Source organism: Streptomyces sp. ISL-66, assembly GCF_018614135.1.
Classification (GTDB): Bacteria; Actinomycetota; Actinomycetes; order Streptomycetales; family Streptomycetaceae; genus Streptomyces.
The window spans coordinates 1-57,076 of record NZ_JAGGOW010000156.1; the positions used below are offsets into that span (position 1 = coordinate 1).

The following is a 57,076-nucleotide window of genomic DNA, read 5'->3' on the forward strand; positions in this document are numbered from 1 at the left end:
CCGGATTAACCAACAGCATCCGCTGGGGTCCGGGGCCTCACGTACGGCGGGTCCTACCGCCGGGGGTCTTACAGGCCGGCGGCGGCGCGCAGGGCGTCGACGCGGTCGGTGCGTTCCCAGGTGAAGTCGGGGAGTTCGCGGCCGAAGTGGCCGTAGGCGGCGGTCTGGGCGTAGATCGGGCGGAGGAGGTCGAGGTCGCGGATGATCGCGGCGGGGCGGAGGTCGAAGACCTGGCCGATGGCGTCCTCGATCTTCTGCACGTCGACCTTGTGGGTGCCGAAGGTTTCGACGAAGAGGCCGACGGGCTCGGCCTTGCCGATGGCGTAGGCGACTTGGACCTCGCAGCGTGAGGCGAGGCCGGCGGCGACGACGTTCTTGGCGACCCAGCGCATGGCGTAGGCGGCGGAGCGGTCGACCTTGGACGGGTCCTTGCCGGAGAAGGCGCCGCCGCCGTGGCGGGCCATGCCGCCGTAGGTGTCGATGATGATTTTGCGGCCGGTGAGGCCGGCGTCGCCCATCGGGCCGCCGATCTCGAAGCGCCCGGTCGGGTTGACGAGGAGGCGGTAGCCCTCGGTCTCCAGCTTGATGCCCTCGGCGGCGAGTTGCGCGAGGACGTGCTCCACGACGAACTCGCGGATGTCGGGGGCGAGCAGCGAGTCCAGGTCGATGTCCGCCGCGTGCTGCGAGGACACGACGACCGTGTCGAGGCGGACGGGCTTGTCGCCGTCGTACTCGATGGTGACCTGGGTCTTGCCGTCGGGGCGCAGGTAGGGGACGGTGCCGTCCTTGCGGACCTCGGACAGCCGCTTGGAGAGCCGGTGCGCGAGGTGGATCGGGAGCGGCATCAGCTCGGGCGTCTCGTCGCAGGCGTAGCCGAACATCAGGCCCTGGTCGCCCGCGCCCTGCTTGTCGAGCTCGTCCTCATCGCCCTCGACCCGCTTCTCGTACGCGGTGTCCACGCCCTGCGCGATGTCCGGGGACTGGGCGCCGATGGACACCGACACGCCACAGGAGGCGCCGTCGAAGCCCTTCTTCGAGGAGTCGTAGCCGATCTCGAGGATCTTGTCGCGGACGAGCTGCGCGATGGGCGCGTACGCCTTCGTCGTCACCTCTCCGGCGATGTGGACGAGACCGGTGGTGATGAGGGTCTCCACGGCCACGCGCGAAGTCGGGTCCTCGCTGAGGAGCGCGTCGAGGATGGTGTCGCTGATCTGGTCAGCGATCTTGTCGGGGTGACCCTCGGTCACGGACTCCGAGGTGAACAAGCGACGGGACACAACGCTCCCTGGGGTTGCAGCGGCTGCTGGCTGAATCATTGGCGGAACCACATCGGAGGCTGCGCCCGATCACGTTCCGAATGCAGTTTATCGGTCGCCACCGTGCGTGGGACCACCCGTCTCGCCCTGTGGGAGCCGTGTGACCTGCGGCACTCCATTCTGACGTAAAGAGATGCCTGCGGAAAGAGGCGCCACTCAGGCGCGTCGAGTCGCGATGCGCGGGGCGACCTGATCCCAAATCACCTCTGCGAGCGCTTCCTTCGGACCGTAGGGCACGGCCGTCTCGCTGCCGTCTGAGGCCAGGATGACCGCCTCGTTCTCCTCCGAACCAAAGGTCTTGGTCTCCCCCACCTCATTCACGACGAGGAGGTCACATCCCTTGCGGAGCAGCTTCGCGCGACCGTTGGCGAGCACGTCGTCCGTCTCCGCCGCGAACCCCACCACGACCTGGCCTTCGCGCGCACGGTCGGCGGAAATCTCCGCGAGAACGTCCGGATTGCGTACGAGGACGATCGGCGCGGGCTCCTGCCCGTCCTTCTTCTTGATCTTCCCGCCCGCGTACGCGGACGGCCGGAAGTCGGCCACGGCCGCGGCCATCACCACGGCGTCGGCGTCCGCGGCGGCCTTGAGCACCGCCTCGCGCAGCTGCAGGGCGGTCCCCACCCGTACGACGTCCACCCCGGCCGGGTCGGCCAGGGCCGCGTTGGCGGAGACCAGGGTGACCCTGGCCCCCCGTGCGACGGCGGTACGGGCCAGGGCGTAGCCCTGCTTGCCGGAGGAGCGGTTGCCGAGGAAGCGGACCGGGTCCAGCGGCTCCCGCGTGCCTCCCGCGCTGACCACCACGTGCCGGCCGGCGAGGTCGGGCCCGGTCGCCCCGCCCGCGGGGCCCCGCCTCCTCAAGGCGGCCCGGCAGACCTCGAAGATCTCTTCGGGGTCGGGCAGCCGCCCCTTGCCGGTGTCCTTGCCGGTGAGCCGGCCGACGGCGGGCTCGATGACGACGGCGCCGCGGCGGCGCAGCGTCGCGACGTTCTCCCGGGTGGCCGGGTGCTCCCACATCTCGGTGTGCATCGCGGGTGCGAACACCACGGGACAGCGCGCGGTGAGCAGGGTGTTGGTGAGCAGGTCGTCGGCGAGCCCGTGGGCGGCCTTGGCCAGCAGGTCGGCGGTGGCCGGGGCGACGACGACGAGGTCGGCGGACTGGCCGATGCGCACGTGCGGCACCTCGTGGACGGACTCCCAGACCTCGGTGGAGGCCGGGTTCCCGGAGAGGGCCGCCCAGGTGGCCTCGCCGACGAAGTTCAGGGACGCCGCCGTCGGCACCACGCGCACGTCGTGCCCGGACTCGGTCAGCCGGCGCAGCAGCTCGCACGCCTTGTAGGCGGCGATCCCGCCACTGACTCCGAGTACGACCTTCGGCTTACCCACCACACACGACCCTTCGGCTGGTCCCCGTACTCACACCCATGACACCTACGACACCTATGACACACCACAGGCCCGGCAGATGTTCTGCCGGGCCTGTGGTGAAAGGAAAACTCGCGCCTTACTGAGCCGGGGCCTCGATGGCCTCGGCGGTCAGCAGACCCGCGTTGATCTCGCGCAGCGCGATCGAAAGCGGCTTCTCGTGGACGTGGGTGTCCACCAGCGGGCCGACGTACTCGAGCAGGCCCTCACCGAGCTGCGAGTAGTACGCGTTGATCTGACGCGCACGCTTGGCCGCGTAGATCACGAGGCTGTACTTCGAGTCCGTGGCCTCGAGCAGCTCGTCGATCGGCGGGTTGATGATGCCCTCGGGCGCAGTAATGGAAGAGGACACGCTCTACCTTCCGAAGATGGGTTGAAAGATCGGAACGTTGACGAACACCGACCGACTGAACATCGATCAACGATCAAACAACATTCATCAAGGCTAGCAGCTCGCGCGCCACATCCTCGACCGAGGTGTTGACCAGGGTGGTATCGAACTCGGGCTCGGCAGCCAGTTCGATCTTGGCGGTGGCGAGCCGGCGCTCGATGACCTCGGCGGATTCGGTGCCGCGGCCGGTGAGCCGGCGGACCAGCTCGTCCCAGCTCGGCGGTGCCAGGAAGACCAGCTGCGCCTCGGACAGCGACTCGCGGACGAGTCGCGCGCCCTGGAGATCGATCTCCAGCAGGACCGGTTCGCCGTTCTCCAGGCGTTCCAGCACTGCGCCGCGCGGTGTGCCGTAGCGGTTGCCCGCGAATTCGGCCCACTCCAGCAGCTCGCCATTGGCGATCAGCTTGTCGAACTCGTCGTCGTTGACGAAGAAGTACTGGACTCCGTGTCGCTCACCGGGCCGCGGCTTGCGGGTGGTGGCCGACACCGAGAGCCAGACTTCGGGGTGGACCTTGCGCATATGCGCGACGACCGTGCTCTTGCCGACCCCCGAAGGGCCGGAGAGCACGGTCAGCCGCGGACGAACCTCTGCTGCCATAGAGCGATTATCCAGCTTCTCGGGACTGCCTGAGAACGCCGGGGGAACTCCAGGCAACGCGTCAGCCGGCAGGAGTGCCGAACTCACGCTCCAGAGAGGCGATCTGGTTGGAACCGAGACCTCGGACACGCCGTGATTCGGAGATGCCGAGGCGCTCCATGATCTGCTTGGCGCGCACCTTGCCCACGCCAGGCAGGGACTCCAGAAGTGCGGAGACCTTCATCTTGCCGATGACGTCATTCTCCTGGCCCGTCTTGATGACGTCTTGGAGGGAGGCGCCGGAATGCTTGAGTCGATTCTTCACCTCGGCCCGCTCCCGGCGAGCCGCGGCGGCCTTTTCGAGCGCTGCTGCGCGCTGTTCAGGGGTAAGGGGCGGAAGAGCCACGCCTACGTCACCTCGGATGTCGAACTGTCGGATACGGACCGGTGCGGAGCCGGAAGGCACCACACCAGGCGAGTGCCCGAACAGCGGTGGTGCTCGATCGCTGCTCGTTCACTCTGGTCGGAGACTAGCGGCCATGACCGCTCCAGTCAGCGAGAACGGACGAAAAGTCCTGGTCAGCCTCCACCGAACCGTACATTACGGACAAACTACCCCGGTTTTGTCCGGTGGAAGACGTTCGAAATTCGTCAAGCAGTGCGATGAGCTCGCCCGACGTCGTCCTCGAACGCTCCGATTCCGCGTACGGCGAGCACCGCACGCCGCTCGTCGAGGATGCCCGGCGGCGCGGACGGACCGCTGTCGGCCGGGCAGGCGCCTCCGAAGGCCTCAGGCCGTCGAAAAACGGGACCCGATGCGCAAGAGCGAAGGAATGGGGTGACGTCGGCGGGGCCGCATTGCCCTCCGGGCAACCAGCCCCGCCGAGGGGACTCGGGTCAGGCGGCCACGGCTACGCGGATCTCCTCCGCGAAGGCCTCCGCCGCGCCGCGCAGCGCACCCGCGTCGGGGCCGTGCTTGAGGACCCCCCGCGACACGTTCGGCACGACGTTGCGGACGGCCGCGCCGAAGACAGCCGGGAGGTCCGCCGCCGTCGCGCCCTGGGCGCCGATGCCGGGGGCCAGGAGGGGCCCGTTGATGTCCAGGTCGAAGGAGGACAGGTCCCCGAGGGTCGCGCCCACGACGGCTCCGAAGGAGCCCATCGGGGAGGCCCCCGCGTTCTCCGCCGCGAGGTGCGCCAGCATCGTCGCACCGATCGAGCGGCCGTCCGACCGCACCGCCCGCTGGACCTCCGCGCCCTCCGGGTTGGAGGTCAGGGCGAGGACGAACAGGCCGGCCCCGGAAGCGCGGGCCAGGTCGATCGCCGGGGCGAGCGAGCCGTAGCCCAGGTACGGGGAGACGGTGAGCGCGTCGGAGAAGAGCGGCGAGGACGGCGACAGGAAGGTCTCGGCGTACGCGGCCATCGTCGAGCCGATGTCGCCGCGCTTGGCGTCCATGACGACCAGCGTGCCCGCCGCGCGCGCGTCGGCGACCGTCCGCTCCAGGACGGCGATGCCCTTCGAGCCGAAGCGCTCGAAGAAGGCGGCCTGCGGCTTGAAGACCGCGACCGAGTCCGCCAGCGCCTCGACCACCGTGCGGGAGAACTTCTCCAGGCCGGCGACGTCGTCGTTCAGGCCCCAGGACTCCAGCAGGGCCGCGTGCGGGTCGATGCCCACGCACAGCGGGCCGCGGGTGTCCATCGCCGCGCGCAGCCGCGTACCGAAGGGGATCACGGGGGCAGAGGTCACAGTGCGGCCTTTCGGGTTTCGGCGCCCACCGCTTCGGCGAGCGTCGCGTACGGGCTGGCGGCCAGGCGCGCGGCCAGGCCCTTGTGGACGGCGCGGGCGTAGAAGGGGCCCTCGTAGATGAAGGCGCTGTAGCCCTGGATCAGGGTGGCGCCCGCCAGGATCCGCTGCCAGGCGTCCTCGGCGTTCTCGATGCCGCCGACGCCGACGAGCACCAGGCGGTCGCCGACCCGGGCGTAGAGGCGGCGCAGGACCTCCAGCGAGCGCTCCTTGACGGGGGCTCCGGACAGGCCGCCGGTCTCCTTGATCAGGGAGGGGGAGGACTTCAGGCCGAGGCCTTCGCGGGCGATCGTGGTGTTGGTGGCGATGATGCCGTCCAGGCCCAGCTCCAAGGCCAGGTCGGCCACCGCGTCCACGTCCTCGTCGGCGAGGTCCGGCGCGATCTTGACCAGCAGCGGGACCCGGCGGTCGGTCACGACGCGGTCGGCGGCCTCGCGTACGGCCGTCAGCAGCGGGCGCAGCGACTCGGTGGCCTGGAGGTTGCGCAGGCCGGGGGTGTTCGGGGAGGAGACGTTGACGACGAGGTAGTCCGCGTGGCGGGCGAGGCGCTCGGTGGAGGCGACGTAGTCCGCGACCGCCTCTTCCTCGGGGACGATCTTGGTCTTGCCGATGTTGACGCCGACGACCGTCCTGAAGACGGGGATGCGGGCGGCCAGGCGCTCGGCGACGGCCGCCGAGCCCTCGTTGTTGAAGCCCATGCGGTTGATCAGCGCGCGGTCCGGGACCAGCCGGAACAGCCGCTTCTTCGGGTTGCCGGGCTGGGCCTCGGCCGTGACCGTGCCGATCTCGATGTGGTCGAAGCCGAGCATCGACATCCCGTCGATGGCGACGGCGTTCTTGTCGAAGCCGGCGGCGAGCCCGAAGGGGCCGTGCATCCGCAGGCCGAGGGCCTCGGTGCGCAGGGCCGCGTAGCGGGGGGCCAGGGAGGCGGCGATGAAGGTGCGCAGCACCGGCGTGCGGGCCGCGAGGCGGATCCAGCGGAAGGCCGTGTAGTGGGCCTGCTCGGGGTCCATCCGCTTGAAGACGAGGTTGAAGAAGAGTTTGTACATGGGGAGAAGATCCCTCCTGCGCTCATGAAGAGGGGGACATCCGTCGCGCGTCGCGCATCGGATGTCCCCCTTCCCGGGTCGGCTGCTAGTCGCGGGCGGCGGTCAGCTGTCGCGCGTGCTCCTGGAGCGAGCGGACGCCCACGTCTCCGCGGTTGAGCGCGTCGATGCCCTGGACGGCCGCGGCGAGCGCCTGGACCGTGGTGAGGCACGGGACGCTGCGCGCCACGGCGGCGGTGCGGATCTCGTAACCGTCGAGGCGGCCGCCGGTGCCGTACGGGGTGTTGACGATCAGGTCGACCTGGCCGTCGTGGATCAGCTGGACAATGGTCTTCTCGCCGTTCGGGCCCTCGCCCTCGCTGAGCTTGCGCACCACGGTGGCGTTGATGCCGTTGCGGCGCAGCACCTCGGCGGTGCCGGAGGTGGCCATCAGCTCGAAGCCGTGGGCGACCAGCTCGCGCGCCGGGAAGATCATCGAGCGCTTGTCGCGGTTGGCCACCGAGATGAACGCGCGGCCCTTGGTGGGCAGCGGGCCGTAGGCGCCGGCCTGCGACTTGGCGTACGCCGTGCCGAAGACGGAGTCGATGCCCATGACCTCGCCGGTGGAGCGCATCTCCGGGCCGAGGACGGTGTCGACGCCGCGGCCGTGGATGTCGCGGAAGCGCGACCACGGCATGACGGCCTCCTTGACGGAGATCGGCCCGTCGAGCGGCAGGGTGCCGCCGTCGCCGGTCTTCGGGAGCATGCCCTCTTCGCGGAGCTCGGCGATGGTGGTGCCGAGCGAGATGCGGGCGGCGGCCTTCGCGAGCGGGACGGCGGTCGCCTTCGAGGTGAAGGGGACGGTCCGCGAGGCGCGCGGGTTGGCCTCCAGGACGTAGAGGATGTCGCCCGCCATCGCGAACTGGATGTTGATCAGGCCGCGGACGCCGACGCCCTTGGCGATGGCCTCGGTGGAGGCGCGCAGCCGCTTGATGTCGTAGCCGCCGAGGGTGATCGGGGGCAGGGCGCAGGCGGAGTCGCCGGAGTGGATGCCGGCTTCCTCGATGTGCTCCATGACGCCGCCGAGGTAGAGCTCGGTCCCGTCGTAGAGGGCGTCGACGTCGATCTCGATGGCGTCGTCGAGGAAGCGGTCGACGAGGACCGGCCGGGTGGGGCTGATCTCGGTGGACTCGGCGATGTACGACTCCAGGCGGGTCTCGTCGTAGACGATCTCCATGCCGCGGCCGCCGAGCACGTACGAGGGGCGTACGAGGACGGGGTAGCCGATCTCGTCGGCGATGGCCTTGGCGCCGACGAAGGTCGTGGCGGTGCCGTGCTTGGGGGCGGGCAGGCCGGCGTCGGCGAGGACCTGGCCGAAGGCGCCGCGGTCCTCTGCGGCGTGGATGGCCTCCGGCGGGGTGCCGACGACGGGGACGCCGTTGTCCTTGAGCGCCTGGGCGAGACCGAGGGGGGTCTGGCCGCCGAGCTGGACGATGACGCCGGCGATGGGGCCCGCCAGCGACTCGGCGTGGACGATCTCCAGCACGTCTTCGAGCGTCAGCGGCTCGAAGTACAGGCGGTCGGAGGTGTCGTAGTCGGTGGAGACGGTCTCCGGGTTGCAGTTGACCATCACGGTCTCGTAGCCGGCCTCGCTGAGGGCGAAGGAGGCGTGGACGCAGGAGTAGTCGAACTCGATGCCCTGGCCGATGCGGTTCGGTCCCGAGCCCAGGATGATGACCGCGGGCTTCTCGCGGGGGGCGACCTCGGACTCCTCGTCGTACGAGGAGTAGAAGTACGGGGTCTTCGCGGCGAACTCGGCGGCGCAGGTGTCGACCGTCTTGTAGACCGGGCGTACGCCCAGCGCGTGGCGGACCTCGCGGACGACGTCCTCGCGCAGGCCGCGGATCTCGGCGATCTGCACGTCGGAGAAGCCGTGGCGCTTGGCTTCGGCGAGCAGCTCGGGGTGGAGCTTGTCGGCGGCGGCCAGCTCGTCCGCGATCTCCTTGATGAGGAAGAGCTGGTCGACGAACCAGGGGTCGATCTTCGTGGACTCGAAGACCTCTTCCTGGGTGGCGCCGGCGCGGATGGCCTGCATGACGGTGTTGATGCGGCCGTCGGTGGGGCGGACCGCGGTGGCGAGGAGCTCTTCCTTGTCGCCGGTGGGGCCGACGAAGGTGAACTGCGAGCCCTTCTTCTCCAGCGAGCGCAGGGCCTTCTGCAGGGCCTCGGTGAAGTTGCGGCCGATGGCCATGGCCTCGCCCACCGACTTCATGGTGGTGGTGAGGGTGGCGTCGGCGAGCGGGAACTTCTCGAAGGCGAAGCGCGGGGCCTTGACGACGACGTAGTCGAGGGACGGCTCGAAGGAGGCCGGGGTCTTCTCGGTGATGTCGTTGGGGACCTCGTCGAGCGTGTAGCCGATGGCCAGCTTGGCGGCGATCTTGGCGATCGGGAAGCCGGTGGCCTTCGACGCGAGCGCCGAGGAACGCGAGACGCGCGGGTTCATCTCGATGACGATGACGCGGCCGTCGACCGGGTCGATCGCGAACTGGATGTTGCAGCCGCCGGTGTCGACGCCGACCTCGCGGATGATCGCGATGCCGATGTCGCGCAGCCGCTGGTACTCGCGGTCGGTGAGCGTCATCGCGGGGGCGACGGTGATGGAGTCGCCGGTGTGGACGCCCATCGGGTCGAAGTTCTCGATGGAACAGACGACGACGACGTTGTCCTTGGTGTCGCGCATCAGCTCCAGCTCGTACTCCTTCCAGCCGAGGATGGACTCCTCCAGGAGCACCTCGGTGGTCGGGGAGAGCGTGAGGCCCTGGCCGGCGATGCGGCGCAGCTCTTCCTCGTTGTGGGCGAAGCCGGAGCCGGCGCCGCCCATGGTGAAGGAGGGGCGCACGACGACGGGGTAGCCGCCGAGGGTGTCGACGCCGTTGATGACGTCTTCCATCGTGTGGCAGATGACGGAGCGGGCGGACTCGCCGTAGCCGATCTTGGCGTTGACGGCCTCGACGACGCCCTTGAAGAGCTCGCGGTCCTCGCCCTTGTTGATCGCCTCGACGTTGGCGCCGATGAGCTCGACGTTGTACTTCTCCAGCACGCCCTGCTCGTGCATGGAGATCGCGGTGTTGAGCGCGGTCTGGCCGCCGAGGGTCGGCAGCAGCGCGTCGGGGCGCTCCTTCGCGATGATCTTCTCGACGAACTCGGGGGTGATCGGCTCGACGTACGTGGCGTCGGCGATCTCCGGGTCGGTCATGATCGTGGCGGGGTTGGAGTTCACCAGGATGACCCGCAGGCCCTCGGCCTTGAGGATGCGGCAGGCCTGGGTGCCGGAGTAGTCGAACTCGGCTGCCTGTCCGATGACGATCGGGCCGGAGCCGATGACCAGGACGGACTGGATATCGGTGCGCTTAGGCACGCTCGGCCTCCATCGGGACGGTGTTCATCAAAGACGTGAAGCGGTCGAAGAGGTACGCGGCGTCGTGCGGGCCGGCGGCCGCCTCGGGGTGGTACTGGACGCTGAAGGCCGGCTGGTCGAGCAGCTGGAGGCCTTCCACGACGTTGTCGTTCAGGCAGACGTGCGAGACCTCGGCGCGGCCGTAGGGGGTCTCGGAGACCTTGTCGAGGGGCGCGTCGACGGCGAAGCCGTGGTTGTGCGCGGTGATCTCGACCTTGCCGGTGGTGCGGTCCTGCACGGGCTGGTTGATGCCGCGGTGGCCGTACTTCAGCTTGTAGGTGCCGAAGCCGAGGGCGCGGCCGAGGATCTGGTTGCCGAAGCAGATGCCGAAGAGGGGCGTCTTGCGGGCGAGGACGCCCTGCATGACGGAGACCGCGTGGTCGGCGGTGGCCGGGTCGCCCGGGCCGTTGGAGAAGAACACGCCGTCGGGGTTGACCGCGTACACGTCTTCGACGGTGGCGGTGGCGGGGAGCACGTGCACCTCGATGCCGCGCTCGGCCATCCGGTGCGGGGTCATGCCCTTGATGCCGAGGTCCACGGCGGCGACGGTGAACTTCTTCTCACCGATCGCGGGGACGACGTACGTCTCCTTGGTGGAGACCTCGGCGGAGAGGTCCGCGCCCTTCATCTGCGGGGCTTCCTGGACGCGGGCGAGCAGCGTCGCGTCGTCGGCGACGGAGGCGCCGGAGAAGATGCCGACGCGCATGGCGCCGCGCTCGCGCAGGTGGCGGGTCAGGGCGCGGGTGTCGATGCCGGAGATCCCGACGACGCCCTGCTGGACGAGCTCCTCGTCCAGCGAGCGCCGGGAGCGCCAGTTGGAGGGGACGCGGGCGGGGTCGCGTACGACGTATCCGGCGACCCAGATGCGGGAGGACTCGGCGTCCTCGTCGTTGACGCCCGTGTTGCCCACGTGCGGGGCGGTCATCACGACGACCTGCCGGTGGTACGACGGGTCGGTGAGGGTCTCCTGGTAGCCGGTCATTCCGGTGGAGAACACGGCCTCGCCGAAGGTCTCCCCCACAGCGCCGTAGGCGCGGCCGCGGAAGATCCGGCCGTCCTCCAGGACGAGTACGGCGGGAGCTTTGGCTGCTCCCCTGGTGGAGGTCGTCATCGTTCGGCGCCTTCCGTCGTGTGCGAGTGGTTCATGGAGTTGATTGCTTCGACCCAGGCGGCGTGTTCGGCCGCGCGGTCGGAGCGGAATCCGGAGTCGATCTGCTTGTCACCGTGCGCCCAGGTGACGACGAGCAGACCGCCCTCGGTGAGTACCTTGCCCGCGATTCCCTTGTCGAGGCGGGCGCCGCGCAGTTGCGCGGCCGGTACGAAGAAGTCGGTGGCACCCGGACGGACCACGTCGAGGCCCTCGTCGGTGAGCGTGAGCTCGACCCGGCTGCGGACGCCCAGACCGTGGGCGACGATCCGGTCGAGCCACTGCCCGGCGGTGGTGGACCCGTGGTACCGGCCGGTCAGCGCCAGCCTGTGTTCGGGGAGACCGCCGGGGGCGGCGGGCAGCTCCGGCAGATCGCTCTGCAGGGTGCCGCGCCACTTCCAGCCCTGCCGCATCAGCCAGTAGACGAACGCGATGAAGACGAGCAGGCCGATCACCCACGCGATGCGGGCGCCCCAGTCCGTCACCTGCGCCGACTGTCGTTCGGCCTCGGCGGCCAGTTGGATTACTGCAGGTGTCACGCCAGCGTCCCGTCCACGACCGTTGCCCGGCCCCGCAGGAAGGTGTGAGTGACGCGACCCGGCAGCTCGCGGCCTTCGTAAGGCGTGTTGCGGCTGCGGGAGGCGAAGTGCGCGGGGTCCACGACACCACGGTACGAGGTATCGACCAAGGTCAGGTTCGCGGGTTCACCTGCCGAGACGGGGCGTCCGTGGTGCGGAAGGCCGCCGATGCGCGCCGGGGCGAAGGACATCCGCTCGGCGACGCCCGCCCAGTCGAGCAGTCCGGTCTCCACCATCGTCTGGTGGACGACGGCGAGCGCGGTCTCCAGGCCCACCATGCCCATGGCGGCGGCGGCCCACTCGCAGTCCTTGTCCTCGTGCGGGTGCGGGGCGTGGTCGGTGGCGACGATGTCGATCGTGCCGTCGGCGAGCGCCTCGCGCAGGGCCAGTACGTCGGCCTGCGTGCGCAGCGGCGGGTTGACCTTGTAGACGGGGTCGTATGAGCGCACGAGCTCGTCGGTGAGGAGCAGGTGGTGCGGGGTGACCTCGGCGGTGACGTCGATGCCGCGGGACTTGGCCCAGCGGACGATCTCGACGGAGCCGGCCGTGGAGAGGTGGCAGATGTGCACGCGGGAGCCGACGTGCTCGGCGAGCAGGACGTCGCGGGCGATGATCGACTCTTCGGCGACGGCCGGCCATCCTCCGAGGCCCAGCTCGGCGGAGACGATGCCCTCGTTCATCTGGGCGCCCTCGGTGAGGCGGGGCTCCTGGGCGTGCTGGGCGACGACCCCGCCGAAGGCCTTCACGTACTCCAGCGCGCGGCGCATCATCACCGCGTCGTCCACGCACTTGCCGTCGTCGGAGAAGACGGTGACGCGGGCGGCGGACTCGTGCATGGCGCCCAGCTCGGCGAGCTGCTTGCCCTCCAGGCCGACGGTGACGGCGCCGATGGGCTGCACGTCGCAGTAGCCGGACTCCTTGCCCAGGCGCCACACCTGCTCGACGACTCCGGCGGTGTCGGCGACGGGGAAGGTGTTGGCCATCGCGAAGACGGCGGTGTAGCCGCCGGAGGCGGCGGCGCGGGTGCCGGTGAGGACGGTCTCGGAGTCCTCTCGGCCGGGCTCGCGCAGGTGGGTGTGGAGGTCGACGAGGCCCGGGAGGAGGACCTGCCCGGCGGCCTCGATGACGGTCGCGTCGCCGGCGTCCAGGTCGGTGCCCACGGCGGCGATGGTCTCGCCGTCGATCAGGACGTCCTGCGCCTCGCCACCGAGTACCTTCGCGCCACGAATCAGGATCTTGCTCATGGTTACTTGTTCTCCTCGGTGCGGGCTGCGGTGGAGCTGGTGGTGACGGCGGGCTCGGAGCCTCCGAGCAGCAGGTACAGGACGGCCATGCGGATCGAGACGCCGTTGGCGACCTGCTCGACGACCGTGCAGCGGTCGGAGTCGGCGACCTCGGCGGTGATCTCCATGCCGCGGACCATCGGGCCGGGGTGCATCACGATGGCGTGCTCGGGCATCCGCGCCATGCGGGCGCCGTCCAGGCCGTAGCGGCGGGAGTATTCGCGCTCGGTCGGGAAGAAGGCGGCGTTCATCCGCTCGCGCTGCACGCGCAGCATCATCACGGCGTCGGACTTGGGCAGCACCTCGTCCAGGCTGTACGAGATCTCGCACGGCCAGGTCTCGACGCCGACCGGCACCAGGGTGGGCGGGGCGACCAGCGTGACCTCGGCGCCGAGGGTGTGCAGCAGGTGGACGTTGGAGCGGGCCACGCGGCTGTGCAGGACGTCGCCGACGATGGTGATCCGGCGGCCGTTCAGGTCCTTGCCGAGTCCCGCGTCCTTGCCGACGAGGCGGCGGCGCATGGTGAAGGCGTCGAGCAGGGCCTGGGTGGGGTGCTCGTGGGTGCCGTCGCCGGCGTTGATCACCGGAGCGTCGATCCAGCCGGAGGTCGCGAGCCGGTAGGGGGCGCCGGAGGCGTGGTGCCGGATGACGACCGCGTCGACGCCCATGGCCTCCAGGGTCTGGGCGGTGTCCTTGAGGGACTCGCCCTTGGAGACGCTGGAGCCCTTCGCCGCGAAGTTGATGACGTCGGCGGAGAGGCGCTTCTCGGCGGCTTCGAAGGAGATCCGGGTGCGGGTCGAGTCCTCGAAGAAGAGGTTGCAGATCGTGCGGCCGCGCAGGGTGGGCAGTTTCTTGATCGGCCGGTCGGCGACGCGGGCCATCTCCTCGGCGGTGTCGAGGATGAGGACGGCGTCGTCGCGCGTGAGGTCGGCGGCCGAGATGAGGTGGCGCTTCATCCGGGTACTCCGTAAGTCGGGGAGGGCGGCCAGGCGTACTGGCCGGGGGTGCGGTGCGGCGGTGTTGGGGCAGGGCGGACTGCGGCGCGGACCCGCCTGGGGCCCGTTCGCGCGTACGGGCTAGTGCCCCGCCGCCCGGTCGGTCCGCTGGCCGAGCAATACGGCGTCCCGCCCGTCCTCCTCCTGGAGCTGGACCTGGACGTTCTCCCGCAGCGACGTGGGGAGGTTCTTACCGATGTAGTCGGCGCGGATCGGAAGTTCGCGGTGGCCGCGGTCGACGAGGACGGCGAGCTGCACGGCGCGGGGGCGGCCGATGTCGCCGAGGGCGTCGAGGGCGGCGCGGATGGTGCGGCCGGAGAAGAGAACGTCGTCGACGAGGACGACCAGGCGGCCGTCGATGTCGTCGCCGGGAATCTCGGTGCGGCCGATGGCACGGGCCGGCTTCATCCGCAGGTCGTCGCGGTACATGGTGATATCGAGGGAACCGACCGGGATCTTGGATCCGGTGATGTCTTCGAGCTTGGCCGCCAGCCGGCGGGCCAGGTACACACCGCGGGTGGGGATGCCGAGGAGCACCACGTCGTCGGCGCCCTTGGCGCGTTCGACGATTTCGTGGGCGATGCGGGTCAGAACCCGCGAGATGTCCTGCGCGTCGAGAACGGGGCGCATGACACCGGACTGCTGAGTGTCCATGAAAAGGACCTCCTTCTCCGCCTCACGGGACGGACCTTAAAGGACGTCTGATGTACGTTTCCCAAGGTACCAGGGGGATTCCCGCGGCCCCGCACCGGGGCGGCCCAGGACCCCTCTTAAGAGGGCGTTGGAGACCATTCGGCTTGACGCATCCAAGTAACGCTGCGTAACCTCACAGTGAGTTACCAGCCGCGCGGCGGAGCCGCACGTGGTCCATTAGTCACAGCGTCCATGTCGTCAAAGCGTCACAGCGTCCGGGAGCGTTATGTCCAGCGAATACGCCAAGCAGCTCGGGGCCAAGCTCCGTGCCATCCGCACCCAGCAGGGCCTTTCCCTCCACGGTGTCGAGGAGAAGTCCCAGGGCCGTTGGAAGGCCGTGGTGGTCGGTTCCTACGAGCGCGGGGACCGCGCCGTGACCGTCCAGCGCCTCGCCGAGCTGGCGGACTTCTACGGGGTCCCGGTGCAGGAGCTCCTGCCGGGCACGACCCCCGGCGGCGCGGCCGAGCCGCCGCCGAAGCTGCGCCTCGACCTGGAGCGCCTGGCCCACGTACCCGCGGAGAAGGCCGGCCCGCTGCAGCGTTACGCGGCGACCATCCAGAGCCAGCGCGGCGACTACAACGGCAAGGTGCTCTCGATCCGCCAGGACGACCTGCGCACCCTCGCCGTCATCTACGACCAGTCCCCCTCGGTCCTGACCGAACAGCTGATCAGCTGGGGCGTGCTGGACGCGGACGCGCGCCGCGCGGTGGCGCACGAGGACATCTAGTCCGGAGCAGTACCGGGCCCAGGCCCAGCAGAAACGTTACCGGCGGGTGCCCGGGAGCCGAGAGGCCCCCGGCACCCGCCGGTTTTTCGCGTGCCCGTACGTGCCCGTACGAGGCCGCGGGGCGCATTCGCATCGCACATGGGGCCCGCACGAACGAACGGAGGGCCCGCAGCGCCTCGGGCGCTGCGGGCCCTCCGTTCCCGGTCGGCCGACGCGTGTCGGCCGGCCGGTTCAGCTCTCGCTGCGACGCAGCTTCGGCTTGAGGTCCTTGAAGCGGCCGAGCAGCCCGTTCACGAACGAGGGCGACTCGTCCGTGGAGAACTCCTTGGCCAGCTGGACGGCCTCGTCGATGGCCACGGCGTCCGGGGTACCGTCCCACCAGATCAGCTCGTAGGCACCGAGACGCACGATGTTCCGGTCGACGACCGGCATGCGGTCGAGGTCCCAGTCCACGGCGTAGGTGGCGATCAGATCGTCGATGCGGTCCACCTTGTCGGCGTACCCCTCGACGAGTTCCATGGTGAACTCGTTCACCGAGGGCTGGCGGTCGGTGTCCGACCGCGAGTGGCGGATCCAGTCCGCGAGGACCTCGCGCACGGGGACCCCGCGCTGGTCGGCCTCGAAGAGGATCTGGAAAGCGCGCTTGCGCGCGTTGCTCCGGGCAGCCACGGTTAGCTGTTCACCCGGCCGAGGTAGTCGCTGGTGCGGGTGTCGACCTTGATCTTCTCGCCCGTCGTGACGAAGAGCGGGACCTGGATCTCGTAGCCCGTCTCCAGCGTCGCCGGCTTGGTGCCACCGGTGGAGCGGTCGCCCTGGACGCCCGGGTCCGTGTGCTCGATGGTGAGCTCGACGGCGGCCGGGAGCTCGACGTAGAGCACCTCGCCCTCGTGCTGGGCGACGGAGGCGGTGAAGCCCTCGATCAGGAAGTTGGCGGCGTCGCCGACGGCCTTGCGGTCGACCATCAGCTGGTCGAAGTCCTTCATGTCCATGAAGACGAAGTAGTCGCCGTCCATGTACGAGAACTGCATGTCACGGCGGTCGATGGTGGCCGTCTCGACCTTCGTGCCGGCGTTGAACGTCTTGTCGACGACCTTGCCGGAGAGCACGTGCTTGAGCTTGGTGCGCACGAAGGCCGGGCCCTTGCCGGGCTTGACGTGCTGGAACTCGACGACGGACCAGAGCTGGCCACCGTCGAGCTTGAGCACCATGCCGTTCTTGAGGTCGTTCGTGGAAGCCACGGTTTGGGAATCTCCTGCACTGGAAGACCACGGATGCGCGCACGGGCCGCCGGGGCGGACTAGAGCGCGAGCAGCTCCTTGGTCGTAATGGTGAGTAGCTCGGGACCGCCGTCCGCCTCGGGGCGCACGACGAGCGTGTCATCGATCCGGACACCTCCCCGGCCGGGGAGGTGAACCCCCGGTTCGACGGTGACCGGCACGCAAGCGTCCAGTTTACCCATGGCCGTAGGTGCAAGCTGCGGCTCCTCGTCGATTTCGAGGCCGACTCCGTGTCCGGTCGACGCGGCGAGGGCCTCACCGTGACCTGCGGAGTCGAGTACGGAGCGGGCGGCGTGATCCACATCTCGGTACGCGGCCCCGGGCACTAGGGCCTCGCGGCCGGCCCGCTGGGCGGCGAAGACCAGGTCGTACAGCTCGATCTGCCAGTCGGCGGGGGTGGTTCCGATGACGAAGGTGCGCCCGATCTCGCAGCGGTAGCCCCGGTAGTTGGCGCCGAGGCAGACGGAGAGGAAGTCGCCTTCCTCCACCCTGCGGTCGGAGGGACGGTGCCGGGAGTGGCCGGAGTGCGGGCCGGTGCCCACCGAGGTCGGGAAGGCCGGCCCGTCGGCGCCGTGGTCCACGAGGCGGCGCTCCAGCTCCAGGGCGAGGTGCCGCTCGGTGCGGCCCACCAGGATCGATTCCAGCAGCTCGCCGAGGGCCTGGTCGGCGATCTCGGCGGCGATCCGCAGGCAGGCGATCTCGTCCTCGTCCTTGACGAGGCGCTGCTGCTCGACGGCGGCCCCGAGGTCGGCCAGTCGCAGTCCGGGCGCCACGGAGCGCAGGGCGCGGTGCCGGCCGACGGTGAGGTGGTGTTCCTCGACGGCGAGGGAGTCGGCGCGTCCGGAGGCGGCCAGGTCGGCGGCCGCGACGGCGGGATCCGCGCCGGGGACGTCCAGCACGGAGAGCCGCAGGTGCTCGTCCAGCCTTCCCTCGTCGGCTTCACCGCTGGGCTGCCCGGCGCAGAACAGCATGTCCTCGCCGCCCGGACCGACCAGCAGGACGGCGCCCAGCGGCGACGCCCCGGAGAGGTAGCGGACGTTCGCCGGACGCGTGATGAGTGCGGCGGCGTTCCCGGCGGCCGCACAGCGGTCGCGAAGCAGGCCACGGCGGGCCGCGTACACGTCTGACATGTTTCCGAGCCTACGAGCGCTCGGCGCATCCGGCCTGGTGAGCGCATCCGTACGAGGTCACGGGCCGGGCGGGGTCGGGGACCGGGCGGCACCGGTGCGGGGTCGGGGACCCGGCGTGCAGGCGGGAAGCGTGGCGCGGGTGGGGCCGGGCTCAGTGGGCCGGAGCGGAGATGGCGCGCGCCAGGGTCTCGTCGAGGGCGCGGGCGGTGCCCTCGACGTCCAGGTGGGAGTTGTCGATGATGGGCAGTCCGGAGCCGTACCAGCCCGCCATGCGGCCGTGGATCCGGGCGACTTCCTCGTCGGAGAGCCGCCGGTTGCCGGAGCGGGCGGCGTTGCGCTCCAGGACTATCTCCAGTCCGGGCAGCAGTACCACCGGCAGTAGGGCGGGCCCCACGTGGCGCTTCCACCCGCCGAGGCCGACGACCGGGCGGTCGGGGAACACGGCGTCGTCGAGGATGCAGGAGATCCCGTTGGCCAGGAAGTTGCGGGCCGCGAACCCGCAGGTGCGGCGGGCGAGGCGGTACTGGGCCTCGGAGTGGTCGTTCCAGCCGGCCTGCGGGTCGGCGAACCCCGAGCAGACCCATTCCCGTACGTCGTCCAGGCTGATGTGCGCGGTGGGGACGGGCCGGGTGGCCGCCCAGTGGCGGGCCACGGTGGTCTTGCCGGCGCCCGCGGGGCCGATGAGGAGCACGGCGAGGGTGGCCCCGCCCGTGCCCGCGACGGCGGGCGGCAGCGGGATGTGGCCGGTGGAGCCCTCCGGCGCCCCGGGGGCTCCCGGCGCGGGCACGGGCATGGGTGACACGGGCCAGCCCTGCCCCGGGGTCACCGGCGCCTGCGGGGGCGCCGCCGGGCGATGGCTCCCCGACGACTCCCAGCCCCCGCTCCCCACTCCGTGCTGCATCCGCTGCCCAACCCCGTCTCGTTCCGGCACGACTGATGCGAGAACGTTATATGACCCCGGAGGTCCGGCGGTCACGCGGTCACGCGGAGGCCCTGCTCAGGCCGTTACTTCACCGAACGCAGCCATGAGGACGGCCGGATCCGGGCCCTCCAGGACGGTCGGCTTGGCCAGCCCGTCCAGGACGATGAAGCGCAGCAGGTCGCCGCGGGACTTCTTGTCGAGCTTCATGGTCTCCAGCAGCTTGGGCCACTGGTCGCCGCGGTAGGTCAGCGGGAGGCCCACCGAGGCGAGCACTTCCTTGTGCCGGTCGGCCGTCGCGTCGTCGAGGCGGCCCGCCAGCCGGCCGAGCTCGGCCGCGAAGACCATGCCCACCGAGACGGCCGCTCCGTGCCGCCACTTGTAGCGCTCGTTCTTCTCGATGGCGTGCGCGAGGGTGTGCCCGTAGTTGAGGATCTCCCGCAGCCCCGACTCCTTGAGGTCGCTGGAGACCACGTCGGCCTTGACCTGGATGGAGCGGCAGATCAGCTCGGCCGTGTGCGGGCCGGCGGGCGTGCGCGCCGCCGCCGGGTCCGCCTCGATCAGGTCGAGGATCACCGGGTCGGAGATGAATCCGGCCTTGATGATCTCGGCGAGACCGCTGACGTAGTCGTTGACGGGCAGCGACTCCAGCGCCGCCAGGTCGCAGAGCACGCCGGTCGGCGGGTGGAAGGCGCCGACGAGGTTCTTGCCCTCGGCGGTGTTGATGCCGGTCTTGCCGCCGACGGCCGCGTCCACCATCGCGAGGATGGTGGTCGGTACGGCGATCCAGCGCACGCCGCGCAGCCAGGAGGCCGCGACGAAGCCCGCGAGGTCGGTGGTGGCTCCCCCGCCGACGCCGACGATGACGTCGCTGCGGGTGAAGCCGGACTGCCCGAGGGCCTTCCAGCAGTACGCCGCCACCTCGATCGTCTTGGCCTCTTCGGCGTTCGGCACCTGGATCGCCACGGCCTCGTACCCCTGGGCGGCGAGGTCGTCGCGCAGGGCCTCACCGGTCGAGGCGAGCGCCTCGGGGTGGATGACGGCGACCCGCTGGGCCTTCGTACCGATCAGGGAGCCGAGCTCGCCGAGCAGCTGCTGGCCGACCAGCACGTCGTACGCGTCGTGCCCGGCGCTCGCGCCGACCTGGATCCGCGTCACCTGATCTGTCATGCGTTCTTCAACTCCAGAGCGTCGAGGACCGCCTGTGCGACCTCTTCGGGGGTGCGGTCGTCGGTGGCCACCACGACGCGCGCGACTTCGGTGTACAGGGGGCGCCGGGCATCCATCAGCTCGCGCCACTTGCGGCGCGGGTTGACGGCGAGCAGCGGGCGCGCGGCCCCGAGGCCCACGCGCCGGACGGCTTCCTCGACGTCCATCGAGAGGTAGACGACGGGCAGGCCGGCCAGCAGCTCGCGCGTCCCCTCGTCGAGGACGGCGCCGCCGCCGAGGGCGAGTACCCCGTCGTGCCCGGCGACGGCGGCCGAGACGGCCTCCCGCTCGAGCTCGCGGAAGTACGGCTCGCCCTCGTCCACGAAGATGTCGGAGATCTCCCGGCCCTGGGCCGCGACGATGTCCGCGTCGGTGTCCCGGTAGGAGACTCCGAGCCGCCGCGCGATCAGCTCGCCCACGGTGGACTTGCCGGACCCCATGGGGCCCACCAGGACGACCAGGGGTCCGGTGTGCGGGGTGGCGCTCACCGGATCTGCAGGTTGTCGAGGTACGAGCGGACGTTGCGGCGGGTCTCGGGGACGGAGTCGCCGCCGAACTTCTCCACGACGGCGTCGGCCAGCACCAGGGCGACCATGGCCTCGGCGACGATGCCCGCGGCGGGCACGGCACAGACGTCGGAGCGCTGGTGGTGGGCCACCGTCGCCTCTCCGGTGGCCACGTCCACGGTCGCGAGTGCCTTCGGCACGGTCGCGATCGGCTTCATGGCGGCGCGTACGCGCAGCAGCTCGCCGGTGGTCAGACCGCCCTCGGTGCCGCCGGAGCGGCCCGTGGTGCGCTTGATGCCCTCGGGGGTGGAGACGATCTCGTCGTGCGCCTGCGAGCCGGGCACGCGGGCCAGCTCGAAGCCGTCGCCGACCTCGACGCCCTTGATGGCCTGGATGCCCATGAGCGCGGCCGCGAGGCGCGCGTCGAGGCGGCGGTCCCAGTGCACGTGCGAGCCGAGGCCGACGGGCACGCCGTAGGCGAGGACCTCGACGACGCCGCCGAGGGTGTCGCCGTCCTTGTGGGCCTGGTCGATCTCCGCGACCATCGCCTTCGACGCGTCGGCGTCGAGGCAGCGCACCGGGTCGGCGTCGAGCTTCTCGACGTCGGCGGGGGTCGGGTAGACGCCGTACGGGGCCTTGGCGGCGGCCAGCTCCACCACGTGGGAGACGATCTCGATGCCCGCGACCTCCTTGATGAAGGACCGGGCGATGGCGCCGAGGGCCACGCGGGCGGCGGTCTCACGGGCGCTGGCGCGCTCCAGGATCGGCCGGGCCTCGTCGAAGCCGTACTTCTGCATGCCGGCGAGGTCCGCGTGGCCGGGACGGGGCCGGGTGAGCGGCGCGTTGCGGCCGGTCTCCTTCAGCTCCGAGGGGTCCACGGGGTCGGCCGACATGACCTTCTCCCACTTCGGCCACTCGGTGTTGCCCACCATCACGGCGACCGGGGAGCCGAGGGACAGACCGTGGCGGACGCCGCCGAGGAAGGTCACCTCGTCCTGCTCGAACTTCATCCGGGCGCCACGGCCATAGCCGAGCCGGCGGCGTGCCAAGTGGTCGGCCACTAGCCCCGTGGTGACCGGAACGCCGGCGGGAAGCCCCTCCAGCGTCGCCACCAGCGCCGGGCCGTGCGATTCCCCGGCGGTCAGCCAACGCAACCTGCTCAACGATGCTCCTCATGCTCGCGCCTGATCCAGCGACGGCGCGATCGGGTGCGCGGCCCGGACCCGCCTTCACCCGATCCTCCCATGTCCGGGGCGGTACACCGCTCTCCGGTCCAGCTATCGGACGGCGGCCCGCCGCCGGAACCACCACTGGAAGCCCTCCCAGAGGGCCGTGGCGCCCACGAGCCCGCCGATGATCCACTTGGCCCAGCCGGGCAGCGAGCCGAACAGGACGCGCAGGAAGACACCGACCCCGTACACGACGTCCCACCTCGACGCCAGCACCTGATCCGTACCGATCCCGTCCATGCGGCCCCCTCGACCTCGTTCTCCCAGGTGAGAAGCCTAACGGGCGGCCAGCGCCCGCTCTCCGGCGGCCCGCATGGCCGCCAGCGGAGCCGGGGTGCGGCCGGTCATCTGCTCGACTTGGAGCACGGCCTGGTGCACGAGCAGGTCGAGGCCGCCGAGGAGTTTGCCGCCGCGACCGGTCCAGGCCGCCGCGAGGGCGGTCGGCCACGGGTCGTAGAGGACGTCGAAGAGCGTGCCGGGACCCGCGGGCACGGCGGCTGCCAGCTCGTCGGTGGCACCGGCCGGGGTGGTCGCGATGACCAGCGGCGCGGCCAGCGCCTCGGCCGCCCGCGACCAGTCGGCCGTGAGGACGTCCACGCCGAGCCGCTCGCCCCATGCGCGCATCTCGGCGGCGCGGGCCGACGAGCGCACGTACGCGGTCACCTCGCCGGAGCAGATCCGCGCGAGCGCGGCGAGCGCCGAGGAGGCGGTGGCGCCCGCACCGAGGACGGCGGCGGACTCCACCTTCTCCACGCCCTGCTCGCTCAGCGCGGAGATCAGGCCGGGGATGTCGGTGTTGTCGCCGATGCGGCGGCCGTCCTCGGTGAAGACGACCGTGTTGACCGCCTCGACCGAGGCGGCCGTGTCACTGATCCCGTCGAGCAGCGGGATGACCGCCCGCTTGAGCGGCATGGTCAGCGACAGACCGGCCCATTCGGGGCCGAGCCCGGTGAGGAAGTCCGGGAGCCCGGCCTCGTCGATCTCGAAGCGGTCGTACGACCAGTCGCCGAGGCCGAGCTCCCGGTACGCGGCGCGGTGCAGCACCGGTGAGAGGGAGTGCTCGATGGGCGAACCCAGCACCGCGGCCCGTATCCGTGACATGTCCTGCTACCCGCCGTTCTTCTGCTTCTGCCGTTCCTGGAACTCGGCGACCAGCTTGAGGTGCTCGTCGTAGGTCTTGGTGAAGGTCGTCTTGTTGCCGTCGACCGACACGAAGAACATCCAGCCGCCGTGGTCGGGGCTGAGCGTAGCGGTCAGCGCGTCCAGGCCGGGGTTCCCGATCGGGCCGGGCGGCAGCCCCTTGACGTTGTGCGTGTTGTAGGGGTTGACGAACGCCTTGGCTTCCGTGAGGTTGAAGTTGATCTCGCTCTGGTTCTTGGCGTAGTTGTACGTCGAGTCGAACTCGATCTTCCGGTTCGTGACGTCGTTGGTCTTCTTGAGGCGGTTGTAGACCACCTCCGACATCTTCCGGAAGTCGTCGTGGTTCTTGCCCTCGGCGTTGACCAGACTGGCGACCGTGATCACCTGGAGCGGGTTCTCCAGGCCCAGCTCCTTGGCCTTGCCCTCGACCCCGAGCTCCGCGTACTTGTCGGTCGCGTTCTTGACCATCTGCTTGAGCAGGGACTCCGGCGTGCTGTCCTTGGTCAGGTCGTAGCGCATCGGGTACAGGAACCCTTCGAGGGGGTCCATGATCTTCGGGTCGTTGTTCGCCCAGGCCGGCAGGCCGAGGTTCTTGGCCTCGCGGAGGGCGATGTCCTTGGTGGTGCCCGCGGGCTTTTCGAGCTTCCGGTCGATCGCGTCGTAGACCGTGGTGTTGCGCATGCCCTCGGCGATGGTGAGGACGTGCAGCTTGGTGGGGTCGGTCATGACCTCGACCGCCGCGGCGGCGGACATCTTCTTCTTGAGCGGATAGATGCCCGGCTGGATCGACTTCCCCTTGGGGTTGGCGTTCGCGGCGTCCACGAAGGCCTGGGCACTCGCGACCACGCCGGCCTCCTTGAGGATGCGGCCCATCTGGCCCAGGCCCGCGCCCTTGGGGATCTCCACGTCGACCGCCTCGTCGATGCCGGAGCCCGCGAAGTCCTCGGCCGCGCCGAACTTGGCCTTCAGGTAGGTGTAGCCGTAGTAGCCGCCACCGCCGACCACGCCCACGATGACCACGGCCGCGATGAGGCAGGCCATGCCGCTGCGCTTCTTGGGCTTGCCGCCGCGGCCCGGACGGCGTCCGTCGGGGCCGTCGTCGTCCCCGTCGCCGTGGCCGCCGCCGCCCAGGAACGAGTCCTCGGCCTCGTCGGCCGCGTCCTCCTCGATGTCCAGGTGCCGCCGGCCCGGAGGGCGCGGCGGCGGGAAGGCCTCGGGGGTGGCGTACAGGTCGGGCGCCTCGCCGGGGTAACCGCCCACGGGCTGCTGGGCGTACGGATCCGCACCCGCGTAGGGGTCGGCGGCCTGCGCCACGTCGGCGTACTGGTCCGTGGCCTGCGCCACGCCCGCGTACTGGCCCGTGGCCTGCGCCACGCCCGCGTAGTCCTGACCGGCATGGGTCTGGAGGTGGGCCGGGGCCTGGGCCTGGACCTGGTTCATCCCGGTGTCCCAGACCTGGCCGCCGCCGTCGTACGTCTCCTGCTGCGGGTAACCCTGCGGGGCCTGCTGCGCGTACTGCTGCTGCGGGTCCTGCGGGTACTGGTGCCGCTGGTCGTTCGGATACTGCTGCTGGTCGTTCGCGTACTGGTGCTGCTGGTCGTTCGAGTACTCCTGGTACTGCGGGTGCTGCTGGTACTGCTCCTGCTGGTACTGCTGGTCGTACTGCGGCTCCTGCGGATACTGCTGCTGGCCATCGACGTAAGGCATCCCGCCCTGTTGGGCATCGTGCCCGGACCATCCCCGGTCCCCGAACTGAGGGTCCTCGGGATGCCACGGTTCGGGACCAGGGCCCCGGCCATACTCAGTCATCGATCCCCTAGAGCCGCGAGACGAAGGCCACGGCTCCATCTGCCGCGACACTCGGTTCCGCCTCTTCTGGTGCGCGACGGCTGTTCGAATGCCGTCACATCGCGCGGAACGTTACCGCATCGCGATCAGACAACCACTTCGACGCACTCACCGGGAGGATTACCTGATACCCGTTCGGTCTCCAGGGCGTTCTGCAGAATGACCACGGCGGCGGCCTGGTCGATGACCGACCGGCCCTTCTTCGCGTTGCGCCCCGCGGCCCGCAGGCCCTGGGCCGCGGTGACCGTCGTCATCCGTTCGTCCACCAGACGCACCGTCACGGGTTTGATCCCCTTGGCGAGTTCCATGGCGAAGGCACGGCACTTGGCCGCCGCGGGCCCCTCGCGTCCGCTGAGCGAACGCGGCAGGCCCACCACCACCTCGATGGGCTCGTATTCCGCGACGAGCTGCCGCAGCCGCCGGTGGGCGAAGGGGATGTCCCGGCCCGGAACGGTCTCCACCGGCGTGGCCAACACCCCGTCGGGGTCGCACGAGGCGACCCCGATCCGGGCGTCGCCGACGTCGATGGCGAGCCGGCGGCCTCGGCGCAGCGTCATCAGGCGGTCTCGCCCACGAGGCGCTCGACGGCCGCGATGGCCTCGCCGATGGCGGCCGGGTTCTGGCCGCCGCCCTGCGCGACGTCCGGCTTGCCGCCGCCGCCTCCGCCGAGGGTCTTGGCGGCGGCGCGGACCAGGTCACCGGCCTTGAGGCCGCGCTCGCGCGCCGCCTCGTTGGTGGCGATGACGGTCAGCGGGCGCTCGTTCGCCACGGTGAACAGGGCCACGACGACCGGGCGGTCGCCCTGGATGCGGCCGCGGACGTCGAGGACCAGCTTGCGCAGGTCGTCGGCGCCGGTGCCGTCCGGCACCTGGCCGGTCACGACCGCGACGCCGCGTACGTCCTGGGCGCCGGAGGCGAGACCGGCGGCGGCCTGGAGGACCTTCTCCGCGCGGAACTTGTCGATCTCCTTCTCGGCGTCCTTCAGCTTGCCGAGCATGGAGGCGATCTTCTCCGGCAGCTCCTCCGGACGGCCCTTGACCAGCTCCTGGAGCTGGGCGACGACCGTGTGCTCCTTGGCGAGGAAGTTGTACGCGTCCACACCGACGAGGGCTTCGACGCGGCGCACGCCGGAGCCGATGGAGGACTCGCCGAGCAGCTTCACCAGACCCAGCTGGGCGGTGTTGCCGACGTGGGTGCCGCCGCACAGCTCCTTGGAGAAGTCGCCGATGGTGACGACGCGCACGCGCTCGCCGTACTTCTCGCCGAATTCGGCGATGGCGCCCTGCTTCTTCGCCTCGTCGATGCTCATGATCTCGGCGGTCACGTCGAGCTCGCGGGAGAGCACGTCGTTGATCTTCTGCTCGACGTCGGTGAGGACCGAGCCCGGCACGGCGTTCGGCGAACCGAAGTCGAAGCGGAACCGGCCGGGCGAGTTCTCGGAACCCGCCTGGGCGGCCGTCGGGCCGAGCGCGTCGCGCAGCGCCTGGTGCGTCAGGTGCGTGGCCGAGTGGGCGCGGGCGATGGCGCGGCGGCGGTTCACGTCGATGGCGGCGTAGGCGGACGCGCCGACCGTGACCTCGCCGACCTGGACCGAGCCCTTGTGCACGGAGACGCCCGGGACCGGCTGCTGGACGTCGCGGATCTCGATGACGGCGCCGGAGTCGAGCCTGATCCGGCCCTGGTCGGCGAGCTGGCCGCCGCCCTCGGCGTAGAAGGGGGTGCGGTCGAGGACGACCTCGACCTCGTCGCCCTCGGAGGCCGCGGGCGAGGAGACGCCGTTGACCAGGAGCCCGACGATGGTGGACTCGCCCTGGTTGGTGGCGTAGCCGGTGAACTCGGTGGCGCCGGAGCCGTCGGCGATCTCCCGGTACGCGGACATGTCCGCGTGGCCGGTCTTCTTGGCCTTGGCGTCGGCCTTGGCCTGGTCGCGCTGCTGCTGCATCAGGCGGCGGAAGCCGTCCTGGTCCACGGAGAGGCCCTGTTCGGCGGCCATCTCCAGGGTGAGGTCGATCGGGAAGCCCCAGGTGTCGTGGAGCAGGAACGCCTTGTCGCCGGCCAGGACCGTGCCACCGGTGGCCTTGGTCTCGGTGATGGCGGTGTCGAGGATGTTCGTGCCGCCGCGCAGGGCCTTCACGAAGGCGGCCTCTTCGGCGAGCGCGACGGTCTCGATGCGCTTGCGGTCGGTCACGAGCTCCGGGTACTGCAGCCCCATGGTGTCGACCACGACGCCGACGAGCTCCTGGATCACCGGACCGGTGGCGCCCATGAGGCGCATGTTGCGGATGGCGCGGCGCATGATGCGGCGCAGCACGTAGCCGCGGCCCTCGTTGCCCGGGGTGACGCCGTCACCGATGAGCATGGCGGAGGTGCGGATGTGGTCGGCGACCACGCGCAGCGAGACGTCCGTGCCCTGGGCCGCGCCGTACTGCACGCCGGTCAGCTCGGTGGCCTTGTCCATGACCACGCGCAGGGTGTCGGTCTCGTACATGTTCTGTACGCCCTGGAGGATCATGGCGAGGCGCTCGAGGCCGAGGCCCGTGTCGATGTTCTTCGACGGCAGGTCGCCGAGGATCGGGAAGTCTTCCTTCCCGTCGCCGGCGCCGCGCTCGTACTGCATGAAGACCAGGTTCCAGATCTCCACGTAGCGCTCGTCGTTGACGGCGGGGCCGCCCTCGACGCCGAACTCCGGGCCGCGGTCGTAGTTGATCTCGGAGCACGGGCCGCACGGGCCGGGGACGCCCATGGACCAGAAGTTGTCCTTCTTGCCCAGGCGCTGGATGCGCTCGGCCGGGACGCCGATCGTGTCGCGCCAGATGGCCTCGGCCTCGTCGTCGTCGAGGTAGACCGTGATCCAGAGCTTCTCCGGCTCCAGGCCGAAGCCGCCGTCGGCCAGGGAGCCGGTCAGCAGCTCCCAGGCGTACTTGATGGCGCCTTCCTTGAAGTAGTCGCCGAAGGAGAAGTTGCCGCACATCTGGAAGAACGTGCCGTGGCGGGTGGTCTTGCCGACCTCTTCGATGTCCGGCGTACGGACGCACTTCTGCACGCTGGTGAGCGTCGGCGCGGGCGGCTTGACCTCGCCGAGGAAGTACGGCTTGAACGGGACCATGCCCGCGGGCACCAGCAGCAGAGTCGGGTCGTCCGCGATGAGCGACGCCGAAGGGACAACGGTGTGACCGCGCTCCTCGAAGAAGCTCAGCCAGCGGCGGCGGATTTCAGCCGACTCCATCAGTGGTCCTCATTCCGGTTGTACGAAAACTTCGTTCGGTGGGTGGTCTTGTCGTTCTCGATGGCCCGCAGCCGCCGCGGCCCCGGGAGGGCGGTGACGTTGTCGGGCCGATCGGGATCCTGGGTCAGCCCCAGTGCGTCGTTCAGCTCGTCCTCGCGCTGCGTCATTCCCGCCTTGACGTCGAGGGCGAAGTCCTTGAGGCGGTGGCCCGCCTCCAGCGCCTTGTCGGCGGCCTGGGCGGCAAGGCTCTCCGGCGTCAGCTTCTTCAGCTGGCGGTTGACCTTGGTGGTGGCCCACACGCCGGCGGCGGCGCCTGCGGTGAACCAGAAGGCTCGGCGGAACATCGGCGGTCTCAGCCCTTCTGCTTCCGGCGCCGGGGCGTCGGCACCGTACGGCCGACGATCACGGTACGCCGGGTGGTCTTCTGCGGCACCTCGTCCGTCCGGCCCAGCGCCTTGCGGACGCCGTAGCCGAAGGCCGCGATCTTGACGAGCGGACCGCCGAAGGTGGACGCCACGGTGGAGGACAGTGCGGAGGCGTTGGAGGTGACCTCCTGGACGTCGCTCGCGATGGCGTCGACCCGGTCCAGCTGGGTGCGGGCGGAGCGGACGGTGGTGGAGGCGTCCGCGAGGAGCGGGACGGCCTGGTCGGTCACGTCGGCCACCAGCTTGGTGGTCGCCTTGAGCACCTGGGCCAGCCTCACCAGCACCACGGCGAGGAAGGAGACCAGGATGGCCCAGAAGACGGCCACGAGGATCCCGGCCACCTCTCCACCGGACACGTCACACCGCTCTCTACACATTGGTCATCAGGCGAAAAAGTCGTCCTCCGACCCTATCGCGCCGGAGATCCGCCGCAGTACCGGAATTCCGGGGCGCCACCCGTGCCGGGCGGCCGGACCCGGACCGCCTTGTACGCAGCGCATCCGGAGCAGTACCCTCCGTGTCCCATGCGACAGAGACCCGTTCCACGAAGGCTGCCGGGCAATCTTCCCTCGGACCTGAGCGGCTTCGTCGGGCGGGGTGTCGAACTCGCCGAGCTGGGGCGGCTGCTGGACTCCTCGCGGCTGGTCACGGTGACCGGCGCGGGCGGCGTGGGCAAGACCCGGCTGGTGCTGGCGGCGGCCCGGGCGGCCGCGGACGCGGCGGCGGCCCCCGTGGACCCGGCCGATCCGGCGGACACGGCCGGCCCGGCGGACACGGCGGACCCCGTGCAGGAACGCTACTGCGACGGCGTCTGGCTGGCCGAGCTGGCCTCCGTACGGGACCCGGCGCTGCTGGAGCTGACGCTCGCCGAGGCGCTGGGGCTGACCGACCACACCACGCGCCCGCCGCGGACGGTGCTCGCCGAGCACCTGGCCGAGCGGCGGCTGCTGCTGGTCCTGGACGGCTTCGAGCAGCTGGTCGACGAGACCGCCGTGCTGGTACGGGACCTGCTGCGGCGCTGTCCCGGCCTGCGGGTGCTCGCGGCGGGCCGGCGCCCGCTGACCCTCGACGGGGAGCTGTCCTGGCCGCTGGCCCCGCTGGAGCCCGAGGAGGCCCTGGCTCTGCTGGCGGACCGGGCGGTGGCGGCCGACCCGGCCTTCGCGCTGACGGACGCGAACCGGGCGGTGCTGGCCGAGGTGTGCGCCCGGCTCGACGGGCTACCCCTGGCCCTGGAGCTGGCGGCGGGCCGGCTGCGGACCTTGTCCCCGGCGCAGGTGCTGTCCCGGCTGGAGGACCGCTTCGCCCTGCTGACGGGCGGCTCGCGCGGTGCGCTGCCCCGGCACCGGGCGCTGCGCACGGCGATCGGCTGGAGCCACGAGCTGTGCACGGCCCGGGAGCGGCTGCTGTGGGCGCGGCTGTCGGTCTTCGCGGGGCAGTTCGACCTGGACGCCGCCGAATACGTGTGCGCGGGCCCGGACCTGTCGGCGGACTCGGTGCTGGACCTGGTCGGGGAGCTGCTGGGGCAGTCCCTGCTGATCCGGCAGGAGACGCCCGCCGGGGTGCGCTACCGGATGCTGGAGACCGTACGGATCTACGGGGCGGGCTGGCTGGAGTCGCTGGGCGACGCCCGGCGGCTGCGGCGCAGGCACCGGGACTGGTACATGGGCTTGGCGACCTGGTGCGAGCTGGACTGGTTCAGCCCGCGCCAGCAGGAGGTGGCCTCGCTGGTGGAGGCGGAACTGGCCAACCTGCGGCTCGCGCTGGAGTGCTGCCTGGACGAGCCGCAGGAGATCCACCTCGGCCAGTACCTGGCGGGCACCCTCTGGTTCTACTGGGCGGGCTGCGGCCGGCTCGCCGAGGGCCGGCACTGGCTGGACCGGACCCTGGAGGGCGGCCCCGGGCAGGAGCTCGACCTGGGGGCCGACCTGGAAGCCGACCTGCGACTCGGGCTGGGCCTCACCCTCGGTCTCTCCGACGCGTGGGGTCCGGGGCCCGAGCCGGAGCCCCGAGCGGAACAGGAAACGGAATACGTGGGCTCGCGGCTGAAGGCGCTGTGGGTGCTCGGCTACGTCGCGGCCCTGCAGGGCGATTCGGTGGCCTCGATGAGCGCGCTGTACGAGTGCCGGGACGGGGCCGCGATCAGCGGCAACCCGGTGGCGGCGGCGTACGCGGTGCACCGGATGGGCTGCCTGGCGCTGATCTCGGACGACATGACCCGGGCGCGGGAGCTGCTGGGCGGGGCGCTGCAGCGCTACCGGGAGGCGGGGGAGCTCAACAGCAACGTGCTGATGTGCCAGGTGGAGCTGGCGATGGCGATGGCCTTCCAGGGGGAGCTGCCGGGCGCGCTCTCGCTGTGCGAGGAGGTCCGGGACGTCTGCGAGGAGCGCGGGGAGCGCTGGACCAAGGCGTACGCCCTCTACGTGCTCGCGTACGCGGCCCTGGACGCGGGCGCTCCGGCGGAGGCCCGGCGGCTGCTGGCCGAGTGCGTGGCCATCAACCACACGTTCCGCGATCTGGTGGGGCTGGTGCTGGCGGTGGAGCTGCTGGCGCTGGTGACGGTCGTCGAGGGGCATCCGGCGGAGGCCGCCGTGCTCCAGGGCGCGGCGGAGCCGATGTGGGACGGCGTGGGGGTGCAGCTGTTCGGCTCGGGGTACTTCAACGCCCCGCGGCTGATGTGCGAGGAGCGCGCGGGCGAGCTGCTGGGCGCGGAGCGGTACGCGGCCTGCGCGCGGCACGGGCGGACGCTGCCGGTGGACGCGCTGGTGGAGCGTGCCCTGCGGGGGCCGGACCCTGCTCCCGCGCCGACGGGTCCGCTGCCGCGGCCGCGCGGCACGGCCGACCGGCCGGTGGCGAAAAGCAGGAAGCCCGCCGACTCCCCCGAGGGGGAGCCGGCGGGCTGACCAGCCTGTGAGGCTACGGCCGCTGGATCAGCGGGCGTAGTACTCGACGACGAGCTGCTCGTCGCAGATGACCGGAATTTCCTTGCGGTTCGGGTCGCGGTCCAGGCGGAAGGCCAGGGCCTTCAGGTTGACCTGCAGGTAACGGACGGTCTCGCCCTCGCCTGCGTAGCCACCCTCACGGGCAACCTGGAACGGAACCTTCTCGCGGCTGCGCTCGCGCACCGTGATGACGTCGTCCGGACGGACGCGGAACGACGGCTTGTCGACCTTGTCGCCGTTGACCTCGATGTGGCCGTGAACGACCATCTGGCGAGCCTGGTAGATGGTGCGGGCGATGCCCGAACGCAGGACCAGGGCGTCGAGGCGACGCTCGAGCTCGACGACCAGCGCCTCGCCCGTCTTGCCTTCGGCCTTCTTGGCGCGGTCGTACGCGCGGGCCATCTGACGCTCAGAGATGTCGTACTGAGCGCGCAGACGCTGCTTCTCCAGCAGACGAACCTTGTAGTCCGAGTTCTGCTTGCGGCCACGGCCGTGCTCGCCCGGCGGGTAGGGGCGGGCCTCGAAGTACTTGACGGCCTTCGGGGTCAGCGCAATGCCGAGGGCACGCGACTTCTTGACCTTGGGTCGCTTCTGGTTCACGTGGAACCTACCTCCATGTAAGTTAGGTGAGGCTTACCTTATCGAGGAGGACGTAATGTCTCGACCACATGGGATCCCCCTGCCCAGTGCGCATCGAAGTTCAGATCCAAACGAAACAGGATCTGCTTTCGACGACGATAGGCAAGGTCAGCCGCGTCCCAGGGAAGGCGTTCGGCAGCTCACCGGAGCCGAACGCGTACGAACCCTCGTAGAGTCCAACGCCTCAGTATCCCTCACCCTCCCCGGTGCTCTTGACCAGGGGGAGTTCGGAACAGCGATGCCGGCCGCAAGGACCGTCACCCCGGACGGGGACGTGATTCTCCTGGTATCAGGGGAATCCGCGGCTGCCAGGGCAGCCGCTCACGCCCAGGACGACGACCTCACCGCCGTGATCGAGATCACGGATGTGGCGCCGGTGTCCGTGCCCCATCGTATCCGAGGCCGCGCGTGGCTCGCCGGGTGGCTCACGCCGGTGCGCGGAGACGCCGACCGGGCGGCCTGCGCGGCCCTGCTCGCGGAGCGCCACCCGGTCGGCGAGCTCCTCGGAATGTCCGAATCGCTCGCGTCCCCGTACGCCGGCAGGCCCGCGTGGACACTGCTGCGCCTGGAGGTCGGGGAGATCTCGGTCGACGACCTGTGGGGCGCCGGGCACGTGGACCCGGAGCTGCTGGCCTCGGCCGAGCCGGACCCGATGGTCGCGCACGAGACGGAGCTCCTCCAGCACATGGCGGCGTCGCACGGCGAACGGATGAACGACCTCCGCTCCCTGCTCGGCACGCGCGACACCCACGGCCTCACGGCGGTCCCCCTCGCGCTGGACCGGCTCGGCCTGCGGGTGCGCTTCACCCGGGGCGACGCCGCGTTCGACGCCCGCTTCGACTTTCCGGAGCCGGTGGCCGACATCCGCGACCTGCGCCGGGCGATGCGCACGCTGTTCGCGACCCCTTAGGCGGGACAGGTGCCGAGCATCCGCTCCAGCTCCCGCTTCTCGGGCGGGGTCACGGACAGCCCGTACTTCGCCTTGATCCCGGTGTAGCGGCGCGCGTACTCGCACCGGTAGGCCGCCAGCGGCGGCTGCCACTTGTCGGCGGTCTTGCTGCTCTTCTCGTGGTTCGTCTGCTTGTCCACGGCCAGGAGCACGTCGAGATCGTTGGCGTACTCCAGCCTGCGCTGCGCGGTCCACGCGTACGCGCCCCCGCGCCAGGCGGCGCCGAGGGCCACGACGTGGTCTCCCAGTTCTTGCCCCACTCGACGGTCAGCTTCGCCAGCCGCGCCTTCGCGGTCCCCGCGGCGGGCGGGAACCCGGGGCTGGCGAGCGGCACCCGCGCGACCAGGGCCGCGGCGCTGGCGTGCGCCTGCTCGGCGTCGCCGTGGTGGCACCCGCCGAGCAGCAGCGCGGCCGCGAGGGCGATCGGCGGAGCGGGGCGTCCCATGCGACGGAGCCTAGGCCCAGGGCGGGGGCGCGGCGGGTCAGGACCCGCCGCGCAGCCGTTCCCGGACCTTCTCCACCACGTCCGCGTACCGCGCCTCCGCGCCGTAGCGCGTCGGCTCGTAGTACCGCTTGCCGTGGATCTCGTCCGGCGCGTACTGCTGGGCGGCGATCGCGCCGGGCACGTCGTGCGGGTACACGTACCCCACCGCGTGGCCCAGCTTCGCGGCCCCCTTGTAGTGCCCGTCCCGCAGGTGCGCCGGCACCGAGCCGGCCAGGCCCGCGCGGACGTCGGCGAGCGCCGCGCCGATCGCCGTGGTCGCGGTGTTCGACTTCGGGGCCAGGGCCAGCGCGATCGTCACGTGCGACAGGGTCAGCGAGGCCTCCGGGAAGCCGATCATCGCCACCGCCTGGGCCGCGGACACCGCGAGCGGCAGGGCCGTCGGGTCCGCGAGCCCGATGTCCTCGCTCGCCGAGATCATCAGCCGGCGGGCGATGAACCGGGGGTCCTCCCCCGCCTCGATCATCCGCGCCAAATAGTGCAGCGCCGCGTCCACGTCCGAGCCCCGGATGGACTTGATCAGGGCGCTCGCCACGTCGTAGTGCTGGTCGCCGTCCCGGTCGTACTTGACCGCCGCCCGGTCGACCGCCTCCTCCACGGTCTGGAGGGTGATCTCCGGCTCGCCCTTGGCGATCGCCGAGCCCGCGCCCGCTTCCAGCGCCGTCAGCGCGCGCCGCGCGTCGCCGCCCGCGATCCGCAGCAGGTGCTCCTCCGCGTCCTGCGGCAGCGTGACCACGCCGCCCAGGCCCCGCTCCTGCGTCAGGGCCCGCCGCATCAGCGCGCGCAGGTCGTCGTCCGTCAGCGGTTCGAGCGTCAGCAGCAGGGACCGCGAGAGCAGCGGGGAGATGATCGAGAAGTACGGGTTCTCCGTGGTCGCGGCGATCAGGGTGACCCAGCGGTTCTCCACGGCCGGCAGGAGCGAGTCCTGCTGCGCCTTGCTGAAGCGGTGGATCTCGTCGAGGAAGAGGACCGTGTCCTTGCCGTATCCGCCGGCCGCGCGCTTGGCGCCCTCGATGACGGCCCGTACTTCCTTCACGCCCGCCGTGATCGCGGACAGTTCCACGAAGCGCTTCTGGGTCGCCTGGCTGACCACGTACGCCAGGGTGGTCTTCCCGGTGCCGGGCGGGCCCCACAGGATCACCGAGGACGCCCCGGCCGGGCCGCCCGCTCCCTCCCCTACGAGCCGGCGCAGCGGCGCGCCGGGCTTCAGCAGGTGCTGCTGGCCGACGACCTCGTCCAGGGTGCGCGGGCGCATCCGGACGGCGAGCGGAGAACTCGAAGGGTCCTTCGCCTGGCGTTCCTCGGCGGCGGCGGTGAAGAGGTCTGGTTCCACACCGGAAGCCTATGCGAGGCCACCGACAGGACCGGCCGTCGCGCGGGCCGGCTCAGGAGGTCCAGAAGTCCCACCAGCGGGTCAGGATCAGCATCCCGATGATCCCGATGTGCAGGACGGGCAGCACCCAGGTGAACTCGTCGAAGAAGCCGCGCAGCCAGCCGGGGGCCCCCAGCATGCGGCCCCGGACGTTGTGCGAGGTGACGTACCAGAACATGACGATCGTGGCGACCCACGCGAGGCAGCACCACAGGCACAGCGAGTTGATGTTGTAGAGCGACTGGTACATCAGCCAGGTGCAGAATCCGACGCCGAAGAGCATCCCGGCGTTCAGGGTCAGCCAGTACCAGCGCGGGAAGCGGGCCCCCGCGAGCAGGCTCATGCCGACGCAGACCACGATGCCGTAGGCGACCAGGCCCAGCATCGGGTTCGGAAAGCCGAAGGCGGACGCCTGGTCGCTCTTCATGATGTTGCCGCAGGACACGATCGGGTTGAGGCTGCAGCCCGGCGTGAAGTTCGGGTCCTCCAGCAGCTTGAACTTGTCGATCGTGATGACCCAGGCGGCGAGCAGCCCCGCGGCCCCTGTGATCACCAGCAGCAGGGCGAGCGCCCGGCTGCCGCCGACCGCCGTCCGCGGCTCCGCGGTGTCCGTGCCGGTCCCTCGTGTCGTCATCCCGCCCGCTCCACATCTGCAAGGTCAACAAGCACGGGCCATTGTGCCGTACGCGGCCGGCCGCGCACCCGGCTTGCCGTAGCCCTGTCCGCGCGCTCCGAGCGGCGGGGCCGCGTTCCGACCGGCGGGGCCGCGTTCCGGCCCCGCCGGCGGCGAGCGTCAGGCCAGGCGGGCCCGGACGGTGGCGACGACGTCGGCCAGGGCCACCGGGGCCTGCTCGCCGGACTCCATGTCCTTGAGCTGGACCACGCCCTCTTCGAGGTCGCGGTCGCCCGCGACGACCGCGAAGCGCGCACCGCTGCGGTTCGCGTCCTTCATCGCGCCCTTGAGGCCCTTGCCCCCGTAACTGATGTCCGCGGCCACACCGGCCCGCCGGAGCTCGGTCACCAGGCCGAACAGCACCGGCTTCGCCCCGCCCAGCGCCACCGCGAAGACGGAGGTCGCGGCCGGGATGTCCAGCTCGATGCCCTCGGCCTCGAGCGCCAGCACCGTACGGTCCACGCCCAGCGCCCAGCCGACCGAAGGCAGCGCCGGGCCGCCGATCATCTCGGAGAGGCCGTCGTAGCGGCCGCCGCCGCCGACCGCCGACTGCGAGCCCAGACCGTCGTGCACGAACTCGAAGGTGGTCCGCGTGTAGTAGTCCAGCCCGCGCACGAGCTTCTCGTCGTCCTCGAAGACGACCCCGGCCGCCGTCACCAGCGCCCGCACCTCCTCGTGGTACGCCTTGCAGGCGTCGCAGAGGAAGTCCCGCAGCACCGGGGCGCCGACGAGCTGCTTCTGCACGTCCGGCCGCTTGTCGTCGAGGACGCGCAGCGGGTTGATCTCGGCCCGGCGCACCGTCTCCTCGTCGAGGTCGAGCCCGCCCAGGAACGCCTGGAGGGCCTCCCGGTACACCGGGCGGCACTCCTTGTCGCCCAGCGAGTTCAGCAGGATCCGGAAGTCGCGCAGGCCCAGCGAGCGGTACGCCTGGTCGGCCAGGATGATCAGCTCGGCGTCCAGCGCCGGGTCCTCGGCTCCGATGGCCTCGGCGCCCACCTGGGAGAAGTGGCGGTAGCGGCCCTTCTGCGCACGCTCGTAGCGGTAGTACGAGCCGGAGTACCAGAGCTTGACGGGCAGGCCGCCGAGCTTGTGCAGGTTGCCCTGGAGCGCCGCGCGCAGCACGGACGCCGTGCCCTCCGGACGCAGGGCCAGCTCGTCGCCGCCCTTGGTCGTGAGGGTGTACATCTCCTTGCTGACGATGTCGGTGGACTCGCCGACACCGCGCGAGAACAGCTTGACGTCCTCGAAGCCGGGGGTCTCGACGTACCCGTAGCCGGAGTTCTTCAGGGGCGCGGCGATCGCCTCGCGCACCGCCAGGTAGGTGGCGGAGCGGGGCGGCAGCAGGTCGTACGTGCCCTTGGGGGCCTGAAAAGTACTCACGAAACTCTCGTCACATTCCTCGTCGTGGAGACGTGAAGCCGTCTCCCAGGCCGGCGGCCACCTGCCGCAGGTACGGGTTGGTGGCGCGCTCACGGCCAATGGTCGTGTGCTCGTTGTGACCGGGCAGCACCACGGTCGAGTCGTCGAGCGGCAGGCACACGCGGGCCAGCGACTCGAGCATGTCGGCGTGGCTGCCGCCGGGGAAGTCGGTACGCCCGATGGAGCCGGCGAAGAGCAGGTCGCCCGAGAACAGGAGCGGCGGGATGTCCGCCGCCCCGGGCATCCCGAAGGTCACCGACCCCCTGGTATGGCCGGGCGCGTGCGACACGGTGAGCTCCATGCCCGCGAGGGCGAGCTTCGCGCCGTCGGTCAGCTCCTTGACGTCCGAGGGCTCCCCCACCGTGAGCTCGCCCATGAGCTGCGCGCCGAGGGAGCGGCCGAGGGCCTTCTCCGGGTCGCTCATCATGAAGCGGTCCTCGGGGTGGATCCAGGCCGGCACGTCGTGTGCTCCGCACACCGGGACCACCGAGGCCACATGGTCGATGTGGCCGTGGGTGAGGACGACCGCGACGGGCTTGAGCCGATGCTTCTTCAGCGTCTCCTCGACACCCCGGGTGGCCTCGTGGCCAGGGTCGATGATGACGCATTCCTCGCCGGCGGCGGGGGCGACCACGTAGCAGTTGGTCCCCCAGGCCCCGGCCGGGAACCCGGCAATCAGCACGTTCGTCCCTCAAATCGTCGTCCGGCGGGAGCTTGCGCGGCCGCCGGGAATCGGAATGCCGCTGCTCAGAGCCTACCGGCGCGGCTCATTACACAGCGAACCCATATACGGTACGGCCTATCCCAGCCCGGACAGTGGTATCAGATACGCACAAGGAGACGACCCGGTGGTCACGAGCGATCAGCGGCGGCGCCAGCTCGCCAGGGAGAAGTACGAACGCCAGCAGCAGCGGCGTGCCGAGGCACGGCAGAAGTCGCGCAGGCGCGCGGCCGTGATCGGCGCGGCGGTGGCCGTGGTGGTCGCGACGCTGGTCGGCCTGGTGGTCGGCGGTGTCTTCGACAAGGACAAGAAGGACGAGGCGGCCGACCCGGCCGCGAACCCCTCGGCCTCGCCCACCCCGCAGCAGTCCCCCTCCCCCGCGATGGCGATCGACGAGAAGGCGAAGTACACCTTCGACCTGAAGACGAGCGCGGGCGACATCAAGTTCGAGATGGACGCGGCGAAGACCCCGCAGACCGTCAACTCGTTCAAGTCGCTCGCCGACAAGAACTACTTCGACAAGACCAAGTGCCACCGCCTGGTGACGAACGGGATCTTCGTCCTGCAGTGCGGTGACCCCCAGGGCACCGGCTCGGGCGGCCCCGGCTACAACATCCCGGACGAGAACCTCGACGCGCTGGGCAAGGCGAACGAGCAGGGCCAGGTCGTGTACCCGGCCGGCACGGTGGCGATGGCGAACACCGGCAAGCCCGGCACGGGCGGGAGCCAGTTCTTCCTGGTCTACAAGGACAGCCCGCTCGCCCCGACGTACACCCCCTTCGGCAAGATCGACGCGGCCAGCCTGAAGATCCTCGCGGACGTGGCCAAGGGCGGTACGGCCGACGGCGGCCAGGACGGCCCCCCGAAGACCCCCGTGACCATCGAGAAGGGCACCGTCACCAAGAACTGACCGGATCAGGCGCCCCGGGCCCGGGCTGTATCCGTGAGGGCCGCTCCCGTACGTCGATATTCCGTCGTGCTGGATGCGGACAGCCGGCCCGGCGGTCGCCTATGTTGGCGTTGTGCAGGGCGGGCGCGGCCCGCCCCAGGAAACTGTGGACGATGCCCAGGGGGCGAACCCCTCGCAGGGCATCAGGTGGAGGAGGCGCTGTGAGCAGCGACCCGTGGGGCCGAGTCGACGAGACCGGCACCGTGTACGTGCGAACCGCCGACGGCGAGAAGGTCGTCGGCTCGTGGCAGGCGGGCACCCCGGAGGAGGCCCTGGCTTACTTCGAGCGCAAGTACGAGGGCCTGGTGGTCGAGATCGGCCTCCTCGAACGACGGGTGCGGACCACCGATCTGCCCTCCAAGGACGCCCAGACGGCCATCGAGCACCTGCGCAAGCAGGTGGACGAGCACCACGCCGTCGGTGACCTCGACGCGCTGCGGGTCCGGCTGGACAAGCTGGTGTCGACGGTGGACTCGCGGCGCGAGGAGCGCAAGGTCCAGAAGGCCAAGCAGACGGACGAGGCCCGTGCGGCCAAGGACGCCCTGGTCGTCGAGGCCGAGCAGCTGGCGCAGAGCGACCAGTGGCGCAGCGCCGGCGAGCGGCTGCGGGCGCTGGTGGACATCTGGAAGGGTCTGCCCCGCCTCGACCGCAAGTCGGACGACGAGCTGTGGCACCGCTTCTCGCACGCCCGCTCCGCCTTCTCCAAGCGCCGCAAGGCCCACTTCGCCTCGCTCGACGCGCAGCGCGAGGACGCCCGCAAGGTGAAGGAGAAGCTGGTCGCGGAGGCCGAGGGGCTGTCGAAGTCGACGGACTGGGGTCCGACGGCCGCCCGCTACCGCGAGCTGATGGAGAGCTGGAAGGCCGCGGGCCGCGCTCAGCGCGAGTCGGAGGACGACCTGTGGAACCGTTTCCGCGGTGCGCAGGACGTGTTCTTCGCGGCGCGCAGCGAGGTCTTCGCGGAGCGCGACGCCGAGCAGGTGGAGAACCTGAAGCTGAAGGAGGAGCTGGCCGACGAGGCCGAGAAGCTCGTCCCGGTCACCGACCTGAAGGCGGCCCGTGCCGCGTTCCGCTCGCTGAACGAGCGCTGGGAGGCCATCGGCCACGTACCGCGGGACGCGCGTCCCAAGGTCGAGGGCCGGATGCACGCCGTGGAGCGGGCCATCCAGGAGACCGAGGAAGGCGAGTGGCGCCGCACCAACCCGGAGGCGCGGGCCCGTGCGGCCGGCCTGACGGGTCAGCTGCAGGCGGCGGTCGACAAGCTGCGCGGTCAGATCGACTCGGCCCGCGCGACGGGCAACAACGCGAAGGCCGACAAGCTGTCCCGGGAGCTGGAGGGCCGTCAGGCCCTGCTGGACCAGGCGCTGAAGGGCCTCGAGGAGTTCGGCGGCTGATTTCGGGCCGCCCCGCACGCACGAGGGCCCCCGGTACGGGATTTCCGTACCGGGGGCCCTCGTGCGTGCGGGGGTCGCCGCCTCGGCCCTGCGCGGCCGTCGTGCGCGCCGCGGCTACGGCCGGCGGGCAGAGGTGACGCGGTAGACGTCGTAGACGCCCTCGACGCCCCGTACGGCCTTCAGGACGTGCCCCAGGTGCTTCGGGTCGCCCATCTCGAAGGTGAACCGGGAGGTGGCCACCCGGTCGCGGGAGGTCTGCACGGCCGCGGAGAGGATGTTCACGTGCTGGTCCGACAGGACCCGGGTGACGTCCGACAGCAGCCGGGACCGGTCCAGCGCCTCGACCTGTATGGCGACGAGGAAGACGGAGGACTGGGTGGGCGCCCACTCGACCTCCAGCATCCGCTCGGGCTGCTGGGAGAGGGAGTCCACGTTGACGCAGTCGGCACGGTGGACCGATACGCCGCTGCCCCGCGTGACGAATCCGATGATCGGGTCGCCCGGCACCGGGGTGCAGCAGCGGGCCAGCTTGACCCACACGTCGTCGACGCCCTTGACGACCACACCGGGGTCCGCGTTGCCGCGCCGCTTGCGGCCGCGCGCCGCCGGGATCGTCTCCTCGAGGTCCTCGTTGGCCGCGTCCTCGCCGCCGAGCGCCTGCACCAGCTTCTGTACGACGCCCTGCGCGGCCACGTGGCCCTCGCCGATCGCCGCGTAGAGCGAGGAGATGTCGGGGTAGCGCATCTCGTGCGCGAGGGTGACGAGCGAGTCGCCGGTCAGGATGCGCTGGATCGGCAGGTTCTGCTTGCGCATGGCCCGCGCGATGGCGTCCTTGCCGTGCTCGATCGCCTCGTCGCGCCGCTCCTTGGAGAACCAGGCGCGGATCTTGTTGCGGGCTCTGGGGGACTTGACGAAGCCCAGCCAGTCGCGGGACGGGCCGGCGCCCTCGGCCTTGGAGGTGAAGACCTCGACCAGGTCGCCGTTGTCGAGGGTCGATTCGAGCGGCACGAGCCGCCCGTTGACCCGCGCTCCTATGGTGCGGTGGCCGACCTCCGTGTGGACGGCGTACGCGAAGTCGACGGGGGTGGCCCCGGCCGGCAGCGCTATGACGTCGCCCTTGGGCGTGAAGACGAAGACCTCGTTGCGCGAGAGGTCGAAGCGCAGCGAGTCGAGGAACTCGCTCGGGTCCTCGGTCTCCTTCTGCCAGTCCAGCAGCTGGCGCAGCCACGCCATGTCGTTGACCGTGTCGTGGCCCGCGCTGCCCTTGGCGGCCTGCGGGACGTCGGTACGGACCTTCGAGGTGCCGGCGACGGTCTGCTGCTTGTACTTCCAGTGCGCGGCGATGCCGTACTCGGCGCGGCGGTGCATGTCGAAGGTGCGGATCTGGAGCTCGACCGGCTTGCCGCTGGGTCCGATGACCGTCGTGTGGAGCGACTGGTACATGTTGAACTTGGGCATCGCGATGTAGTCCTTGAACCGGCCGGGGACCGGATTCCATCGCGCGTGCACGGTGCCGAGGGCGGCGTAGCAGTCCCGGACGGTGTCCACCAGCACCCGGATGCCGACCAGGTCGTAGATCTCGGCGAAGTCGCGGCCCCGCACGATCATCTTCTGGTAGACGCTGTAGTAGTGCTTGGGCCGGCCGGTGACGGTGGCCTTGATGCGGGCGGCCCGCAGGTCTGCCTGCACCTCGTCGGTGACGACGGTGAGGTACTCGTCCCGCTTGGGGGCCCTTTCGGCCACCAGCCGCACGATCTCGTCGTACATCTTGGGGTAGAGGATCGCGAAGGCGAGGTCCTCCAGCTCCCACTTGATGGTGTTCATGCCCAGCCGGTGCGCCAGCGGGGCGTAGATCTCGAGGGTCTCGCGGGCCTTCTTCTCCTGCTTCTCCCGCTTGAGGTAACGCATGGTGCGCATGTTGTGCAGACGGTCGGCGAGCTTGATGACCAGGACCCGGGGGTCCTTGGCCATGGCCACCACCATCTTGCGCACGGTCTCGGCCTGGGCCGCCTCGCCGAACTTGACCCGGTCGAGCTTGGTGACGCCGTCGACGAGCAGGGTCACCGCGTCCCCGAAGTCGCGGCGCAGGTCCTCCAGCCCGTACTCGGTGTCCTCGACGGTGTCGTGCAGCAGTCCCGCCATCAGCGTGGCCGGGTCCATGCCGAGCTCGGCGAGGATGGTCGTCACCGCGAGCGGGTGGGTGATGTACGGGTCGCCGCTCTTGCGCTTCTGGCCGCGGTGCCAGCGCTCGGCGACCTGGTAGGCCTGCTCGATCTGGCGCAGCGTCGACGTCTCGATCTTCGGGTCGTTGCTGCGGACTATGCGCAGAAGAGGTTCCAGAACCGGGTTGTACGGGTTCGTGCGCTGGACGCCGAGGCGGGCCAGCCGCGCGCGCACCCGGTTGGAGGACCCGGCCGACTTCGCGGGCACGGGCTTGACCGGCGGCGCGGGGGCCGGCGGCGGCGTCGCGGGGCCCGCGGCGGCCGGCTCGGCCTGCGGGTCGGGCTGCGCGGCGGAGATTGGCTGGACCTCGTCTGGCAAGAGCGCTCCTCTGGGGGTCCCCCCGGGCGGAGTCCGGGGGGAGGATCCGGTGGCCCCGGTCAGGTCCGGACAACCCATGGTAGCGAGGGATCCCGACGCCCGTTCCCCGAGCCCGCCCCGGCCGTCGCGGCACTGCTCCGCTGCCCGGGTCCCGGGCGGAGCCCCGGCGCCCCGGCACATGACGGAGCGGGCGCCCCCGGGAAATCCCGGGCACGCCCGCTCCGTGGAAAACGAGCTCAGACCACGATCAGCGCGTCCAGCGGAGCCCCCGCGAGGGCCTCGGCCAGGCGGTCACGTCCCGGCAGGAACGACAGTTCCATCAAGACCGCGACCCCGGCGACCTCCGCCCCCGCCCGCCGGATCAGCTCCAGCGAAGCAGCCGCGGTACCGCCGGTGGCGAGCACGTCGTCGATGACCATGACCCGGTCCTCGGCGCACAGCGCCTCGGCGTGGATCTCGATCTCGGCGGACCCGTACTCCAGGTCGTAGGACTGCAGGAGCGTCGCCCCCGGCAGCTTTCCGGCCTTGCGCACCGGCACGAAGCCGATGCCCGCCTGCACGGCCACCGGAGCCGCGAGGATGAATCCCCGCGCCTCCAGGCCGACGATCTTCGTCGCCCCGTACTTTCCGGCCAGCTCCACCAGCACGTCCGTCAGGGCGCCGAACGCCTTCGGGTCGGCCAGCAGCGGAGTGATGTCCTTGAACATCACTCCCGGCTTCGGATAGTCCGCCACGTCCGTGATCCTGCTGAGCAGCAGGTCCCGTACCTCGGTGGACAGCTCCACGGTCACCGGCGGCGCCCCGGGCGGCCCTGCGCCACGACCTGCGGGGCGTCTTCGGTCTCGTAGCCGTCCTCGGACGGCTCGCCCTTGGCCGCCGCGGCCGCCCGCTTCGCGAGCACCCGCTTCTTCAACGCCTTCATCGCCGGCTCGCGCTCCTTCAGGTCCACGACCAGCGGGGTCGCGATGAAGATCGACGAGTAGGCGCCGGCGGCGAGGCCGACGAACAGCGACAGCGAGATGTCGTTCAGCATGCCGGCGCCCAGGAAGCCGCCGCCGATGAAGAGCAGCGCCCCGACGGGGAGCAGCGCCACGACGGTGGTGTTGATCGACCGGACCAGGGTGCCGTTGATGCTGCGGTTGGCGACCTCGCTGAACGTCCAGCGGGTCTGCTTGGTGATGTCCCTCGAGCCCTCCTTGAGACCGTCGAAGACGACGACGGTGTCGTAGAGGGAGTAACCGAGGATGGTCAGCAGGCCGATGACCGTACCCGGGGTGACCTCGAAGCCGACCAGCGCGTACACGCCGACCGTGATCGTGAGGTCGTGGATCAGCGCGATCAGGGCCGCGATCGCCATCCGCCACTCGAAGGCGATGGCGAGGTAGATCACCACGAGGACCATGAAGATGCCGAGGCCCGTCCAGGCCTTGTTGGCGATCTGCTCGCCCCAGCTGGGGCCGACCAGGTCCGCGTTGATCTGGCCCGCGTCGACCTTGAGGTCGGCGGCGAGCTTCGTCTTCACGTCGGCGGCGGAGTCGGTGTCCAGACCCGAGATCTGGATGCGCAGGCCGCCGGTGCCGAGCGCCTGGACGATCGCGTCGTGGCCGGAGGCCTTCTCCGCGTCCTCCCGGGCCCGGGTCTCCGAGACGGAGGTCTTCGGGGTGGTGAAGACGGCACCGCCCTTGAACTCGATGCCCATGTTGAGGCCAGAGACGGCCAGGGCCACGATCGCCGTGATGGTGATCAGGATGGAAACGCCGTACCAGACGAAGCGCTTGCCGACGAAGTCGTAGCCGACCTCACCTCGGTACAGCTTGGCGCCGAGATCTCCGAGCTTCGACATCTCTCACGCCTCCTTTGCGTCGACGGGAGCTGCGATGGTCGCGGTGGCCGCGCCGGAGCCGGTACGACGCGAGCGTCGCAGCGGCGGCTTCGCGCCCAGTCGCTTCGGGTCCAGACCGGACCACGGGTGACCGCTGGAGAAGAACTTCGTACGGGCGAGCAGCGTCATGACGGGCTTGGTGAAGAGGAACACCACGACCACGTCGAGCAGGGTCGTCAGACCCAGGGTGAAGGCGAAGCCCTGCACCTTGCCGACGGTGACGATGAACAGCACGGCCGCGGCCAGGAAGGACACGAAGTCGGACACCAGGATGGTGCGCCGGGCGCGCGGCCAGGCGCGCTCGACGGCCGGACGCAGGGTGCGGCCCTCGCGGATCTCGTCCCGGATGCGTTCGAAGTACACGATGAACGAGTCCGCGGTGATGCCGATCGCCACGATCGCGCCGCAGACGGCGGGCAGGTTCAGCGCGAAGCCGATGCCCTTTCCGAGCAGCGCCATGATCGTGTAGGTGAGGACGCCGGAGACGACGAGGCTGATGATGGCGATGAACGCCAGGCCCCGGTAGTACGCCAGCAGGTAGATCACGACGAGCGCGAGGCCGATGGCGCCGGCGATGAGGCCGGCCTTCAGCTGCTCGCCACCGAGCGCGGCGGTGACGGTGGTGACGCTGTCCTCCTGGAAGGACAGCGGCAGGGCGCCGTACGAGAGCATGTTGCCCAGGTCCTGTGCGGACTGCTGGGTGAAGCCGCCGGAGATCTCGGCGTTGCCGCCGGTCAGCGCCTGGCTGACGGACGGGTCGGAGATGACCTCGCCGTCGAGGACGATCGCGAACTGGTTCTGCGGGCTCTGCTTGGCGGCGAGCTCACCGGTGATCTTGGCGAACTTGTCGGCGCCCTTGTCGGTGAACTGCATCGTGACGATCCACATGCCGCGCTGCGGGTCGATGACGCCCTTGGCGTCCTTCACGTCCTGGCCGTTGACCTGCGCCGGGCCGAGCACCCACTTGCCCCAGGCCTCGCCGCGCTTGCCACAGGCGAGCGTCGGGTCCTCGGGCTTGACGTTCTTGCTGACGGCGGCGCGCTGCGCCTCGTTGGTGCAGTCCAGCGCGGCGAACTTCGCCTGCAGGTCCGCGGCAGCGGCCTCGTCGGCGGTCGGTGCGGACGGCGACGGGGCGGCCTTGTCGTCTGCCTTCTTCGACTCGCTCGCCGAGGGCGAGGGAGAGGGCGCGCTCGGGGCCTTGAGGGCCTCGCTGAGCGCACGGCCCTGGGAAGTGGCGCTGGACGACGGGGTGGCCGCACTGGCGGACGGAGATCCGGAACCGCTCGCGGAGGGGCTCGGCGAGCCGCTCGGGTTGGCTTCGGGGGTGACCGGGGCGCCGTCAGCCATCGCGAGCACGGGGCGGAAGTAGAGCTGGGCGGTGGTACCGACCTGCTCGCGCGCCTGCTGCTCGTTCGTCCCCTTGGGGATGTTCACGATGATGTGGTCTTTGCCCTGCGTCTGGACCTCGGCCTCCGAGACGCCGAGACCGTTGACGCGGCGCTCGATGATGCCGACCGCCGTGTTCATGTTGGTCTCGTTGATCGCATCCGGCTTGCCGGGCTCGCTCTTGGCCTTGAGCGTGATGCTCGTACCGCCGGCGAGGTCGATGCCGAGGCGCGGCGTCGTCTGACCAGTGAGGAACATCCCCGCGGTGAGCGCCACCATCGCGATCAGGATGATGGCCAGGGCACGCCCCGGCCTCCCCTGAGCCCCCGTGGGCCGCCGGCCCTTCTTCGGTGCTGCCACCTTGTCGTATCTCCCTGTCCAACCGTTTCGCGCCGGGTCAGCGCGTGCACGGCCACGAAATGTGTGTGGGGACCCCTGCCCCCCGCAGAAGGGTCGCTGGCGGGAACCGCGTGGGCTGCCGGTCCGGCGCCCCTCGCGATCCCCGGCGCGGTGCTACTTGGCGCCGGTTTCGCCGTCGGTCTTTCCGTCCTTCGGCTCGTCGCCCTCGGGCTCGTCCGCCGCGGGCTCGTCGGCCTTGGGCTCGTCCTTCTTGCCCAGGTCGAGCTTGGGGGCGTCGTCCTCGGTCAGGGAGGACGCGTCGTCCGGGACGACCGGCGTGTCGATGGTCAGATCATCGGTGGTGCCGTGGACGATGCGGTTGTACTCCGCGTCGTCCAGGACGGCGCCGATGGCGTTCTTGGCGAAGATGGCGTGGACGCCGGGGGCCACCTCGAGGGTGACGGTGTCCTCACCGATCTCCTTCACCGTGGCGTACATGCCGCCGATGGTGCGGACCCCGGAGCCCGGCGCCATCTGGTCGCGCATCTGCACGGCCTGCTGCTGCCTCTTCTTCTGGCTGCGGGTCAGCAGGAACATGGCGCCGACGGCCAGGACGATGGGGAGGAGGAATGAGATATTCAAGGGACGCAGGTCCTTCGCATCGACCGTACGAGCGCACGGCCTTTTCTACGGGGGGTGGGTACGCCGACCGTAAGGGTCGGCATCGGCGGAGTCTAGGCGAGTCCGCACCGATGGAACAACGCCCAGCATGTCACCGCGGTTCCTGACGAGGCGAACGTCCGCGCCGTCAGGTCCCGAACAGGCCCTGTTGTCCGCTTGATCCGCTCCCGCCGTGCTGCGGGGGAACAAGTCCCAGGTGAGCCCATGCGGCCGGGGTCGCGACCCGCCCCCGGGGCGTTCTGGCGAGGAGTCCCTCGCGCACGAGGAACGGCTCGGCCACCTCTTCCACGGTCTCCCGCTCCTCTCCGACGGCGACGGCGAGGGTCGAGAGGCCCACGGGGCCCCCGCCGAAGAGCTTGAGGAGGGCCTCCAGGACGCCCCGGTCCAGCCGGTCGAGCCCCCGCTCGTCCACCTCGTATACCTTCAGGGCGGTGCCGGCGACCGCGCGGTTGATCACACCGTCGGCCCTGACCTGGGCGTAGTCCCGGACGCGGCGCAGCAGCCGGTTGGCGATGCGCGGGGTGCCGCGGGAGCGCCCGGCGATCTCGGCGGCTCCGGCCGTGTCGATCTCCACGTCGAGGAGGCGGGCGGAGCGGTGGATGACGCGCTCCAGCTCCTCGGGGGAGTAGAACTCCATGTGCCCGGTGAAGCCGAAGCGGTCGCGCAGCGGCGGCGGCAGCAGGCCGGCCCGGGTGGTGGCCCCCACGAGCGTGAACGGCGGCAGTTCCAGCGGGATCGCGGTCGCTCCCGGGCCCTTGCCGACGATCACGTCGACGCGGAAGTCCTCCATCGCCATGTACAGCATCTCCTCGGCGGGCCGGGACATGCGGTGGATCTCGTCGAGGAAGAGCACCTCGCCCTCCTGGAGGGAGGAGAGGATCGCGGCGAGGTCGCCGGCGTGCTGGATGGCGGGGCCGGAGGTGATCCGGATGGGCGCGCCCATCTCGGCCGCGATGATCATGGAGAGGGTGGTCTTCCCCAGTCCCGGGGCACCCGACAACAGCACGTGATCGGCGGTGGCGCCGCGCTGGCGGGCCGCCTTCAGGACCAGGTCCAGCTGCTGACGGACCTTCTCCTGGCCCACGAACTCACCGAGGTCCTTGGGCCGCAGGGCCGCCTCGACGGCGGTGTCCTCGCCGTCCGCGGCGGCCGCGACGATCCGGTCGTCGCTCTCGTCATCCCAGTTCACGGTGTCAGTCTGCCTTCTCGATCGTGCGGCGGTGTACGTGCGGGCCGGGCTCCCGGGTCCCGACCACGGCGACGGACCCGCACCCGTGGCCGTCAGCGGGCGCGGCTCAGGGAGAGCGTCAGCGGGCCCGGTTCAGGGACTGGAGGGCCGCGCGCAGCAGCTGCGGCACGGGGGCCGAGCCGCCGGCGGCGATGGCGGCCTCGGCCTGCGGGGTCACGGCGGACACGGCTTCCTCGGCATCGCGGGACGCGTAGCCCAGGCCGATCAGCGCGGCCGAGAGCTGCTCCGACCAGGGCGCCGGGGCGGAGGCCGCCGCGCGCTGCGCGCCGACCATCCCGCTCGATCCCAGGGGCGAGCCCAGCTTGTCCTTCAGGTCGAGCAGCAGTTTCTGCGCGCCCTTCTTCCCGATGCCGGAGACGGCCATCAGCGCCTTCTCGTCCCCCACCGAGACGGCGACGCGCAGCGCGTCCGGGCTGTGCACCGCCAGCATCGCCTGGGCGAGCTTCGGCCCGACCCCGCTCGCGGTCTGAAGCAGCTCGAAGACCTGCCGCTCGTCGTCGTCGGCGAAGCCGTACAGCGTCAGCGAGTCCTCCCGTACGACCAGGGAGGTGGCCAGCCGGGCCGGCTCCCCGGTCCGCAGGCCGGCGAGGGTGTTCGGCGTGCAGTGGACGGCCATGCCCACTCCCCCGACCTCGATCACGGCCAGGCTGGGGGCGAGCGCGGCGACCGGGCCGCTGACGAAGGCGATCATGAGGTGCGGCCTTTCAGGGCGGTGGCGTGCTGGGCCACGGCCTGCTGGAGACGGTTCTGGGCGGGGGCGCGCCAGATGTGGCAGATGGCGAGGGCGAGGGCGTCCGCGGCGTCCGCCGGCTTGGGCGGCGCGGACAGCCGCAGCAGCCGGGTCACCATGGCCCCGACCTGCGCCTTGTCGGCGCGGCCGGAGCCTGTGACGGCTGCCTTGACCTCGCTCGGCGTGTGCAGGGCGACCGGTATGCCGCGCCGGGTGGCGCACAGCATGGCAACGGCACTGGCCTGGGCGGTGCCCATGACCGTGCTGACGTTGTGCTGGCTGAACACCCGCTCCACGGCGACGACTTCGGGCCGGTGCTCGTCCAGCCAGCTCTCGATGCCCTGCTCGATCGCGACGAGCCGCAGGCCCAGCTCCGCGTCCGAGGGCGTCCGCACGACCCCGACTCCCAGCATCGTCAGGGGGCGGCCGGCCACCCCCTCGACGACGCCGACACCGCATCGGGTCAGCCCCGGGTCAACGCCTAGTACGCGCACCCCGCCCCCTTCTTCGATCTCCTGTACGTGCGGCTTCGCAGGCTATCGGGTGGCACTGACAAAGCAGCGGGCCGACGGGGTGTGTCCCCGTCGGCCCGCTGCCCCGACGCTGTGAGCGGTGGACGCCCGGATCAGGCGTCGACCTTCTCCATGACCTCGTCCGAGACGTCGAAGTTGGCGAAGACGTTCTGCACGTCGTCGCTGTCCTCCAGTGCGTCGATCAGCTTGAAGATCTTGCGCGCGCCCTCTTCGTCCAGCTCGACCTGCATGGTCGGCAGGAAGTTGGAGTCGGCCGAGTCGTAGTCGATGCCCGCCTGCTGGAGCGCGGTGCGGACCGCGACCATGTCGGTGGCCTCGCTGATGATCTCGAAGCTGTCGCCGAGGTCGTTGACTTCTTCGGCACCCGCCTCGAGCACCGTCTCCAGGACGTCGTCCTCGGACAGCGCGCCCTTGGGCAGCAGGACGACACCCTTGCGGTTGAACAGGTACGAGACCGAGCCCGGGTCGGCCATCGAACCGCCGTTGCGGGTCATGGCGACCCGCACGTCGGACGCGGCACGGTTGCGGTTGTCGGTGAGGCACTCGATGAGCACCGCGACGCCGTTCGGGCCGTAGCCTTCGTACATGATCGTCTCGTAGTCGGCGCCGCCGGCCTCGAGGCCGCCGCCGCGCTTGACCGCGGAGTCGATGTTCTTGTTCGGGACCGAGCTCTTCTTGGCCTTCTGGATGGCGTCGAAGAGGGTCGGGTTGCCATCGATGTCGGCGCCGCCCATACGGGCCGCGACCTCGATGTTCTTGATCAGCTTCGCGAAGAGCTTGCCGCGCTTGGCGTCAACCACGGCCTTCTTGTGCTTCGTCGTAGCCCATTTAGAGTGGCCGGACATCTGCCTGTCTCCTTCGCGTCACCAACAGTGTTCGCCTCAGATCCTACCGGGACGCCGTCAGAGCCCCGCGCGCACCATGTCGACGAAGTACGCGTGGACCCGGTCGTCGCCCGTCAGCTCGGGGTGGAACGAGGTGGCGAGGACGTTGCCCTGGCGCACGGCGACGGTGTGTCCGTCGTACGTGGCGAGCACCTCGGCGGCGGCGCCGACGGACTCCACCCAGGGTGCGCGGATGAAGACGCCCTCGACGGGGCCGCCCTCTATCCCGGCGAAGTCGACCTGGGCCTCGAAGGACTCGTTCTGCCGCCCGAAGGCGTTGCGGCGCACGATCATGTCGATGCCGCCCAGGGTCTCCTGGTCGTCACGGCCGTCCAGGAGCTTGTCCGCGAGCATGATCATGCCGGCGCAGGTGCCGTAGACCGGCATCCCGGCCCGCACGCGCTCGCGCAGCGGCTCCAGCATGCCGAACAGCACGGCGAGCTTCGACATGGTCGTGGACTCACCGCCGGGGATCACCAGCGCGTCGACCTCGGCGAGCTCCTCGGGACGCCGGACCGGCCTGGCCACGGCGTCAGCCGAGGCCAGGGCGATCAGGTGCTCCCGTACATCGCCCTGGAGAGCCAGGACGCCGACAACGGGGGTGTTCGTCATGAGGTGATTACCAGCCGCGGTTGGCGTAGCGCTCGGACTCGGGGAGGGTGTCGCAGTTGATGCCGACCATGGCCTCGCCCAGGTTGCGGGAGGCGTCCGCGATGATCTTCGGGTCGTCGTAGAAGGTGGTGGCCTTCACGATGGCGGCGGCGCGCTTGGCCGGGTCGCCCGACTTGAAGATGCCGGAGCCGACGAAGACGCCCTCGGCACCGAGCTGGCGCATCAGCGCGGCGTCCGCCGGGGTGGCCACGCCACCGGCGGAGAACAGCACGACCGGGAGCTTGCCGAGCTCGGCGACCTCCTTGACGAGCTCGTACGGGGCGCGCAGCTCCTTGGCCGCGGCGTACAGCTCGTTGTTGTCGTAGCCGCGCAGGCGGGCGATCTCGTTCTTGATCTGGCGCAGGTGGCGGACGGCCTCGACGACGTTGCCGGTGCCGGCCTCGCCCTTCGAGCGGATCATGGCCGCGCCCTCGGCGATGCGGCGCAGGGCCTCGCCCAGGTTGGTGGCACCGCAGACGAAGGGGGTGGTGAACGCCCACTTGTCGGAGTGGTTGACCTCGTCGGCCGGGGTCAGGACCTCGGACTCGTCGATGTAGTCGACGCCGAGGGACTGGAGGACCTGGGCCTCGACGAAGTGGCCGATGCGGGACTTGGCCATGACCGGGATGGAGACGGCCTCGATGATCTCTTCGATCATGTTGGGGTCGGACATCCGGGCGACGCCGCCGTCCTTGCGGATGTCGGCGGGGACCCGCTCCAGGGCCATGACGGCCACGGCGCCGGCGTCTTCGGCGATCTTCGCCTGCTCGGCGTTGACCACATCCATGATCACGCCGCCCTTGAGCTGCTCGGCCATGCCGCGCTTGACGCGGGAGGTGCCGATCGCCGACTCGGCGGACTGGGGGGTGGAGGGAAGCGTGCTCACGGATTGACCTCACTCGAAAGGAAGATTCAGGTGGAACAAGTGGAACTGGTGGTACTTGACCGAGGAAACCCTCTGGACCAGTCCAATGCAAGGGCCAATGCGCAGCCGGTGGCTCCTCGCGATTTGGCCATTGGGTACAAGTCAGGGCCGTTCCGCGAGGTCCGCCGGGGGCTCGTCGTCCATCTCGAAGGCCAGCGGGAAGGGCGCGTGGCCCGCCAGCCGGAACCACCGGACCTTGCGGTGCCGGCGCAGGGCGCGGGCGGCGCGTACGGCGTCGTTGTGGAACCGGCGCGCCATGGGCACCCGGCGGACCGCCGCCGCGAGCTCCTCGGTCGCCTCCGCCCCGCCCGGGGCCGCCTTCAGCACCTCGACCTGTTCTGAATCGGCGAACACCGCGCGCAGCGCCTGGCTCAGCTCGCTCTCCGCGACCTCGCGGTGCTCCTCCTCGGCCTGCCGGGCGGCGTGCGCGGCCTCGTACAGGACGATGGCGGACGCGGGGTCGAGCACCCCGGAGGCGGCGACCTCCACCACCACGGAGGCGCGCCGGACGAGCTGGGCGTCGAGCGCGGCGCGGGCGGCGTCCATCCGCGAGTGCAGCCGGTCGAGCCGTCCGGCGGTCCAGCTGAGGTAGACGCCGATGACGCCGAGCGCCAGAGCGATCCAGACAAGGGTTTCGGTCACGGGCCGCGACTCTACCTTTTGACGCGTGGCCCGTCGGGGCTACCCGTCCCGGGTCAGGCCCAGGCGGGTGCGCAGCGAGACCCGCTCGTCGGTGGCGACGGCGGCCGCGCCGTCGGTGACCGTTTCGTAGACGGCCAGGATGTCCGCGCCGACCGTGGACCAGTCGAAGCGGCGCACGTGGGCGGAGCCGCGGGCGCCGAGTTCCGCGCGGCGGGCCGGGTCCCGCAGGAGGGCGATCGCCGACTCGGCCAGGGACGCGGGGTCCTCGTTCGTGAAGAGTTCGCCCGCCTTGCCCTGGTCCAGGACCTGGGCGAAGGCGTCCAGGTCGGCGGCCAGTACGGTCGCGCCGGCCGACAGGGCCTCGACCAGGATGATCCCGAAGCTCTCGCCGCCGGTGTTCGGAGCCACGTACACGTCGACGCTGCGCAACAGCCTCGCCTTGTCCTCGTCCGAGACCATGCCGAGGAATTCCACGCGGGCGCGGAGCTCGGCCGGCAGGGAGGCCACCGCCTCCTCCTCGTCGCCCCGGCCCGCCACGAGGAGGCGTACCTCCGGGCACTGCTCCACGATGCGGGGGAAGGCCGCCATGAGGACGGGAAGGCCCTTGCGGGGTTCGTCGATGCGGCCGATGAAGCCGAGGGTCTGGCCGGACCAGGCAGGGTTCGGTTCGGCCCTGGCGAAGAAGTCCACGTCCACGCCGTTGGGGATCACCACGGCGTCCCCGCCGAGGTGCTCCACGAGCGTGCGCCGCGCGTACTCGCTCACGGCGATCCGGGCGCTGATCTTCTCCAGCGCCGGCTGGAGGATCGGGTACGCCGCCAGCATCGCCCGCGAGCGCGGGTTGGAGGTGTGGAAGGTGGCCACGATCGGGCCCTGCGCCGCCCAGCAGGTCAGCAGTCCCAGCGAGGGGGAGGTCGGCTCGTGGATGTGGACCACGTCGAAGACGCCGTCGTGCAGCCAGCGCCGCACCCGCGCCGCCGACAGGAAGCCGAAGTTCAGCCGGGCGACCGATCCGTTGTAGGGCACCGGCACCGCCCGTCCCGCCGAGACCACGTACGTCGGCAGCGGGGTCTCGTCGTCCGCCGGGGCCAGTACGGACACCTCGTGGCCGAGACGGATCAGGTGTTCCGCCAGGTCCCGGGTGTGGAACTGGACGCCGCCCGGCACGTCCCACGAGTAGGGGCAGACGATGCCGATCTTCACTCGGACTGCCCCTCGGGCCGGCCCGCGGTCTCCAGGTCCTCGGTCCACAGCCGCTGCAGCATGTGCCAGTCCTCCGGATGTTCGGCGATCCCCCGCGCGAAGGCGTCGGCGACCGCCTGGGTCATGACGCCCGTCTTCTCCTGCCGGGTGCCCTTCTCGGGTACCTCCACCGGGGAGTGGATCCGGCCGAACATCTTCGGCGCGGCCCCGTAGTAGAGCGTGGCGGGCAGCAGCACCGCGCCCGTCTGCTGAGCGAGGAGCGCCGGTCCGGCCGGCATCCGTGCCGCCGAGCCGAAGAAGTCCACTTCCACGCCGGACGCCGACAGGTCGCGGTCGGCGACCAGGCAGACCAGCCCGCCCGAGCGCAGCCGGCGCGCCAGCGTGCCGAAGGCGGCGCCGCCGTTGTGCGGGAGCACCTCCATGCCCAGGCTCTCGCGGTAGGCGACGAAGCGGTCGTAGAGGGTCTCCGGCTTGAGCCGCTCGGCGACGGTGGTGAACGGGACGCCGATGTGGGTGGTGGCCCAGGCGCCGGCGAGGTCCCAGTTGGCCAGGTGCGGCAGGGCGACCACGACTCCGCGCCCGGAGGCCAGGGCCTCGCGCAGGATGTGGTCGTCCTTCATCTCCACGTCGACGCCGAAACGTTCCTTGGGCATGGTGGGCAGCCGGAAGGACTCCATCCAGTACCGCATGTACGAGCGCATGCCCGCGTGCGACAGCTCGCGCAGCCGCTCCGGCGTCGCGTCCGGCACCACCCGGGCCAGATTCGTCTCCAGCCGCAGCACGCTCTTGCCGCGCCGCTTCCAGGCGTAGTCCGCGATCCGCCGCCCGAGGGCCGCCGCGGCGGGCTCGGGCAGCTTCTTGACCCCGGCCCAGCCGAGCCCGTAGAGCCCGTCGACCAGCTTGTCCTGAACCTTGCCCATCAGGCCGTACCGCCTTCGGAAGGGGTGGCGGGGCCGCCGGGAGCGGCGGCCCCGGCGGCAGCGGCCTCGGCGGCGGCAGCCGCGTCGGCCTCCGCCGACTCGCGCCGTACGGTGACCACCCGCTGGATCAGCGTCACGAGCGAGCCCGCCGCGACGAGCCACAGCGCGATCGGCAGCAGCACGCCGATCCACGAGGACACCCCGAAGGTCTCCAGCCCGGACAGACCGGCCGCGACCAGCGTGATCACCAGCCGTTCGGCCCGCTCGATGAGCCCGTTGACGGCCACCGGCAGCCCGATCGATTCACCGCGCGCCTTGGTGTACGAGACCACCTGCCCGCTGGCGAGGCAGAAGATCGCGACCGCGCACAGGGCGTTGTCGTTCCCGGAGCCCGCGTACCAGAGCGCGAGCCCGCCGAAGATCGCCGCGTCCGCGACCCGGTCGAGCGTCGAGTCGAGGAACGCTCCCCACCGGCTCGAGACGCCGGCCTGGCGGGCCATGTTCCCGTCCACCAGGTCGGAGAAGACGAAGAGCGTGATGGTGATCGTGCCCCAGAAGAACTCGCCCATGGGGAAGAAGACCAGTGCTCCCGCCACCACTCCGGCCGTGCCGATGAGGGTGACCGCGTCGGGACTCACTCCCAGCCTGAGCAGAAAAGCGGCGAATGGCGTGAGAACACGCGTGAAGAATGCACGCGCGTACTTGTTCAGCATGGCCTTCCCGGAGGGTCGCTGGGCCGCACGGCCACCACGGCCACCGGCTGGCCCATCGTAGCCAGCGCCCCGGCCCGTCAGCGCAACGCACCCACCGGTTCACCCCGCGTGAGCCGTTCCCGGGCCCCTCGACACGTCCCGGACGCCCGCCCGGGACCTCCGGCCACCCGCGCGAGCCGCCGCGTACGACGTATGGACGCGGTGTGACGGCAGTGCAAAGCTCGAAGAACCCCATTTCCTCTCCGACCGGGAGGCACGAGCACCATGGGAGCCACATCACACCAAGCCGGGGCCGCCGGCAGGGCACTGACGGCCGACCGCCCCAGCTCCGTACGGAACGTCGTGCTGGTCGGCCACAGCGGATCCGGCAAGACCACCCTGGTCGAGGCCCTGGCCCTGACCGCCGGCGCCGTCAACCGGGCCGGCCGCGTCGAGGACGGTTCCACCGTCTCCGACCACGACGAGATCGAGCACCGGCGCCAGCGCTCGGTGCAGCTCTCCCTGGTCCCCGTGGAGTGGGCCGGAATCAAGATCAACATCATCGACACCCCCGGATACGCCGACTTCGTGGGGGAACTGCGGGCCGGTCTGCGCGCCGCCGACGCGGCCCTCTTCGTCGTCTCCGCCGCCGAGGACGGGGACGGCCTCTCCGGCGCCACCCGCATGGTCTGGGACGAGTGCGCCGCCGTCGGCATGCCCCGCGCCATCGTCGTCACCCACCTCGAGGCCGCCCGCGCCGACTACACCCAGATGACCACCGTCTGCGGCGACGCCTTCGGCGCCGACGACCCCGACGCCGTCCGCCCCCTCTACCTCCCCCTCCACGGCCCCGCCGCCCACGACGGGCACGCCCAGGTCGCGGGCCTGCTCGGCCTGCTCTCGGGGCGGGTCTACGACTACACCTCCGGGGACCGCGTCGAACGCGACCCGGACCCCGCCGAGCTGGAGCTCATCACCGAGGCCCGCGCCCGCCTCATCGAGGGGATCATCGCCGAGAGCGAGGACGAGACCCTCATGGACCGCTACCTCGCGGGCGAGGACATCGACCTCAAGACCCTCGTGGACGACCTGGAGCGCGCCGTCGCCCGCGGCACCTTCCACCCCGTCCTGATGGCCGCCCCCGCCGCCGACGGCGCCCGCAAGGGCCTCGGCACCGTGGAACTCCTCGAACTGATCACCGGCGGCTTCCCGACCCCGCTGGAGCGCGCCCCCGTCGCCGTCACCGCCCCGGACGGCGCCGCCCGCCCCGCCGTCACCTGCGACCCCGACGGCCCGCTCGTCGCCGAGGTCGTCAAAACCTCCTCCGACCCCTACGTCGGGCGCGTCTCCCTCGTCCGCGTCTTCTCGGGCACCCTGCGCCCCGACGAGACCGTCCACGTCAGCGGGCACGGGCTGGCCGACCACGGCCACCAGGACCACGACGTCGACGAACGCGTCGGGAGCCTCACCTCCCCCTTCGGCAAACAGCAGCGCACGCTCACCCAGTGCATCGCCGGAGACCTGGCCTGCGTGGCCAAACTCACCCGCGCCGAGACCGGCGACACCCTCTCCGCCAAGGAAAACCCCCTCCTCATGGACGCCTGGTCCATGCCCGACCCGCTCCTCCCCCTCGCCATCGAGGCCCACAGCAAGGCCGACGAGGACAAGCTCTCCCAGGCCCTGGCCCGGCTCGTCGCCGAGGACCCCACCATGCGGCTCGAACAGAACCCGCACACCCATCAGCTCGTCCTGTGGTGCCTGGGCGAGGCCCACCAGGACCTCGCCCTCGAGCGGCTGCGCACCCGCTACGGGGTCCAGGTCGACCCCGTCCCCCACCGGGTCAGCCTCCGCGAGACGTTCGGCGCCAGAGCGGCCGGCCGCGGCCGGCACGTCAAACAGTCCGGCGGACACGGCCAGTTCGCCATCTGCGAGATCGAG

The 57,076-nt window shown here is 70.9% G+C and carries 54 protein-coding genes (1 of these 54 cut by a window edge); 6 read left to right on the forward strand and 48 right to left on the reverse strand.

Translation table 11 applies throughout. The annotated features are described in order from the left end of the window. Positions 1-68 precede the first annotated feature (68 nt). From metK to pyrR, 13 genes are all read right to left on the reverse strand, one after another. A complete protein-coding gene (gene metK, locus J7E97_RS28075; RefSeq protein WP_215032934.1) occupies positions 69-1,277 on the reverse strand; it encodes a methionine adenosyltransferase in 1,209 nt (402 codons plus the stop codon). A gap of 195 nt (positions 1,278-1,472) precedes the next feature. Then, on the reverse strand, positions 1,473-2,702 hold the full coding sequence (coaBC, locus tag J7E97_RS28080) for a bifunctional phosphopantothenoylcysteine decarboxylase/phosphopantothenate--cysteine ligase CoaBC (protein ID WP_215032937.1): 1,230 nt from the start codon (positions 2,700-2,702) through the stop codon (positions 1,473-1,475). A 118-nt stretch (positions 2,703-2,820) separates the two neighbouring features. Next, positions 2,821-3,093, reverse strand: a complete 273-nt coding sequence (rpoZ, locus tag J7E97_RS28085; RefSeq protein WP_215032941.1) for a DNA-directed RNA polymerase subunit omega — start codon at positions 3,091-3,093, stop codon at positions 2,821-2,823. A 73-nt stretch (positions 3,094-3,166) separates the two neighbouring features. Next, the gene (gene gmk / locus J7E97_RS28090) at positions 3,167-3,730 is read right to left on the reverse strand and encodes a guanylate kinase (RefSeq protein ID WP_215032944.1); all 564 of its coding nucleotides are present in this window, start codon (positions 3,728-3,730) and stop codon (positions 3,167-3,169) included. A gap of 61 nt (positions 3,731-3,791) precedes the next feature. After that, positions 3,792-4,115, reverse strand: coding sequence for an integration host factor (locus tag J7E97_RS28095; protein WP_112452485.1), 324 nt, complete (start codon positions 4,113-4,115; stop codon positions 3,792-3,794). A gap of 491 nt (positions 4,116-4,606) precedes the next feature. Next, positions 4,607-5,455, reverse strand: coding sequence for an orotidine-5'-phosphate decarboxylase (gene pyrF, locus J7E97_RS28100; protein WP_308346825.1), 849 nt, complete (start codon positions 5,453-5,455; stop codon positions 4,607-4,609). Then, entirely contained in the window at positions 5,452-6,561 is a 1,110-nt protein-coding gene (locus tag J7E97_RS28105) for a quinone-dependent dihydroorotate dehydrogenase (protein ID WP_215032946.1), read from the reverse strand. The genes pyrF and J7E97_RS28105 overlap by 4 nt, the downstream gene beginning before the upstream one ends. An 85-nt stretch (positions 6,562-6,646) precedes the next feature. Continuing rightward, entirely contained in the window at positions 6,647-9,955 is a 3,309-nt protein-coding gene (carB, locus tag J7E97_RS28110; protein WP_215032949.1) for a carbamoyl-phosphate synthase large subunit, read from the reverse strand. Continuing rightward, a complete protein-coding gene (gene carA, locus J7E97_RS28115; protein WP_215032952.1) occupies positions 9,948-11,105 on the reverse strand; it encodes a glutamine-hydrolyzing carbamoyl-phosphate synthase small subunit in 1,158 nt (385 codons plus the stop codon). The genes carB and carA overlap by 8 nt, the downstream gene beginning before the upstream one ends. Further along, a complete protein-coding gene (locus J7E97_RS28120; protein WP_215032955.1) occupies positions 11,102-11,680 on the reverse strand; it encodes a hypothetical protein in 579 nt (192 codons plus the stop codon). The genes carA and J7E97_RS28120 overlap by 4 nt, the downstream gene beginning before the upstream one ends. Beyond that, positions 11,677-12,963: a dihydroorotase gene (locus J7E97_RS28125; protein WP_215032958.1), complete on the reverse strand. Its 1,287-nt coding sequence runs from the start codon at positions 12,961-12,963 to the stop codon at positions 11,677-11,679. Before J7E97_RS28125 ends, J7E97_RS28120 begins: the two co-directional genes overlap by 4 nt. Before the next feature lie 2 nt (positions 12,964-12,965). Beyond that, complete coding sequence (locus tag J7E97_RS28130) at positions 12,966-13,958, reverse strand: aspartate carbamoyltransferase catalytic subunit (protein ID WP_215032961.1); 993 nt, start codon at positions 13,956-13,958, stop codon at positions 12,966-12,968. A 120-nt stretch (positions 13,959-14,078) separates the two neighbouring features. Beyond that, a complete protein-coding gene (gene pyrR / locus J7E97_RS28135) occupies positions 14,079-14,651 on the reverse strand; it encodes a bifunctional pyr operon transcriptional regulator/uracil phosphoribosyltransferase PyrR (protein WP_215032964.1) in 573 nt (190 codons plus the stop codon). A gap of 265 nt (positions 14,652-14,916) precedes the next feature. On the opposite strand from pyrR, the gene bldD reads away from it, so the two are divergent. Continuing rightward, positions 14,917-15,417, forward strand: a complete 501-nt coding sequence (bldD, locus tag J7E97_RS28140; RefSeq protein WP_069929708.1) for a transcriptional regulator BldD — start codon at positions 14,917-14,919, stop codon at positions 15,415-15,417. Positions 15,418-15,648: 231 nt separating this feature from the next. On the opposite strand, the gene nusB is transcribed toward bldD, so the two are convergent. From nusB to J7E97_RS28210, 14 genes are all read right to left on the reverse strand, one after another. Beyond that, entirely contained in the window at positions 15,649-16,086 is a 438-nt protein-coding gene (gene nusB, locus J7E97_RS28145) for a transcription antitermination factor NusB (RefSeq protein WP_215032967.1), read from the reverse strand. Between the two features lie 2 nt (positions 16,087-16,088). Beyond that, entirely contained in the window at positions 16,089-16,655 is a 567-nt protein-coding gene (efp, locus tag J7E97_RS28150) for an elongation factor P (protein WP_215032970.1), read from the reverse strand. Positions 16,656-16,714: 59 nt separating this feature from the next. Continuing rightward, positions 16,715-17,824, reverse strand: coding sequence for an aminopeptidase P family protein (locus J7E97_RS28155; RefSeq protein ID WP_215032973.1), 1,110 nt, complete (start codon positions 17,822-17,824; stop codon positions 16,715-16,717). Positions 17,825-17,975: 151 nt separating this feature from the next. Further along, positions 17,976-18,725 (reverse strand): AAA family ATPase, encoded by a 750-nt coding sequence (locus tag J7E97_RS28160; RefSeq protein ID WP_215032976.1) that lies wholly within the window; start codon positions 18,723-18,725, stop codon positions 17,976-17,978. Between the two features lie 96 nt (positions 18,726-18,821). Next, the gene (aroB, locus tag J7E97_RS28165; RefSeq protein WP_215032978.1) at positions 18,822-19,913 is read right to left on the reverse strand and encodes a 3-dehydroquinate synthase; all 1,092 of its coding nucleotides are present in this window, start codon (positions 19,911-19,913) and stop codon (positions 18,822-18,824) included. Next, the gene (locus J7E97_RS28170; protein ID WP_215033091.1) at positions 19,910-20,392 is read right to left on the reverse strand and encodes a shikimate kinase; all 483 of its coding nucleotides are present in this window, start codon (positions 20,390-20,392) and stop codon (positions 19,910-19,912) included. The genes aroB and J7E97_RS28170 overlap by 4 nt, the downstream gene beginning before the upstream one ends. 44 nt (positions 20,393-20,436) lie before the next feature. Then, positions 20,437-21,621, reverse strand: a complete 1,185-nt coding sequence (aroC, locus tag J7E97_RS28175) for a chorismate synthase (RefSeq protein ID WP_215032981.1) — start codon at positions 21,619-21,621, stop codon at positions 20,437-20,439. A gap of 114 nt (positions 21,622-21,735) precedes the next feature. Then, on the reverse strand, positions 21,736-21,927 hold the full coding sequence (locus J7E97_RS28180; protein WP_215032984.1) for a hypothetical protein: 192 nt from the start codon (positions 21,925-21,927) through the stop codon (positions 21,736-21,738). Between the two features lie 36 nt (positions 21,928-21,963). Next, positions 21,964-22,788, reverse strand: a complete 825-nt coding sequence (locus tag J7E97_RS28185; RefSeq protein WP_215032987.1) for a shikimate dehydrogenase — start codon at positions 22,786-22,788, stop codon at positions 21,964-21,966. Between the two features lie 6 nt (positions 22,789-22,794). Beyond that, entirely contained in the window at positions 22,795-24,534 is a 1,740-nt protein-coding gene (gene mltG / locus J7E97_RS28190) for an endolytic transglycosylase MltG (protein WP_374224266.1), read from the reverse strand. Between the two features lie 227 nt (positions 24,535-24,761). After that, positions 24,762-25,232 (reverse strand): Holliday junction resolvase RuvX, encoded by a 471-nt coding sequence (gene ruvX, locus J7E97_RS28195; protein WP_215032993.1) that lies wholly within the window; start codon positions 25,230-25,232, stop codon positions 24,762-24,764. Continuing rightward, a complete protein-coding gene (gene alaS / locus J7E97_RS28200; RefSeq protein ID WP_215032996.1) occupies positions 25,232-27,901 on the reverse strand; it encodes an alanine--tRNA ligase in 2,670 nt (889 codons plus the stop codon). Before alaS ends, ruvX begins: the two co-directional genes overlap by 1 nt. Then, positions 27,901-28,245, reverse strand: coding sequence for a DUF6167 family protein (locus J7E97_RS28205; RefSeq protein WP_215032999.1), 345 nt, complete (start codon positions 28,243-28,245; stop codon positions 27,901-27,903). Before J7E97_RS28205 ends, alaS begins: the two co-directional genes overlap by 1 nt. 8 nt (positions 28,246-28,253) lie before the next feature. Continuing rightward, complete coding sequence (locus tag J7E97_RS28210) at positions 28,254-28,682, reverse strand: DUF948 domain-containing protein (protein ID WP_308346826.1); 429 nt, start codon at positions 28,680-28,682, stop codon at positions 28,254-28,256. 168 nt (positions 28,683-28,850) lie between these two features. Here J7E97_RS28210 and J7E97_RS28215 point away from each other — a divergent pair, with 168 nt between their 5' ends. Continuing rightward, positions 28,851-31,226: an AAA family ATPase gene (locus tag J7E97_RS28215; RefSeq protein WP_251055278.1), complete on the forward strand. Its 2,376-nt coding sequence runs from the start codon at positions 28,851-28,853 to the stop codon at positions 31,224-31,226. A gap of 27 nt (positions 31,227-31,253) precedes the next feature. Here J7E97_RS28215 and rpsD read toward each other — a convergent pair whose 3' ends face one another. After that, positions 31,254-31,865 carry a 30S ribosomal protein S4 gene (rpsD, locus tag J7E97_RS28220; protein ID WP_215033005.1) on the reverse strand — a complete coding sequence of 204 codons (612 nt, stop codon included), beginning with the start codon at positions 31,863-31,865 and terminating at the stop codon, positions 31,254-31,256. A gap of 277 nt (positions 31,866-32,142) precedes the next feature. Between rpsD and J7E97_RS28225 the strand changes: the two genes are divergently transcribed. After that, the gene (locus tag J7E97_RS28225; protein WP_251055279.1) at positions 32,143-32,814 is read left to right on the forward strand and encodes a DUF2470 domain-containing protein; all 672 of its coding nucleotides are present in this window, start codon (positions 32,143-32,145) and stop codon (positions 32,812-32,814) included. Here J7E97_RS28225 and J7E97_RS36275 read toward each other — a convergent pair. The 5 genes from J7E97_RS36275 to J7E97_RS28250 all read right to left on the reverse strand — a co-directional run bounded on the left by J7E97_RS36275 (position 32,811) and on the right by J7E97_RS28250 (position 37,501). After that, on the reverse strand, positions 32,811-33,113 hold the full coding sequence (locus J7E97_RS36275; RefSeq protein WP_251055280.1) for an HNH endonuclease family protein: 303 nt from the start codon (positions 33,111-33,113) through the stop codon (positions 32,811-32,813). The genes J7E97_RS28225 and J7E97_RS36275 overlap by 4 nt on opposite strands. Before the next feature lie 222 nt (positions 33,114-33,335). After that, positions 33,336-34,688, reverse strand: a complete 1,353-nt coding sequence (locus J7E97_RS28235) for a replication-associated recombination protein A (protein ID WP_215033010.1) — start codon at positions 34,686-34,688, stop codon at positions 33,336-33,338. Positions 34,689-34,740: 52 nt separating this feature from the next. Next, on the reverse strand, positions 34,741-35,361 hold the full coding sequence (locus J7E97_RS28240) for a vitamin K epoxide reductase family protein (RefSeq protein ID WP_215033013.1): 621 nt from the start codon (positions 35,359-35,361) through the stop codon (positions 34,741-34,743). Positions 35,362-35,520: 159 nt separating this feature from the next. Then, entirely contained in the window at positions 35,521-36,780 is a 1,260-nt protein-coding gene (hisS, locus tag J7E97_RS28245; protein ID WP_215033016.1) for a histidine--tRNA ligase, read from the reverse strand. Between the two features lie 10 nt (positions 36,781-36,790). Next, complete coding sequence (locus J7E97_RS28250; protein WP_215033019.1) at positions 36,791-37,501, reverse strand: MBL fold metallo-hydrolase; 711 nt, start codon at positions 37,499-37,501, stop codon at positions 36,791-36,793. Positions 37,502-37,667: 166 nt separating this feature from the next. Here J7E97_RS28250 and J7E97_RS28255 point away from each other — a divergent pair, with 166 nt between their 5' ends. Further along, positions 37,668-38,450 carry a peptidylprolyl isomerase gene (locus tag J7E97_RS28255; protein WP_215033022.1) on the forward strand — a complete coding sequence of 261 codons (783 nt, stop codon included), beginning with the start codon at positions 37,668-37,670 and terminating at the stop codon, positions 38,448-38,450. 200 nt (positions 38,451-38,650) lie between these two features. Continuing rightward, positions 38,651-39,880 (forward strand): DUF349 domain-containing protein, encoded by a 1,230-nt coding sequence (locus tag J7E97_RS28260; RefSeq protein WP_215033025.1) that lies wholly within the window; start codon positions 38,651-38,653, stop codon positions 39,878-39,880. Between the two features lie 114 nt (positions 39,881-39,994). Here the strand turns inward: J7E97_RS28260 and J7E97_RS28265 are convergent, their stop codons facing one another. The 15 genes from J7E97_RS28265 to pgsA all read right to left on the reverse strand — a co-directional run bounded on the left by J7E97_RS28265 (position 39,995) and on the right by pgsA (position 55,159). Further along, complete coding sequence (locus J7E97_RS28265; protein ID WP_215033028.1) at positions 39,995-42,421, reverse strand: bifunctional (p)ppGpp synthetase/guanosine-3',5'-bis(diphosphate) 3'-pyrophosphohydrolase; 2,427 nt, start codon at positions 42,419-42,421, stop codon at positions 39,995-39,997. Between the two features lie 236 nt (positions 42,422-42,657). Continuing rightward, the gene (locus J7E97_RS28270; protein ID WP_215033031.1) at positions 42,658-43,212 is read right to left on the reverse strand and encodes an adenine phosphoribosyltransferase; all 555 of its coding nucleotides are present in this window, start codon (positions 43,210-43,212) and stop codon (positions 42,658-42,660) included. Beyond that, entirely contained in the window at positions 43,209-44,264 is a 1,056-nt protein-coding gene (gene secF, locus J7E97_RS28275) for a protein translocase subunit SecF (RefSeq protein ID WP_215033034.1), read from the reverse strand. Before secF ends, J7E97_RS28270 begins: the two co-directional genes overlap by 4 nt. 3 nt (positions 44,265-44,267) lie before the next feature. Next, on the reverse strand, positions 44,268-46,049 hold the full coding sequence (gene secD / locus J7E97_RS28280) for a protein translocase subunit SecD (protein ID WP_215033037.1): 1,782 nt from the start codon (positions 46,047-46,049) through the stop codon (positions 44,268-44,270). Positions 46,050-46,202: 153 nt separating this feature from the next. Continuing rightward, positions 46,203-46,670, reverse strand: coding sequence for a preprotein translocase subunit YajC (gene yajC, locus J7E97_RS28285; RefSeq protein ID WP_215033041.1), 468 nt, complete (start codon positions 46,668-46,670; stop codon positions 46,203-46,205). 166 nt (positions 46,671-46,836) lie between these two features. Then, positions 46,837-47,898 carry a Holliday junction branch migration DNA helicase RuvB gene (ruvB, locus tag J7E97_RS28290; RefSeq protein WP_215033044.1) on the reverse strand — a complete coding sequence of 354 codons (1,062 nt, stop codon included), beginning with the start codon at positions 47,896-47,898 and terminating at the stop codon, positions 46,837-46,839. Between the two features lie 118 nt (positions 47,899-48,016). Then, complete coding sequence (gene ruvA, locus J7E97_RS28295) at positions 48,017-48,649, reverse strand: Holliday junction branch migration protein RuvA (RefSeq protein WP_215033047.1); 633 nt, start codon at positions 48,647-48,649, stop codon at positions 48,017-48,019. Beyond that, positions 48,646-49,182 (reverse strand): crossover junction endodeoxyribonuclease RuvC, encoded by a 537-nt coding sequence (gene ruvC / locus J7E97_RS28300; protein ID WP_215033050.1) that lies wholly within the window; start codon positions 49,180-49,182, stop codon positions 48,646-48,648. The genes ruvA and ruvC overlap by 4 nt, the downstream gene beginning before the upstream one ends. Before the next feature lie 131 nt (positions 49,183-49,313). After that, the gene (locus J7E97_RS28305) at positions 49,314-50,066 is read right to left on the reverse strand and encodes a YebC/PmpR family DNA-binding transcriptional regulator (RefSeq protein WP_215033053.1); all 753 of its coding nucleotides are present in this window, start codon (positions 50,064-50,066) and stop codon (positions 49,314-49,316) included. Between the two features lie 57 nt (positions 50,067-50,123). Continuing rightward, positions 50,124-50,717, reverse strand: a complete 594-nt coding sequence (gene pdxT / locus J7E97_RS28310) for a pyridoxal 5'-phosphate synthase glutaminase subunit PdxT (protein ID WP_215033056.1) — start codon at positions 50,715-50,717, stop codon at positions 50,124-50,126. Between the two features lie 7 nt (positions 50,718-50,724). Further along, positions 50,725-51,642, reverse strand: coding sequence for a pyridoxal 5'-phosphate synthase lyase subunit PdxS (gene pdxS / locus J7E97_RS28315; RefSeq protein ID WP_215033059.1), 918 nt, complete (start codon positions 51,640-51,642; stop codon positions 50,725-50,727). Between the two features lie 141 nt (positions 51,643-51,783). After that, a complete protein-coding gene (locus tag J7E97_RS28320) occupies positions 51,784-52,323 on the reverse strand; it encodes a hypothetical protein (protein WP_215033062.1) in 540 nt (179 codons plus the stop codon). A 39-nt stretch (positions 52,324-52,362) separates the two neighbouring features. Continuing rightward, positions 52,363-53,526: a glycosyltransferase family 4 protein gene (locus tag J7E97_RS28325; protein ID WP_215033065.1), complete on the reverse strand. Its 1,164-nt coding sequence runs from the start codon at positions 53,524-53,526 to the stop codon at positions 52,363-52,365. Beyond that, on the reverse strand, positions 53,523-54,446 hold the full coding sequence (locus J7E97_RS28330; RefSeq protein WP_215033068.1) for a phosphatidylinositol mannoside acyltransferase: 924 nt from the start codon (positions 54,444-54,446) through the stop codon (positions 53,523-53,525). Before J7E97_RS28330 ends, J7E97_RS28325 begins: the two co-directional genes overlap by 4 nt. After that, positions 54,446-55,159, reverse strand: a complete 714-nt coding sequence (pgsA, locus tag J7E97_RS28335) for a phosphatidylinositol phosphate synthase (protein ID WP_215033070.1) — start codon at positions 55,157-55,159, stop codon at positions 54,446-54,448. The genes J7E97_RS28330 and pgsA overlap by 1 nt, the downstream gene beginning before the upstream one ends. Positions 55,160-55,423: 264 nt before the next feature. On the opposite strand from pgsA, the gene J7E97_RS28340 reads away from it, so the two are divergent. After that, positions 55,424-57,076, forward strand: partial view of an elongation factor G-like protein EF-G2 gene (locus tag J7E97_RS28340; RefSeq protein ID WP_215033074.1) — the 5' portion only. It continues 561 nt past the right edge of the window; the window shows 1,653 of its 2,214 coding nt (coding positions 1-1,653); its start codon is at positions 55,424-55,426; its stop codon lies beyond the right edge, outside the window.

What these genes read in the sequence shown, in the direction of transcription:
- gmk (WP_215032944.1), bottom strand. Translation starts at nt 3,730, where the DNA reads ATGGCAGCAGAGGTTCGTCCGCGGCTGACCGTGCTCTCCGGCCCTTCG.
- J7E97_RS28105 (WP_215032946.1), bottom strand. Translation starts at nt 6,561, where the DNA reads ATGTACAAACTCTTCTTCAACCTCGTCTTCAAGCGGATGGACCCCGAG.
- carA (WP_215032952.1), bottom strand. Translation starts at nt 11,105, where the DNA reads ATGACGACCTCCACCAGGGGAGCAGCCAAAGCTCCCGCCGTACTCGTC.
- J7E97_RS28125 (WP_215032958.1), bottom strand. Translation starts at nt 12,963, where the DNA reads ATGAGCAAGATCCTGATTCGTGGCGCGAAGGTACTCGGTGGCGAGGCG.
- J7E97_RS28130 (WP_215032961.1), bottom strand. Translation starts at nt 13,958, where the DNA reads ATGAAGCGCCACCTCATCTCGGCCGCCGACCTCACGCGCGACGACGCC.
- pyrR (WP_215032964.1), bottom strand. Translation starts at nt 14,651, where the DNA reads ATGGACACTCAGCAGTCCGGTGTCATGCGCCCCGTTCTCGACGCGCAG.
- bldD (WP_069929708.1), top strand. Translation starts at nt 14,917, where the DNA reads ATGTCCAGCGAATACGCCAAGCAGCTCGGGGCCAAGCTCCGTGCCATC.
- J7E97_RS28155 (WP_215032973.1), bottom strand. Translation starts at nt 17,824, where the DNA reads ATGTCAGACGTGTACGCGGCCCGCCGTGGCCTGCTTCGCGACCGCTGT.
- J7E97_RS28160 (WP_215032976.1), bottom strand. Translation starts at nt 18,725, where the DNA reads ATGCAGCACGGAGTGGGGAGCGGGGGCTGGGAGTCGTCGGGGAGCCAT.
- aroB (WP_215032978.1), bottom strand. Translation starts at nt 19,913, where the DNA reads ATGACAGATCAGGTGACGCGGATCCAGGTCGGCGCGAGCGCCGGGCAC.
- J7E97_RS28170 (WP_215033091.1), bottom strand. Translation starts at nt 20,392, where the DNA reads ATGGGGTCCGGCAAGTCCACCGTGGGCGAGCTGATCGCGCGGCGGCTC.
- J7E97_RS28180 (WP_215032984.1), bottom strand. Translation starts at nt 21,927, where the DNA reads ATGGACGGGATCGGTACGGATCAGGTGCTGGCGTCGAGGTGGGACGTC.
- J7E97_RS28185 (WP_215032987.1), bottom strand. Translation starts at nt 22,788, where the DNA reads ATGTCACGGATACGGGCCGCGGTGCTGGGTTCGCCCATCGAGCACTCC.
- mltG (WP_374224266.1), bottom strand. Translation starts at nt 24,534, where the DNA reads ATGCCTTACGTCGATGGCCAGCAGCAGTATCCGCAGGAGCCGCAGTAC.
- ruvX (WP_215032993.1), bottom strand. Translation starts at nt 25,232, where the DNA reads ATGACGCTGCGCCGAGGCCGCCGGCTCGCCATCGACGTCGGCGACGCC.
- alaS (WP_215032996.1), bottom strand. Translation starts at nt 27,901, where the DNA reads ATGGAGTCGGCTGAAATCCGCCGCCGCTGGCTGAGCTTCTTCGAGGAG.
- J7E97_RS28205 (WP_215032999.1), bottom strand. Translation starts at nt 28,245, where the DNA reads ATGTTCCGCCGAGCCTTCTGGTTCACCGCAGGCGCCGCCGCCGGCGTG.
- J7E97_RS28215 (WP_251055278.1), top strand. Translation starts at nt 28,851, where the DNA reads ATGCGACAGAGACCCGTTCCACGAAGGCTGCCGGGCAATCTTCCCTCG.
- J7E97_RS28225 (WP_251055279.1), top strand. Translation starts at nt 32,143, where the DNA reads ATGCCGGCCGCAAGGACCGTCACCCCGGACGGGGACGTGATTCTCCTG.
- J7E97_RS28240 (WP_215033013.1), bottom strand. Translation starts at nt 35,361, where the DNA reads ATGACGACACGAGGGACCGGCACGGACACCGCGGAGCCGCGGACGGCG.
- secF (WP_215033034.1), bottom strand. Translation starts at nt 44,264, where the DNA reads ATGTCGAAGCTCGGAGATCTCGGCGCCAAGCTGTACCGAGGTGAGGTC.
- ruvA (WP_215033047.1), bottom strand. Translation starts at nt 48,649, where the DNA reads ATGATCGCCTTCGTCAGCGGCCCGGTCGCCGCGCTCGCCCCCAGCCTG.
- J7E97_RS28305 (WP_215033053.1), bottom strand. Translation starts at nt 50,066, where the DNA reads ATGTCCGGCCACTCTAAATGGGCTACGACGAAGCACAAGAAGGCCGTG.
- pdxT (WP_215033056.1), bottom strand. Translation starts at nt 50,717, where the DNA reads ATGACGAACACCCCCGTTGTCGGCGTCCTGGCTCTCCAGGGCGATGTA.
- J7E97_RS28330 (WP_215033068.1), bottom strand. Translation starts at nt 54,446, where the DNA reads ATGGGCAAGGTTCAGGACAAGCTGGTCGACGGGCTCTACGGGCTCGGC.
- pgsA (WP_215033070.1), bottom strand. Translation starts at nt 55,159, where the DNA reads ATGCTGAACAAGTACGCGCGTGCATTCTTCACGCGTGTTCTCACGCCA.